General features: G+C 64.4%; 53 protein-coding genes (1 of these 53 cut by a window edge). 32 read left to right on the top strand and 21 right to left on the bottom strand.

Annotated features, from left to right (window positions below):
- The 12 genes from IVA78_RS32450 to IVA78_RS32395 all read left to right on the top strand — a co-directional run.
- Positions 1-594, top strand: the 3' end of a protein-coding gene (locus tag IVA78_RS32450; RefSeq protein WP_247279825.1) for a DUF445 domain-containing protein. 693 nt of this gene lie to the left of the window's left edge; only the last 594 of its 1,287 coding nucleotides appear in the window; its start codon lies beyond the left edge, outside the window; its stop codon occupies positions 592-594.
- Positions 595-793: 199 nt separating this feature from the next.
- Positions 794-1,564: an alpha/beta hydrolase gene (locus IVA78_RS32445; RefSeq protein WP_247279824.1), complete on the top strand. Its 771-nt coding sequence runs from the start codon at positions 794-796 to the stop codon at positions 1,562-1,564.
- Positions 1,565-1,659: 95 nt separating this feature from the next.
- Positions 1,660-2,526: a phenylacetic acid degradation operon negative regulatory protein PaaX gene (paaX, locus tag IVA78_RS32440; protein ID WP_247279823.1), complete on the top strand. Its 867-nt coding sequence runs from the start codon at positions 1,660-1,662 to the stop codon at positions 2,524-2,526.
- Positions 2,527-2,600: 74 nt separating this feature from the next.
- Entirely contained in the window at positions 2,601-3,593 is a 993-nt protein-coding gene (gene paaA, locus IVA78_RS32435) for a 1,2-phenylacetyl-CoA epoxidase subunit PaaA (RefSeq protein ID WP_247279822.1), read from the top strand.
- A gap of 9 nt (positions 3,594-3,602) precedes the next feature.
- Entirely contained in the window at positions 3,603-3,890 is a 288-nt protein-coding gene (paaB, locus tag IVA78_RS32430) for a 1,2-phenylacetyl-CoA epoxidase subunit PaaB (protein ID WP_106942621.1), read from the top strand.
- Complete coding sequence (paaC, locus tag IVA78_RS32425; protein WP_247279821.1) at positions 3,890-4,666, top strand: 1,2-phenylacetyl-CoA epoxidase subunit PaaC; 777 nt, start codon at positions 3,890-3,892, stop codon at positions 4,664-4,666. The genes paaB and paaC overlap by 1 nt, the downstream gene beginning before the upstream one ends.
- On the top strand, positions 4,660-5,163 hold the full coding sequence (gene paaD / locus IVA78_RS32420) for a 1,2-phenylacetyl-CoA epoxidase subunit PaaD (protein ID WP_247279820.1): 504 nt from the start codon (positions 4,660-4,662) through the stop codon (positions 5,161-5,163). Before paaC ends, paaD begins: the two co-directional genes overlap by 7 nt.
- A gap of 137 nt (positions 5,164-5,300) precedes the next feature.
- On the top strand, positions 5,301-6,383 hold the full coding sequence (gene paaE, locus IVA78_RS32415) for a 1,2-phenylacetyl-CoA epoxidase subunit PaaE (protein WP_247279819.1): 1,083 nt from the start codon (positions 5,301-5,303) through the stop codon (positions 6,381-6,383).
- Positions 6,384-6,438: 55 nt separating this feature from the next.
- On the top strand, positions 6,439-6,888 hold the full coding sequence (gene paaI / locus IVA78_RS32410; protein WP_247279818.1) for a hydroxyphenylacetyl-CoA thioesterase PaaI: 450 nt from the start codon (positions 6,439-6,441) through the stop codon (positions 6,886-6,888).
- Positions 6,889-6,929: 41 nt separating this feature from the next.
- Positions 6,930-8,261 (top strand): phenylacetate--CoA ligase PaaK, encoded by a 1,332-nt coding sequence (gene paaK / locus IVA78_RS32405; protein WP_247469427.1) that lies wholly within the window; start codon positions 6,930-6,932, stop codon positions 8,259-8,261.
- Between the two features lie 51 nt (positions 8,262-8,312).
- Entirely contained in the window at positions 8,313-9,317 is a 1,005-nt protein-coding gene (locus tag IVA78_RS32400) for a zinc-binding alcohol dehydrogenase family protein (protein WP_247279816.1), read from the top strand.
- A gap of 114 nt (positions 9,318-9,431) precedes the next feature.
- Complete coding sequence (locus IVA78_RS32395) at positions 9,432-10,511, top strand: YeeE/YedE family protein (RefSeq protein ID WP_247279815.1); 1,080 nt, start codon at positions 9,432-9,434, stop codon at positions 10,509-10,511.
- 1 nt (position 10,512) lies between these two features.
- Here the strand turns inward: IVA78_RS32395 and IVA78_RS32390 are convergent, their stop codons facing one another.
- From IVA78_RS32390 to IVA78_RS32370, 5 genes are read right to left on the bottom strand one after another with little or no spacing between them, the layout of a single operon-like run.
- Positions 10,513-11,736 carry a bifunctional alpha/beta hydrolase/OsmC family protein gene (locus IVA78_RS32390; RefSeq protein WP_247449728.1) on the bottom strand — a complete coding sequence of 408 codons (1,224 nt, stop codon included), beginning with the start codon at positions 11,734-11,736 and terminating at the stop codon, positions 10,513-10,515.
- A 25-nt stretch (positions 11,737-11,761) separates the two neighbouring features.
- Positions 11,762-12,421, bottom strand: a complete 660-nt coding sequence (locus tag IVA78_RS32385) for a sulfite oxidase-like oxidoreductase (RefSeq protein ID WP_247279814.1) — start codon at positions 12,419-12,421, stop codon at positions 11,762-11,764.
- Positions 12,422-12,424: 3 nt separating this feature from the next.
- Positions 12,425-13,747: an MFS transporter gene (locus IVA78_RS32380; RefSeq protein ID WP_247279813.1), complete on the bottom strand. Its 1,323-nt coding sequence runs from the start codon at positions 13,745-13,747 to the stop codon at positions 12,425-12,427.
- A gap of 30 nt (positions 13,748-13,777) precedes the next feature.
- Positions 13,778-15,001, bottom strand: coding sequence for a cytochrome P450 (locus tag IVA78_RS32375; RefSeq protein ID WP_247279812.1), 1,224 nt, complete (start codon positions 14,999-15,001; stop codon positions 13,778-13,780).
- Between the two features lie 55 nt (positions 15,002-15,056).
- Entirely contained in the window at positions 15,057-15,266 is a 210-nt protein-coding gene (locus tag IVA78_RS32370) for a ferredoxin (RefSeq protein ID WP_247279811.1), read from the bottom strand.
- 135 nt (positions 15,267-15,401) lie between these two features.
- On the opposite strand from IVA78_RS32370, the gene IVA78_RS32365 reads away from it, so the two are divergent.
- Entirely contained in the window at positions 15,402-16,046 is a 645-nt protein-coding gene (locus IVA78_RS32365; protein WP_247279810.1) for a TetR/AcrR family transcriptional regulator, read from the top strand.
- Here the strand turns inward: IVA78_RS32365 and IVA78_RS32360 are convergent.
- From IVA78_RS32360 to IVA78_RS32345, 4 genes are all read right to left on the bottom strand, one after another.
- The gene (locus IVA78_RS32360) at positions 16,043-16,681 is read right to left on the bottom strand and encodes an aspartate/glutamate racemase family protein (protein ID WP_247279809.1); all 639 of its coding nucleotides are present in this window, start codon (positions 16,679-16,681) and stop codon (positions 16,043-16,045) included. The two genes, IVA78_RS32365 and IVA78_RS32360, sit on opposite strands and share 4 nt — an antisense overlap.
- A 151-nt stretch (positions 16,682-16,832) precedes the next feature.
- Positions 16,833-17,846 carry an amino acid ABC transporter substrate-binding protein gene (locus tag IVA78_RS32355; protein ID WP_247279808.1) on the bottom strand — a complete coding sequence of 338 codons (1,014 nt, stop codon included), beginning with the start codon at positions 17,844-17,846 and terminating at the stop codon, positions 16,833-16,835.
- 12 nt (positions 17,847-17,858) lie between these two features.
- Entirely contained in the window at positions 17,859-19,208 is a 1,350-nt protein-coding gene (locus tag IVA78_RS32350) for an aspartate aminotransferase family protein (protein ID WP_247279807.1), read from the bottom strand.
- 3 nt (positions 19,209-19,211) lie between these two features.
- Positions 19,212-20,084, bottom strand: coding sequence for a MurR/RpiR family transcriptional regulator (locus IVA78_RS32345; RefSeq protein ID WP_247279806.1), 873 nt, complete (start codon positions 20,082-20,084; stop codon positions 19,212-19,214).
- Between the two features lie 88 nt (positions 20,085-20,172).
- Between IVA78_RS32345 and IVA78_RS32340 the strand changes: the two genes are divergently transcribed.
- Positions 20,173-21,360 carry an ABC transporter permease subunit gene (locus tag IVA78_RS32340; protein ID WP_346015459.1) on the top strand — a complete coding sequence of 396 codons (1,188 nt, stop codon included), beginning with the start codon at positions 20,173-20,175 and terminating at the stop codon, positions 21,358-21,360.
- Positions 21,361-21,362: 2 nt separating this feature from the next.
- Positions 21,363-22,469: an amino acid ABC transporter permease gene (locus tag IVA78_RS32335; protein WP_247469424.1), complete on the top strand. Its 1,107-nt coding sequence runs from the start codon at positions 21,363-21,365 to the stop codon at positions 22,467-22,469.
- Positions 22,470-22,538: 69 nt separating this feature from the next.
- On the opposite strand, the gene IVA78_RS32330 is transcribed toward IVA78_RS32335, so the two are convergent.
- Together IVA78_RS32330 and IVA78_RS32325 are read right to left on the bottom strand one after the other, a co-directional pair.
- Positions 22,539-23,957 (bottom strand): amidase family protein, encoded by a 1,419-nt coding sequence (locus tag IVA78_RS32330; protein ID WP_247279803.1) that lies wholly within the window; start codon positions 23,955-23,957, stop codon positions 22,539-22,541.
- 126 nt (positions 23,958-24,083) lie between these two features.
- A complete protein-coding gene (locus IVA78_RS32325) occupies positions 24,084-24,860 on the bottom strand; it encodes an SDR family oxidoreductase (RefSeq protein ID WP_247279802.1) in 777 nt (258 codons plus the stop codon).
- 153 nt (positions 24,861-25,013) lie between these two features.
- Here IVA78_RS32325 and IVA78_RS32320 point away from each other — a divergent pair, with 153 nt between their 5' ends.
- Positions 25,014-26,087, top strand: a complete 1,074-nt coding sequence (locus IVA78_RS32320; RefSeq protein WP_247449733.1) for a tartrate dehydrogenase — start codon at positions 25,014-25,016, stop codon at positions 26,085-26,087.
- A 198-nt stretch (positions 26,088-26,285) separates the two neighbouring features.
- On the opposite strand, the gene IVA78_RS32315 is transcribed toward IVA78_RS32320, so the two are convergent.
- From IVA78_RS32315 to IVA78_RS32300, 4 genes are read right to left on the bottom strand one after another with little or no spacing between them, the layout of a single operon-like run.
- Positions 26,286-27,359 carry a malate/lactate/ureidoglycolate dehydrogenase gene (locus IVA78_RS32315; protein WP_247279800.1) on the bottom strand — a complete coding sequence of 358 codons (1,074 nt, stop codon included), beginning with the start codon at positions 27,357-27,359 and terminating at the stop codon, positions 26,286-26,288.
- Between the two features lie 11 nt (positions 27,360-27,370).
- A complete protein-coding gene (locus IVA78_RS32310) occupies positions 27,371-28,282 on the bottom strand; it encodes an NAD(P)-dependent oxidoreductase (protein WP_247279799.1) in 912 nt (303 codons plus the stop codon).
- A 12-nt stretch (positions 28,283-28,294) separates the two neighbouring features.
- Positions 28,295-29,545 carry a Zn-dependent hydrolase gene (locus IVA78_RS32305; RefSeq protein ID WP_247279798.1) on the bottom strand — a complete coding sequence of 417 codons (1,251 nt, stop codon included), beginning with the start codon at positions 29,543-29,545 and terminating at the stop codon, positions 28,295-28,297.
- A gap of 32 nt (positions 29,546-29,577) precedes the next feature.
- Complete coding sequence (locus tag IVA78_RS32300) at positions 29,578-30,495, bottom strand: LysR family transcriptional regulator (protein ID WP_247279797.1); 918 nt, start codon at positions 30,493-30,495, stop codon at positions 29,578-29,580.
- Positions 30,496-30,615: 120 nt separating this feature from the next.
- Here IVA78_RS32300 and IVA78_RS32295 point away from each other — a divergent pair, with 120 nt between their 5' ends.
- The 6 genes from IVA78_RS32295 to IVA78_RS32270 all read left to right on the top strand — a co-directional run bounded on the left by IVA78_RS32295 (position 30,616) and on the right by IVA78_RS32270 (position 36,209).
- On the top strand, positions 30,616-31,431 hold the full coding sequence (locus IVA78_RS32295; protein WP_247279796.1) for a putative hydro-lyase: 816 nt from the start codon (positions 30,616-30,618) through the stop codon (positions 31,429-31,431).
- A gap of 88 nt (positions 31,432-31,519) precedes the next feature.
- Positions 31,520-32,764: an ABC transporter substrate-binding protein gene (locus tag IVA78_RS32290; RefSeq protein WP_247279795.1), complete on the top strand. Its 1,245-nt coding sequence runs from the start codon at positions 31,520-31,522 to the stop codon at positions 32,762-32,764.
- A gap of 167 nt (positions 32,765-32,931) precedes the next feature.
- Entirely contained in the window at positions 32,932-33,810 is an 879-nt protein-coding gene (locus tag IVA78_RS32285) for a branched-chain amino acid ABC transporter permease (protein ID WP_346015458.1), read from the top strand.
- Positions 33,810-34,793, top strand: coding sequence for a branched-chain amino acid ABC transporter permease (locus IVA78_RS32280; protein ID WP_247279794.1), 984 nt, complete (start codon positions 33,810-33,812; stop codon positions 34,791-34,793). The genes IVA78_RS32285 and IVA78_RS32280 overlap by 1 nt, the downstream gene beginning before the upstream one ends.
- Positions 34,790-35,521: an ABC transporter ATP-binding protein gene (locus IVA78_RS32275; protein ID WP_247469422.1), complete on the top strand. Its 732-nt coding sequence runs from the start codon at positions 34,790-34,792 to the stop codon at positions 35,519-35,521. Before IVA78_RS32280 ends, IVA78_RS32275 begins: the two co-directional genes overlap by 4 nt.
- Entirely contained in the window at positions 35,505-36,209 is a 705-nt protein-coding gene (locus tag IVA78_RS32270) for an ABC transporter ATP-binding protein (RefSeq protein WP_247420781.1), read from the top strand. Before IVA78_RS32275 ends, IVA78_RS32270 begins: the two co-directional genes overlap by 17 nt.
- A gap of 182 nt (positions 36,210-36,391) precedes the next feature.
- Here the strand turns inward: IVA78_RS32270 and IVA78_RS32265 are convergent, their stop codons facing one another.
- Positions 36,392-37,066: an aldolase gene (locus IVA78_RS32265; RefSeq protein ID WP_247279791.1), complete on the bottom strand. Its 675-nt coding sequence runs from the start codon at positions 37,064-37,066 to the stop codon at positions 36,392-36,394.
- A gap of 104 nt (positions 37,067-37,170) precedes the next feature.
- On the opposite strand from IVA78_RS32265, the gene ltnD reads away from it, so the two are divergent.
- From ltnD to IVA78_RS32235, 6 genes are all read left to right on the top strand, one after another.
- Complete coding sequence (ltnD, locus tag IVA78_RS32260) at positions 37,171-38,088, top strand: L-threonate dehydrogenase (protein WP_247279790.1); 918 nt, start codon at positions 37,171-37,173, stop codon at positions 38,086-38,088.
- 16 nt (positions 38,089-38,104) lie between these two features.
- On the top strand, positions 38,105-38,887 hold the full coding sequence (gene otnI, locus IVA78_RS32255; RefSeq protein ID WP_247279789.1) for a 2-oxo-tetronate isomerase: 783 nt from the start codon (positions 38,105-38,107) through the stop codon (positions 38,885-38,887).
- Positions 38,884-40,158 carry a 3-oxo-tetronate kinase gene (otnK, locus tag IVA78_RS32250; RefSeq protein ID WP_247279788.1) on the top strand — a complete coding sequence of 425 codons (1,275 nt, stop codon included), beginning with the start codon at positions 38,884-38,886 and terminating at the stop codon, positions 40,156-40,158. The genes otnI and otnK overlap by 4 nt, the downstream gene beginning before the upstream one ends.
- Positions 40,159-40,325: 167 nt before the next feature.
- Positions 40,326-42,017 carry a methyl-accepting chemotaxis protein gene (locus tag IVA78_RS32245; RefSeq protein WP_247279787.1) on the top strand — a complete coding sequence of 564 codons (1,692 nt, stop codon included), beginning with the start codon at positions 40,326-40,328 and terminating at the stop codon, positions 42,015-42,017.
- 170 nt (positions 42,018-42,187) lie between these two features.
- Positions 42,188-45,367, top strand: a complete 3,180-nt coding sequence (locus IVA78_RS32240) for an efflux RND transporter permease subunit (RefSeq protein WP_247279786.1) — start codon at positions 42,188-42,190, stop codon at positions 45,365-45,367.
- Complete coding sequence (locus IVA78_RS32235; protein WP_247279785.1) at positions 45,354-46,550, top strand: efflux RND transporter periplasmic adaptor subunit; 1,197 nt, start codon at positions 45,354-45,356, stop codon at positions 46,548-46,550. Before IVA78_RS32240 ends, IVA78_RS32235 begins: the two co-directional genes overlap by 14 nt.
- Before the next feature lie 144 nt (positions 46,551-46,694).
- On the opposite strand, the gene IVA78_RS32230 is transcribed toward IVA78_RS32235, so the two are convergent.
- Both IVA78_RS32230 and IVA78_RS32225 read right to left on the bottom strand, forming a co-directional pair.
- Positions 46,695-48,203, bottom strand: a complete 1,509-nt coding sequence (locus IVA78_RS32230; protein ID WP_247279784.1) for an acetyl-CoA acetyltransferase — start codon at positions 48,201-48,203, stop codon at positions 46,695-46,697.
- Between the two features lie 134 nt (positions 48,204-48,337).
- Positions 48,338-49,471: a nitronate monooxygenase gene (locus IVA78_RS32225; protein WP_247279783.1), complete on the bottom strand. Its 1,134-nt coding sequence runs from the start codon at positions 49,469-49,471 to the stop codon at positions 48,338-48,340.
- Between the two features lie 320 nt (positions 49,472-49,791).
- On the opposite strand from IVA78_RS32225, the gene yghU reads away from it, so the two are divergent.
- Positions 49,792-50,667 (top strand): glutathione-dependent disulfide-bond oxidoreductase, encoded by an 876-nt coding sequence (gene yghU / locus IVA78_RS32220; RefSeq protein ID WP_247279782.1) that lies wholly within the window; start codon positions 49,792-49,794, stop codon positions 50,665-50,667.
- A gap of 355 nt (positions 50,668-51,022) precedes the next feature.
- Here the strand turns inward: yghU and IVA78_RS32215 are convergent, their stop codons facing one another.
- The 3 genes from IVA78_RS32215 to IVA78_RS32205 form a co-directional block, all read right to left on the bottom strand.
- Positions 51,023-52,300 (bottom strand): acyl-CoA dehydrogenase family protein, encoded by a 1,278-nt coding sequence (locus IVA78_RS32215; RefSeq protein WP_247279781.1) that lies wholly within the window; start codon positions 52,298-52,300, stop codon positions 51,023-51,025.
- A gap of 350 nt (positions 52,301-52,650) precedes the next feature.
- Positions 52,651-53,031, bottom strand: coding sequence for a VOC family protein (locus tag IVA78_RS32210; RefSeq protein WP_247279780.1), 381 nt, complete (start codon positions 53,029-53,031; stop codon positions 52,651-52,653).
- Between the two features lie 107 nt (positions 53,032-53,138).
- Positions 53,139-53,918 carry an SDR family oxidoreductase gene (locus tag IVA78_RS32205; protein WP_247279779.1) on the bottom strand — a complete coding sequence of 260 codons (780 nt, stop codon included), beginning with the start codon at positions 53,916-53,918 and terminating at the stop codon, positions 53,139-53,141.
- Positions 53,919-54,083: 165 nt separating this feature from the next.
- On the opposite strand from IVA78_RS32205, the gene IVA78_RS32200 reads away from it, so the two are divergent.
- Genes IVA78_RS32200 through IVA78_RS32190 form a run of 3 tightly spaced genes read left to right on the top strand, consistent with a single transcriptional unit; the run spans position 54,084 to position 56,236 of the window.
- Positions 54,084-54,872 (top strand): enoyl-CoA hydratase/isomerase, encoded by a 789-nt coding sequence (locus IVA78_RS32200; protein WP_247279778.1) that lies wholly within the window; start codon positions 54,084-54,086, stop codon positions 54,870-54,872.
- Entirely contained in the window at positions 54,869-55,855 is a 987-nt protein-coding gene (locus tag IVA78_RS32195; RefSeq protein WP_247279777.1) for a phosphotransferase family protein, read from the top strand. Before IVA78_RS32200 ends, IVA78_RS32195 begins: the two co-directional genes overlap by 4 nt.
- A 3-nt stretch (positions 55,856-55,858) precedes the next feature.
- Positions 55,859-56,236, top strand: a complete 378-nt coding sequence (locus IVA78_RS32190) for a DUF6285 domain-containing protein (RefSeq protein WP_247279776.1) — start codon at positions 55,859-55,861, stop codon at positions 56,234-56,236.
- Positions 56,237-56,353 lie beyond the last annotated feature (117 nt).

The raw sequence follows: 56,353 nt of genomic DNA, 5'->3' as shown, positions 1-56,353 counted from the left end.
CTCAGGCTCTACCGCGCCGACAAGTTTCTGGTGAACAAGATCGTCGCATCCGCCACCGCCTTCTTCAATGAAGTGCGCAGCGATCCCAAGCATCCGTTTCGCGGTGAATTCGACCGCATGGTGCTGACCTTCGTCGAGAGGCTCGGCACCGACCAGGCCTATATCGACCGTATCGCCGGGCTGAAGCGCGATCTGCTGGCGCGCCCCGAGCTTGCCCAACTCGCCCGCACCGTTTGGGCCAACACGCGCTCCTTCATCGAGCGCAGCGCCAGCGGCGAGACGCAGGTGCTCCAGCATCATCTCGCCGGCATGTTCGTTGCCGCAGGCGAAGCGCTCGCGGGCGATGCCGAGTTGCGCGGCGAGATCAACAAGGGCCTGGTGACCGTGCTGCGCAGCTTCGTCGCCGATCAGAAGGGCGGCGTCTCGACTTTCATCTCCGACCAAGTCAAGGCGTGGAATATGACGCAGTTGATTTCTCTGATCGAAATCAATATCGGGCGCGACTTGCAATACATCCGCTTCAACGGCTCGCTGATCGGCGGTCTCGCCGGACTTGTGCTCTACTCCGTCGAATTCCTGGTCCGATTGTTGTGACTTTTGCGTCACGGCCGTTAGCATTAACGCCTGAGCCTATTGTCGCCTTGCGCCTCTCCCGCTTGAATGTCGGGAACCGGCCCCCCTAGCTGATTCATGTTGCGCTGCGGAACGTTCAAGAGGCCGGCGTGTTGGAATCCATGCCCATTTTCCGGCAACGCGGCCGGGCTTTTCAGGAATTCTTCCCAGGGGAACATTGATGACCGCAACTGCCCAGACGCTGCGTCCGCCGTCCCGCTCTCTGATGTTGCTGGAGGGGCGCGCGATCCACGAGTTCGGCGCCTTCCTTGGCGCGCTGCCGCTCTTGAGCCTCGCGCCGCACGGCGATGGGCATCCGGTGCTGGTGCTGCCAGGCCTCGTCGCCTCCGATTCCTCCACGCGCGCGCTGCGCGCGTTTCTGATCAGCAAGGGCTATGCGGTGAGCGGCTGGGGCCAGGGTCGCAACTACGGCCTGCGTCCCGGCGTCCAGCAAGCGATGGTCGATCTGGTCCAGGAACTCAGCGACGCGCATGGCCGCAAGATCAGCCTGATCGGCTGGAGCCTCGGCGGCCTCTATGCACGCCAGCTCGCCAAGATGATGCCGGAGCGCGTGCGCCAGGTGATCACGCTCGGCAGCCCCTTTGCCGGCAATCCGCGTTCGACCAACGCCTGGCGCGTCTATGAATGGGCGAGCGGGCGCAAGGCCGACGAGGTCGATCCGCACTTCGGCGGCGAGCTCGCCGTCCCGCCGCCGGTGCCGACCACCGCCATCTTCAGCCGCACCGATGGTGTCTGCGCCTGGCAGGGCTGCATGGAGAAATCGGGAGCGCAGACCGAGAGCATCGAGGTCGAAAGCAGCCATTGCGGCATGGGACACCATCCCGCCGTGGTCTACGCGGTCGCCGATCGCCTCGCACAGACGGAAGGCCAGTGGCAGCCGTTCGACCGCAGCGGCTGGCGCAGCCTGGCCTATCCCGATCCGCATCGGTGATGCTTCGCCTCTGGCCGTAAGAACGAAACGGGAGAGGAGCAACGGCGTGGTTCCCTCCATTGTCGCGCCCGCTCCAAACGCGCTATGCCTTCCGCATGGCACATCCGTTGTCCCGCATCATCGACCAGCTCAAGCGCGAGCCGTCGCGCACGGGCTCCATCGTCATCACCGTATTCGGTGATGCCATCGTACCGCGCGGCGGTGTGGTGTGGCTCGGTACGCTGTTGGAATTCTTCGAAAGCCTCGACATCGACAGCGGCGTGGTGCGTACCGCGATGTCGCGCCTTGCAGCCGATGGCTGGCTGACGCGCGAAAAGGTTGGCCGCAACAGCTTCTATCGGCTGGCCGAAAAGGGACGCCAGACCTTCGAGGCCGCGACGCGCCACATCTACGATCCGCCGCCGTCCGACTGGACCGGGCGTTTCGAGCTGCTGCTGATCGGCAATGGCGAGGACCGCGACGCCTCGCGCGAGGCACTCCGCAATGCCGGTTTCGGCACTCCGCTGCCGGGCGTATGGGTTGCGCCATCGGGCGTACCGGTGCCCGACGAGGCGGTTGGCGCGATCCGTCTTGAAGTCTCGGCGGAGGATGACAGCGGCCGTCGCCTGCTCAGCGCGAGCTGGCCGCTGGACCGTACCGCGGACGCCTATGTGAAATTCATGAAGACGTTCGAGCCGCTCCGTGCCGCGATCGCGCGCGGCACGGATTTGTCCGAGACCGACGCCTTCACCGCGCGCATCCTCCTGATCCACTATTACCGCCGCGTCGTGCTGCGCGACCCGCTGTTGCCCGAAAGCCTGCTGCCGGCGGATTGGCCGGGCAGGGCAGCGCGTGCGCTTTGTGGCGAGATTTATCGCGCACTGCTGGCTCCGTCGGAACAGTGGCTCGACAGGCATGGAACCAACGAGAGGGGACCCTTGCCGGCGGCGCGGAAGCTTCTGGAACGGAGGTTCGGGGTCTGATATATGTTACAGAAATATCTTGCATGAACTAAATTTTGTTATACATTTCCTCCCAACAAATCGGGAGGATGCGCATGTACACCCAGGCGCTGAACACGGCCGAGACCGACGATCGCGGTCTTGAGGACGCAGCCAGGGCTGCACAATTCCAGGCCCGCATTGATGCCGAGGAGCGCATCGAGCCGAACGACTGGATGCCGGCGGCCTATCGCAAGACGCTCACCCGCCAGATCTCCCAACACGCCCATTCCGAGATCGTCGGCATGCTGCCGGAGGGCAATTGGATCACGCGCGCCCCGACGCTGCGCCGCAAGGCCGCGCTGCTCGCCAAGGTGCAGGACGAATGCGGCCACGGGCTCTATCTCTATGCCGCCGCCGAGACGTTAGGGACCTCGCGCGAAGAGCTGGTCGATGCCATGCTCGCCGGCAAGGCCAAATATTCCTCGATCTTCAATTATCCGACGCTGACCTGGGCCGACATCGGCACCATCGGCTGGCTGGTCGACGGCGCCGCGATCATGAACCAGATCCCGCTGTGCCGCTGCTCCTATGGCCCCTATGCGCGCGCGATGATCCGCGTCTGCAAGGAGGAGTCCTTTCACCAGCGCCAAGGCTACGAGATCATGTTGACGCTGTGCCGCGGCTCGGAGGAGCAGAAGGCGATGGCGCAGGATGCGTTGAACCGCTGGTGGTGGCCGGTGCTGATGATGTTCGGCCCGCCCGATGCCGCGAGCCAGCACAGCGACACCTCGACGAAGTGGAAGATCAAGCGCTTCTCCAATGACGAGCTGCGCCAGAAATTCGTCGATGCCACCGTGCCTCAGGCGCAATATCTCGGCCTCACCATTCCCGATCCCGCCATGACCCAGGATGCCGACGGGCACTGGCGCTACAGCGAGATCGACTGGACCGAATTCAAGCAGGTGCTCGCCGGCAACGGCCCCTGCAATCGCGATCGGCTCGCCGCGCGCCGCAAGGCGCACGAGGAGGGCGCCTGGGTGCGCGAGGCGGCGGCTAGCTATGCCGCCAAGCGCGCGCAGCGTCAGATCGCACAAGCCGCGGAATAGGAGATCACGATGGCCACGCCGAACACGCCGCTGTGGGAAGTGTTCATTCGCAGCCGCAACGGGCTCGCGCACAAGCATGTCGGCTCGCTGCATGCGAGCGACGCGACGATGGCGCTGCAGGCCGCTCGCGACATCTACACCCGCCGCGGCGAGGGCCTGTCGATCTGGGTCGTGCCGTCCACTGCGATCACCGCGAGCGATCCCGCCGACAAGGGCATGATGTTCGAGCCGGCGGAGTCGAAGATCTATCGGCACCCGACCTTTTATGAGGTGCCCGAAGAAGTGGGACATATGTGATGCCGGTCGCCAATATTCAGGTCTCTGAAACGCCGCTGGTGCTCTACGCGCTGCGCCGGGCCGACGATGCGCTAATTCTCGGCCACCGGTTGTCGGAATGGTGCGGGCATGCGCCGATGCTGGAAGAGGACATGGCGCTGTCCAACATCGCGCTCGATCTTATCGGGCAGGCGCGGGAGCTCTATGGCTATGCTGCCAGGATCGAGGGCGAGGACAACGACGAGGACAAGTTCGCTTATCTGCGCGACGTCAGGCAGTACCGCAATCTGCTGCTGGTCGAGCAGCCGAACGGAGACTTCGCTCAGACGCTGGTTCGGCAGTTCTTCTATTCCGCCTTCGCCGATTTCTATTGGCGCGCGATGATGACCTCGCGCGATACGACGCTTGCCGCCATTGCAGCCAAGTCGGAGAAAGAGAGCGCCTATCATCTGCGCCATGCCTCGGAGTGGATCATCCGGCTCGGTGACGGCACGGACGAAAGCCACGCCCGCGCGCAGGCCGCGATCGATCATCTCTGGGCCTTCACCGGTGAGATGTTTGCCGTCGACGAGGGCGAACGCGCCCTGATCGATGCCGACATTGCGGTTGATCCGGCGAGCTTGCGCGGTCGCTGGTTGACGACGTTGTCGGATATCGTCAGCGAGGCGACACTTGAGCTGCCGCAGAACGGCTGGATGCAGCAGGGTGGCCGTTCTGGCCGGCACAGCGAGCATCTCGGCCATCTCCTGTCCGAGCTGCAATCGATGCAGCGCACTTTTCCGGGGCTGACATGGTGACGGCGCTGGATCGCGACACTGACCTGCGCCGGCGCGCCTGGGATGCTGCGGCGAGCGTGGTCGATCCCGAGATTCCGGTGCTGACTATCGGCGATCTCGGCGTGCTCCGTGACGTCGTTCTGGACGGCGATCGCGTCGAGGTCGCGATCACGCCGACCTATTCGGGCTGCCCTGCCATGAACATGATCGCACTCGAAGTCGAGCTCGCGCTGGAACGCGCCGGCTTCCGTCGTCCGAACGTGCGTACGGTGCTGTCGCCGGCCTGGACCACGGATTGGATGAGCGGGGAGGGGCGCGCCAAGCTGCGCGCCTACGGCATCGCGCCGCCGCAGGCCTCAAGCTCGCGCCGCGCGCTATTCGGCGGACAGACCGTCGCGTGTCCGCAATGCGGTTCTGATAAGACCGAACTCTTGTCCGAATTCGGCTCGACCTCCTGCAAGGCGCTCTGGCGCTGCAAGGCCTGCCGCGAACCCTTCGACTATTTCAAGTGTCATTGAGCTGAACGAATGCCAACCCCATCGTCATTGCGAGGAGCTCTTGCGACGAAGCAATCCAGACTGCTTCCGCGGAGAGACTCTGGATTGCTTCGCTTCGCTTGCAATGACGTCGGAGAGACCGAACGAGGGGGCACGTAATGTCAGCAGCCGCACCGCGCTTCCATCGCCTGGCCGTCAACGACGTCCGTCGCGAGGCCTCGGACGCCATCTCGCTGACCTTCGCCATTCCCGGCGAACTCGCTAGCGATTACGCCTTCACGCCCGGCCAGTACCTGACGCTCCGCACGACGCTCGATGGCGAAGAGGTGCGCCGTTCCTATTCCATCTGTTCCGGCCCCCACGACGGCGAGATCCGCATTGCCGTGAAGAAGATCGACGGCGGCGCGTTTTCGAGCTGGGCGGCGGACGAGCTGAAATGCGGCGACGAACTCGACGTGATGACACCGACCGGACGCTTCGGCCTGGTCCCATCGGCGGAGAGCGGGCGCATCCATGTCGGCTTTGCCGCGGGCTCCGGCATCACGCCCATCCTCTCGATCGTGAAGGGCATACTCGCGCGTGAACCGCAGAGCCGCTTCTTCCTGTTCTACGGCAACCGCTCTACCGACAACATCATGTTTCTGGAAGCGCTGGAGGAGCTGAAGGATCGCTTCATCGACCGTCTTTCGATCTTCCACGTCATCTCCGGTGAGGAACAGGACATCGCGATCCTGCATGGCCGGCTCGACGGCGACAAGGTGAGGGTGCTCTTGCGTTCGCTGGTGCCGGCGGAAAGCGTCGACCATGTCTTCATCTGCGGTCCATCAGGCATGAGCGAGGACATCGAGGCGACCTGCCGCGATCTTGGGGTCGCGGAAGAGCGTATCCATGTGGAGCGCTTCGTCTCCGAATTCGGCGGCAAGCCGCGGCCGAAGAAGGCCGTTGCCCCCGACGCGCCACCGAAGGCGGTCGCGTCCCTCATCATCGACGGCAAACGCCGCGATGTGCCTGTTGCCGAGGACGAGGTGATCCTCGATGCCGCGCTCCGCGCCGGCGTCGATCTGCCCTTCGCCTGCAAGGGCGGCATGTGCTCGACCTGCCGCGCCAAGCTGGTCGAGGGCGAGGCGCCGATGGACATCAACTACTCGCTGGAACCCTGGGAGCTGAAGGCCGGCTTTATCCTGACCTGTCAGGCGAAGCCGTCGTCGGAGCGCGTCGTGGTCGATTACGACCATGTTTGACAGTTTTGGCCGAGCAGCAGAGCATGATGGATAAACACTTGCCCGGGAGAAGCGCGTGAACATCAAAGCTGCCCTGTCGTCCGAGGATATCGCCCGCGCCTGTGCTGACGCGATGTGGGCGGAGGACGATGCCTCCAAGGGGCTCGGCATGGAGATCGTCGACATCGGCCCGGGCTTCGCGACGGTGACGATGGTGGTGCGGCCGGACATGGTCAACGGCCAGCGCATCGCCCATGGCGGTTTCATCTTCACGCTCGCCGATTCTGCCTTCGCATTTGCCTGCAACTCGCACAATGAGCGCGTCGTCGCGGCGCAGGGCCAGATCACTTTCATCAGGCCGGGCAAGCTCGGCGATTGCCTGGTTGCGAAGGCTAGAGAGATCACCCGTGGCGGCCGCTCCGGCATCTACGACGTGCGTGTCACTGTCGGCGACACCGTCATCGCGGAGTTCCGCGGGCATTCGCGTGTCATTCCCGGCGCGTGGCTGCCGGCGCAGGATCAATAAGAAAGCAAAGAAAAGAACAACGAAGATGAGGGGAAACGAGGATGGCTCTGACGAGGCTCAAGGAAGGTGGCAACACTTATAGCGCGGAGATGGACGCGCAGGAGCGCGCCTCGCGTGACGAGATCATGGCACTGCAGAAGCAGCGGCTGGCCTGGTCGCTGAAGCACGCCCATGACAACGTCGCGCATTACCGCAACGCCTTCGACAAGGCCGGCGTGCATCCGTCCGACTTTCGCGAGCTTGCGGATCTCGCAAAATTCCCCTTCACCGTGAAGACCGATCTCCGCGACAATTATCCTTTTAACATGTTCGCCGTGCCGCGCGAAAAGCTGGTGCGGGTGCATGCCTCCTCAGGCACCACGGGCAAGCCGATCGTAGTCGGCTATACCCAACGCGACATAGACACCTGGTCGGACGTGATGGCGCGCTCGATCCGCGCCGCCGGTGGCCGGACTGGCATGATCATCCACAATGGCTATGGTTATGGTCTTTTCACCGGCGGACTCGGCGTCCACTACGGCGCCGAGAAGCTCGGCTGCACCGTGGTGCCGATCTCCGGCGGCATGACTGAACGGCAGGTGCAGCTCATCAACGATTTCCGGCCCGACATCATCACGGTGACGCCGAGCTACATGCTGGCGATCCTCGACGAGTTCAAGCGGCAGAAGCTCGATCCGCGCCAGTGCTCGCTCAAGATCGGCATCTTCGGCGCCGAGCCTTGGACCAACGCCATGCGCGGCGAGATCGAGGACGCCTTCGACATGGATGCGACCGACATCTATGGTCTCTCCGAGGTGATCGGTCCCGGAGTCGCGCAGGAATGCATCGAGACGAAGGATGGGCTCCATATCTGGGAGGACCATTTCTATCCCGAGGTGATCGACCCCAAGACCGGCGCGGTGCTGCCCGACGGCGAGAAGGGCGAGCTGGTCTTCACCTCCCTCACCAAGGAAGCGTTCCCGGTGATCCGCTATCGCACCCGCGACCTGACGCGGCTATTGCCGGGTACGGCGCGGCCGGGCATGCGGCGCATGGAGAAAGTGACGGGGCGCTCGGATGACATGATCATCCTGCGCGGGGTCAATCTGTTCCCGACCCAGATCGAGGAGGTGCTGCTCGCCACCGACTGGTGCGGCGGCCACTTCATCCTGGAACTCACCCGCGAAGGCCGCATGGACGAGCTCACCATCATCGCCGAAGCGCGTCCCGAAAGCTGGGACGGTCGCGGGCTTGTCGATCACGCCGACAGGGTATCGACCCAAATCAAGAATACGATCGGGATCAGCTCCAAGGTTCAGGTGGTCGCACCGGCCACGCTGGAGCGCTCGCTCGGCAAGGCCAAGCGGCTCTACGACAAGCGGCCGAAGGATTGACTTGATCGTCTCCAAAGGCGACAAGCCCCGCAAGAAATCACGGGTCTTTCGATGTCGCCAGCCGATGCCAAAACCGTTGAAGCGCGCTGCGTCCGCCTCAATGCCAAGGCCGAGAACGCCGCGGCGCTTGCGCCGGTGGTCGAGCCTCAGACGCTCACGCGTGGTCTGAACGATCTCCTGATCGAGGTGAAGGCTGCCGCAGTCAATCCCTCGGATGTGAAGGCCGCAACGGGCCTGATGCCTTATGCCGTCTTCCCGCGGACGCCCGGCCGTGACTACGCTGGTGTGGTGATCGATGGGCCGGCCGGCACGATCGGCCGTGAGGTGTTCGGCTCGTCCGGCGATCTCGGCATCCGCCGCGACGGCACCCACGCAACCCATCTCGTCGTCGAAGCCGATGCCGTGGTGGAGAAGCCGAAGACGTTGTCCTGGGAGGAAGCCGCCGGCATCGGCGTGCCCTTCGTCACGGCCATGGAAGGCTTTCGCCGCGCCGGCGTGCCGAAGAGCGGCGAGACCGTGTTGGTGTTCGGCGTCAATGGCAAGGTCGGCCAGGCTGCTGTGCAGATCGCGACCTGGCAGGGCGCACGCGTGATCGGCGTGGTGCGCAAGGCAGAAGCCTATGAAGGCCACACCAACGCGCTGGTCGAGGTGATCGATGCCTCCATGAGCGATGTCGCCACGCGCGTGCGCGATTTGACCGGCGGCAAAGGCACAGACGTCGTCTTCAACACGGTCGGCGATCCCTATTTCCAGGCGGCGCACAAGTCGCTTGCCTTGCGCGGCCGCCAGATCCTGATCGCCGCGATCGACCGCATCGTGCAATTCAACATTCTCGAATTCTACCGGGGGCAGCATACATATGTGGGCATCGACACGCTTGGCCTGTCGTCGTCGGCGACCGGCGCGGTGCTGCGCGATCTCGGCGCGGGCTTTGCGAGTGGCCACCTAAAGCCGTTCCCGATCAAGGCGAATGCCGTCTACCCGCTGGAGCGCGCCAAGGACGCTTATGTCGCGGTTGCGGGTTCGTCTCGCGACAGGGTAATCCTGCGGCCATGAAAACGCGTCATTGCGAGCGTAGCGAAGCAATCCAGGGTCTTTCAAGGGCGGCAGTCTGGATTGCTTCGCTGCGCTCGCAATGACGGCGAATGGCGAGAGACCTGAGAACTACCGATGGAACCTGCACAACTCGTCATCCTCGCCGGTCTCGTCATCGGCCTGATCTATGGCGCTGTCGGTCTGCTCAGCGGCTTCTGTCTGATGAGCAGCATGCGCGGTTTTCTGGCGGGGGGCGACGGGCGGCTGGTGCGCACTTATGCGCTGGCGATTGCGGTTGCGATCGCCGCCAGCCAGTTGCTGGCGGGCAGCGGCACGGTCGATCTCGGCAAGTCGATCTATCTGCAACAAACCTTCTCTGCGCCGTCGCTGTTCCTCGGCGGCTTGCTGTTTGGCTACGGCATGGTGCTGTCAAATGGCTGTGGCTCGCGCGCGCTGGTGCTGCTCGGCCGCGGCAATCTGCGCTCCTTCGTCGTCGTGATCGTGCTTGCGATTGCCGCGCAGATGACGCTCAAGGGCCTGATTGCGCCGGCCCGCATTGCGCTGGTTCAGGCGTCGCAAGCTACCGTCAACGCGAATTCGCTGCCGTCGCTGCTGGCCGCGCTTGGTGCCGCTGAACCGGTTTCGCGCGCGCTCGCTGCTGCCGCTGTCGTCGTCGCGCTGATCCTGTTTGCCTTCGCGCAGCCGGCGTTCCGGCGCTCGCCGGGCCAGATCGCGGCCGGCGTCATCGTTGGACTTCTCGTTGCCAGTGGCTGGTTCGCCACCGGCTCTCTCGGCGCCGACGATTTCAATCCGGTGCCGGTGACTTCGCTCACCTTCATCGCGCCGATCGCCGATAGCCTGCAATACGCCATGCTCTCGACCGGCCTGACACTCAATTTCGGAATCGCGACCGTCGCCGGCGTCTTCGCCGGTAGCCTGGTCACGGCGCTCGCGACGGGTCGTTTTCATGTCGAAGGCTATTCCTCGCCCCGCCACATGCTGCGTTCAGCCGGCGGCGCCGCGCTGATGGGAATCGGCGGCGTGATGGCGTTCGGTTGCTCGATCGGGCAGGGGCTCACCGGAATGTCCACACTGGCGCTGGGCTCGTTCGTCGCTGTTGCCGGCATCCTGCTCGGCACGGCGGCGGGACTGCGCGGTGCACTGCGCGTTCAGCCTCTCAAGACGGCAGCCGGGGCCGGCTCACCGGCCCCTTGAGCTACTCCACGGCTTTCGTCACGATGCGGATCTCCGAGGTCAGCGTCCGGTGCACCGGGCACTTGTCGGCGATCTCCATCAACCTCTTGCGCTGCTCGGCATCGAGCGCGCCCTCCATTGCAATGCCGCGCTCGATCTGATCGAGCATCCCCTCGCGCGTTTCGCACTCCGCACAGTCCTTGGCATAGATCTTGGAGTGCTTCAGTGTGACCGTGACACGGTCGAGCGGCAGTGACTTGCGCTCGGCATAAAGACGCATGGTCATGGAGGTGCAGGCGCCGAGGCCGGCGAGCAGGAAATCGTAAGGGCCGGGGCCGGCATCCTCGCCGCCGGCGGCCACCGGCTCATCCGCTGTCAGGCGGTGCGGACCGACGGCGATGATCTGGTGGAACTTGCTCTTGCGGGTCTCCTGGACCACGACCTGGCGCGGCGTCTCCGGGAGATCCATCGCCTTCGCGGACTTTGCGGTGTCGACATAGCGGCTGGCCCAGGCCGCGATCACGTCGGCCGCGTAGAGGGCATCGCCGGGCTTCGCCAGAAGATGATCGGCGTGGTCGAGGGAGATGAAGCTCTTGGGGTGCTTGGCCGCGACGAAGATCTTGGTCGCATTGTCGATGCCGACGGTATCGTCGACCGGGGAGTGCATCACAAGCAGGGCTTTGTGCAGACCGGTGACGTCCTTCATCAGCTCATGCTCGACGATATCGTCGAGGAATTCACGCTTGATCCGGAATGTACGGCCGGCCAGCGAAACGTCGACTTCGCCTTGCGCGCGGATGTTGTCGATGTGGTCCTTGAAGAGACCGGTGACGTGGGCGGGATCGGACGGCGCCGCGATGGTCACAACCGCAGTGGCTTCGGGGATCTGTCCTGCTGCCGCGAGGATCGCGGCACCGCCGAGGCTGTGCCCGATCAAGACGGACGGCGCTCTGCGCGTCGCGCGCAGGTGATCGGCGGCGCGCACGAGATCGGCGACATTGGAGGAGAACGTGGAATTGGCGAAATCGCCCTCGCTGGAGCCGAGCCCGGTGAAGTCGAAGCGCAGCACAGCAATGCCCTTGGCCGCGAGCGCGACCGCGATGCGCTTGGCCGCCAGCGTATCCTTGCCGCAGGTGAAGCAATGCGCGAACAGCGCGAAAGCCGTGGGCTCGCCGTCGGGCAGTTCCAGCGCGGCCGAAAGCTGATGGCCGCCTTCACCCCTGAATTGAAAGCGCTCCGTCGGCATTGGACTTCCCCGTCCTTTGTTCAACCTAATCGCCTGAATAGCGCTGCTCGGTCCACGGATCGCCGCGGTTATGATAGCCGCGGACTTCCCAGAAGCCCGGCGCGTCCTTGTTCAAAAATTCGATGGCCTGGAGCCATTTGGCGCTCTTCCAGAAATACAGATGCGGCACGACCAGCCGCACCGGGCCGCCGTGCTCGGCCGATAGCGGCTGGCCGGACCAGCTATGGGCGAGCAGCGCATCCTCGGCGGCAAAGTCTTCCAGCGCGAGATTGGTTGTGTAACCATCATAGGAATGCAGCACGACGAAGCGCGCATCCTCGCGCGGCTGGCAGGCCGCGAGCAGCTCACGCGTCGCGAGTCCTTCCCACTCATTGTCATAGCGCGACCAGGTCGTCACGCAATGGATGTCGGAGGTGAACCGCGCCTGCTTCTGCGCGATAAACTCGTCGAAGGTCCAGAACACGGGATTTTCGATCGCGCCATAGACGTCGAGCCGCCAGCGCTCGCGCGATACCGGCGGCACGACCCCGAGATCGAGCACAGGCCAATCCTTGGTGAGATGCTGGCCGGGCGGTAGCCTTTGGTCTTCAGGCCGCGTGATCTTGCCGGTGAGGAAGCGGCCCTCGCGCGCCCATTTCTCCTTGGTGCGCGTCAGCTTGCTGTCGGATGGCGTCTCGTCGGTCATGGCCTACTCGTGCCGATGCATTGCAGAGGCGTGCTTGGTGTCGCGCATGGTGGAGTAGATGATCAGCGACAAGCAGATGATGCCGGCAAGATAGAAATAGAACCACTCCTCGTGCCCGATGCTCTTGAAGTAGAGCGCGATCGCCGGCGCGGTGCCGCCGAAGATCGAGACCGTGATGGCGTAGGGCAGGCCGACGCCGAGCGCGCGGACATTGGTCGGGAACAACTCGGCCTTCACCACCGCATTGATCGAGGTGTAGCCGGCGACGAACAGCCAGGCGGCGCAGATCAGGATGAACGCGACGAAGGGTGACTTTGTCTCCTTCAGCGTCATCAGCAGCGGCACGGTCGCGAGCGTGCCCGCGGCACCGAAGAAGATCAAGAGCGGCTTGCGCCCGATCCTGTCTGAGATGGCGCCGTAGATGGGCTGGAGGATGGTCGCGAAAATCAACGTGCCGAAGATCACGAAAGTGGTCTGGTCCTCGGTCAGCCCGACCGAAAGCTTGACGAAGGTTTGCATGTAGGTGGTGAAGGTGTAAAACGCCGCAGTGCCGCCGGCGGTGAGGCCGACGACCAATAGCAGTTCGCGCGGATAGCGCAGCAGATTGGTGATCGAGCCGGTCGGCTTCACCACCTTCTTGGCTTCCTCGAACGCTTCGGTCTCGTGCAGGCCGCGCCGCATCACCGCGGCGAAGATCGCGAGAGCCGCGCCGATCGCGAAGGGGATACGCCAACCCCAGTCCTTCAGCTCCTCCGGCGTGAGGAAGACCTTCTGCAGAAGCAGCAGCACGATGATCGCGGTGAGCTGACCACCGATCAGCGTCACGTACTGGAAGCTGGAATAGAAGCCGCGGTGCTTGGGGTCGGCGACTTCGCTGAGGTAAGTGGCGCTCGCGCCATATTCGCCCCCGAGGCTCAGGCCCTCGATCACACGGGCGAGCGCCAGGATCACCGGTGCGGCGAAGCCGATCGTGGCATAGGTCGGCGTCAGCGCGATGATCAGCGAGCCGAAGCACATGAAGACGACAGACAGGGTCAGGGAGATGCGGCGGCCGAAATGGTCGGCGAGATAGCCGAAGAACCAGCCGCCCAGGGGCCGCATCAGGAAGGTCGCCGCGAATACAACGGCGACGTTCAATTGCTGCACGACGGGGTCGTTACCAGGGAAGAACGCGGGAGCGAAGTAGAGCGCGAACGCCGTATAGGCGTAGAAATCGTACCATTCGACGAGATTGCCGATCGAGCCGATGAAGATCGCCTTGATCCGCCGTTCAGCGTCGGCGACGTCAAAATGCCCAGAGGCCGGTTTGGTTGCTTGCTCTGTCACGTCCGGCCTCCCGTACTCTGTTGGAGAGGCCTACATCGCCTTTCCGAGCAGAAATGGCAACTGGCGGGGGCCTCTCACCGTGCCCTGCGACCAGGTCACGGTGCCTGCCGGGTCGAGCGCGAAGTCTGGAATGCGTCTCAGCCATTCCTCCAGCGCAACCTGCATTTCCATGCGCGCAAGGTTGGAACCGACGCAGCGATGGATGCCAAGCCCGAAGGCGGCGTGGCGGTTTTCGCGGCGGTCGATCACGACTTTGTCAGCGTCCGGAAACATCTTGGGGTCGCGGTTCGCCGCCGGGAAGGACAAGAGCACCATGTTGCCCGCCTTGACCGGGCAGCCCGAAATTGTGGTGTCCTGGACCACCTCGCGCGCCATTGTCACCGGCGAATAGGCGCGCAGCAGCTCTTCCACCGCGATCGGGATCAGCCCGGGCTCGGCGATCAGCCGCTCGCGATCGGCCGGCGTTTTCGCAAGATGCCACAGCGAGGAGCCAATCGCGCTCCAAGTGGTGTCGATGCCGGCGATCAGCAGCAGGCGCAGCGAGCCCACCACGTGGGAGTCCTCGAGCGGATTGCCGTCCTTGTCCCTGGCATTCATCAGATAGGAGATCAGGTCATCGGTCGGCTTCGTCTTGCGCGCCTCGATGTGTCCGCTGAAATAGGCGCTCATCTCCTCGACGGCCTGGAGCAGCTTGGTCTCGTCCTTGATGCCGAGCTCGAGGATCATGTGGATCCAGTTGATGAAGAGGTCGCTGTCGCTCTCGGGAATGCCGAGCATATGCGCGATCGCGCGCACCGGAATGTGCTTCGTGTAGCGCGCCGCAGCGTCCACGCTCTTTTCGGCGATGAAGTCGTCGATCAGTTCGTTGCAGATAGCGCGGACCCGCGGTTCGAGCTTCTTCATCGCATCCGGCGTGAACGGCGGCAGCAGCAATTGCTTGGCCGGCTTGTGCACGGGCGGGTCGGAGGTGATCGGCGGGGCGGCGTTCTTGCTGGTGATCTCCGGCCGCACGTCGCGGACGATGATCCGGCGCGAGGAGAAATGCGTGGTGTCGTTGGCGATCTCGCGCACCGCCTCATAGGTCGTCGGCAGATAGCAGCCGAGGAAGCGTTTTGTGTGCACCACCGGACTCGCGGCGCGCAACTGGTCCCAGATCGGGAAGGGATCTTCCGTCCATTGCGGATCGGTGTGGTCGAAATCATGAAACCAGTCGGTGACGGGTGGATGGGCGGCAGGCAGGCTGGCGTCGGACATCTCTAATCCCTCGGGTTCGTGGTCGCTGAAGACAGGCGAGCGGGCGGAGAGCGCGCTACTCCTCGATCACGTCGATTGCGATTTCCGGGCAGTTGGATTTGGCAAGCCAGGCTTTGTCTTCCTGACCCGCCGGGACCGTGCCGTCGCCGGTTTCATGGGCGTTGCCGAATTCGTCGAGCTCGAATAGCTCCGGCGCGAGCGCCTTGCAGCGGGCGTGGCCCTGGCACTTGTCGGGATCGACGTGAACCTTCAGTCGCTCTGTCATCGCGGCTTCCTCGGTCGTTTGCGCGCGAGGCCCGAAGGCGGCGCGTTTCCTCATCTGAGCTCTTCTTAAGTTATATCCTATTACATTCGCGGCAGGCTTCCCCTGTCAAGCGCAAACTTATAGGCTTTGCTCGATATGCGCTCACAACCCATCCGCAAGCCCGAGAAGACCTACCACCATGGCGATCTTCGCGATGCCTTGATCAAGGCCGCTCTGCGCGAAGCGGAACGCGGCGGCGCCGAGGCGATCAGCATCAAGGCGCTGGCCAAGCAGCTCGGCGTCTCGCAGCCGGCGCCGTACCGGCATTTTGCCGACCGCGAGGCCTTGCTCGCGGCGGTGACGGCGGAGGCGTTCCGGCAGCTCAGTGCAATTTTGCGCGAGGCGATGGCAAGCCCGTCGAAGCAATCGAAGCTGTCGCGGCTCGCGCTGGCCACGCTCGACTTCGGCCTCCGTCGCAACGGTGTCTACCGCCTGATGTTCGCCTCGCGCACTGTGTCATGCGCCGCCAAGGGCAGCGAGCTGCACGAGGCGACGCGCGAAACCTTTGCGCTCGTGATCGAGGCCTTGGAGGCTCCGGCGGTCGGTTACTTGCGCGAGCGGCAAGCGCTCAAGATCTGGGCGGCACTGCACGGCGTCGTGATGCTTGCTGAGCAGGGCTTGTTCACCGGCGAGGCGGCGCATGCCACGCGTGAGGAATTGGTCGAGGACTTCGTGAGCGAAACCAAGGCCGCCCTGGCCGTCGCGATCAAGGATGCCCGGCGAAAAAAGAACGGCGCTTAGGCTCCCGCTTTCAGCAGCCTCATCAGCTTGTCGACCGCGCTCTCCGGTGTAGTTACGACAGGGCGGCCGGTGGCCTCGGCGACCAGCGGCGCCGTCGCGGCGATGCTGAACTGCGCGAGCGCAATGACGTCGCAATCGCGCAAGTCGCGCGATGCGTCTGCAATCAGCCGATCGTGCGTGGCGCGATCGCCGCGGTCGAGTGCCGCCAGCGCCCCTTCGGCGAGTTTCGGTACGACCTCGACGGCGGCCGGAAATTCCTCGGGCATCGAGGCCAGGGTCGGCGGGAAAGTCGAGAGCAGGCCGATGCGCTGACCCAAGGTCACGGCACGTTCGATCATGGCCTCGTTCGGCCTCAGCACCGGCATCGGTGCATGCGCGCGCGCGACCGCTTCGATGCAGGGACCGAAGGCCGAACAGGTGAACAAAATCCCATTCGCCCCCGTTGCCGCCGCGTAGTCGCCCAGTGCCAGGAAGCGCTCGGTCATGGTATCGCTGAGCACGCCGTCGCGCGCCAGATCGGCCGACAGGCTGTCGTCGAGCAGGTTCATCAGCCGTACCTCGGGCCAAGCCTTCGCGAACGCCGTCTCGATCGGGGCGATGGAATGCTTAAGGGCGTGGATGAGGGCGATCCGCATATCTTCGCTGCTTCTCCCTCTCCCCGTTCTTTAGGGGGAGAGGGCTGGGGTGAGGGGCTCTATCAGCGCATATGGCGACAGTCGGAGGGTGGAGAGTCCTTCCTCAGCCGGATTGCTGCGTAATCCGACCAAGCGGGGAGAGGTGAACTCCTTACTTGAACGGAATGGCGTACATCAAGCCGCCTTTACTCCAGAGCCCATTGAGGCCACGATCGAGCTTGAGCGGGCTGGCCTTGCCGACATTGCGCTCGTAGATCTCGCCATAATTGCCGGTGGTCTTGATCGCCGTGACCAGCCATTTGTTGTCGAGCCCAAGCCGCGAGCCGAGGTCGCCGGAGGCACCAAGGAGCCGCTGGATTGCAGGCGTCTGCGATTTCGCCATTTCCTCGACATTGGCTTGCGTGACGCCGAGCTCTTCTGCCTCGATCAGGCCGTAATGCAGCCAGGTGATGATGTCGCTCCAGACCTCGTCGCCGTTGCGGGTGAAGGGGCCGAGCGGCTCCTTGCTGATGGTCTGCGGCAGCACGACATAGTCGGCCGGGTTCGGCGCCGCGGTGGTCACTGCACCTGCGAGCGCGGAGGCGTCCTGGGTCATGGCATCGCAACGGCCGCCGAAAAAGGTCTGGTACATGGTGTCGATGCGGTCGAACACCAGCGGCTTCCAGTCGATGCCGTTGGCGCGGCCGTAATCGCCCAGCGTGACCTCATGCGTGGTGCCTTGAGCCACGCAGACGGTGGCGCCCTTGAGGTCCTTGAGCTCCTTCACGCCGAGGTCCTTCTTCACGACGAAGCCCTGGCCGTCGTAGAAGTTGATCGGACCCTGCCGCAGGCCCAGCGTGACGCCGCGCAAGTAGGTCTGGGTCGAGTTGCGGTAGAGTACGTCGATCTCGCCCGATTGCAGCGCGGTGAAGCGATTCTGCGCAGTCAGCGAGACGTAACGCACCTTGTTGGGATCACCGAGCACGCCGGCCGCAAGGGCGCGGCAATAGTCGACGTCGAGACCCTTGTAGTTGCCTTGCGAATCCGGCGCGGAGAAGCCGGCAAAACCGGCGCTGACGCCGCACACCAACGTGCCGCGGCTCTTCACCGTGTCGAGCGTCGCGGCCGAAGCGACAACAGTCGATGCTGCGAGCACGCCCGCTGCGATAACCACTTTCCTAATCATGCTACTCTCCCCTCAGTGATTGACATTACGCAACACGTTGTCGACGGCCGTGCCAAGCCTGTCGACGATCAGGTCGATCTCATCTGCGGAAGCGATATAGGGCGGCGCCAGCAGCACGTGGTCGCCGCGCGCGCCGTCCACGGTGCCGCCGCCGGGATAGCAGCCGAGCCCGTTGGCGAGCGCCTCCGCCTTGATTTTCTGGTGCAGCTTGAGCGCCGGATCGAACGAGGTGCGGCTGGCGCGATCGGCGACGAGCTCGATGGCCCAGAACAGGCCGCGGCCCCTGATGTCGCCGACATGGCGGTGATTGCCGAAGCGTTCGGTCAGCCGCTGCTCGAGTTGTCGTCCGCGCTCCCTGACCCGATCGAGCAGGCCGTCCTCGCGGATCACGTTTTGCACCGCGAGCGCCGCCGCGCAGGCGAGGGGATGCGCCAGATAAGTGTGACCGTGCTGGAACGCGCCTGAGCCGGCGCGGATCGTGTCGATGATCTTGCCGCTCGCGAGCATCGCGCCGATCGGCTGGTAGCCACCGCCGAGCCCCTTGGCGATCGCCTGGATATCGGGCGCGACACCTTCCTGCTCCCAAGCGTGCGTGGTGCCGGTGCGGCCCATGCCGCACATGACCTCGTCGAGGATCAGCAGCGCGCCGTGCCGGTCGCAGATCTCGCGCATGGCCTTGAAGTAGCCGTCCGGCGCGGTCACGGCGCCGGCGGTGGCGCCGACCACGGGCTCGGCGAGAAACGCCGCGACCGTGTCGGGCCCCAGCCGCTGAAACTCGGCCTCGAGCTCGGCGGCAAGGCGCGCGACGAACTGCGCGTCCGCCTCGCCCTCGCGCTTCTCGTGATAGGCGAAGGCCGGCATGACGTGGCTGAACGCAGCCGAGAGCAGCGGCGCGTAGGGCGCGCGTCGCCAGGCATTGCCGCCGGCGGCCAGCGCGCCGAGCGTGTTGCCGTGATAACTCTGCCGCCGCGCGATGAAGTGCTGCCGCTGCGGCTCGCCGCGCTCGATGAAATATTGCCGCGCGAGCTTGATGCTGGCCTCGATCGCTTCCGATCCGCCGCTGACGAAATAAGCGTAGGCGAGACCGCCGGGCTCGTGCCCAACCAGCGCGTCGGCCAGCGCCTCGGCCGGCTCGGAGGAGAAGAACGCCGTATGAGCATAGGCAAGCGTCGCGGCCTGCTTCGCCATCGCCGCGATCACGCGCGGGTGCTGGTGCCCGAGGCAGGAGACCGCCGCGCCGCCGGAGGCATCGATGATGCGCCGGCCATCCTCGGCGAAGAGATAGACGCCTTCGCCGCCGATCGCCTTGGGCGGCGTTTCGCGCAATGAGCGATGCAACACACGGCTGGTGCGGGCGGCCATGGGTCAACCTTTCTCTGGGACGTAAGTGGAGGCCGCAGCGAGTCGCGCCTCGGTACTTTCCAGACGCTTCTTCGCGGCAACCCCGCCGAGCGAGAACGTGACCGCCGCGAGCGACTGCGCGATCGCAATCGCGCCAGTGAGGCTCGGAAAGAAGCCGGGGGAGGAGGCCGCCTCGAACAGCAGCACGTGGTCGGCGCCCTCTGCCATCGGTGCCGAGAGACTATCCGCGATGGCGACCAGTGTCGCGCCGGTACGATAGACCGCCTGTGCGACGCGGACGCTTGCATGCGTGTAGGGCAGGAAGCCGACGACGATGACCGCTTCCCCGGGCCGGAACGCGCCGAGATCGAGGTCGTCGGGCCCGGAAGCGCCGACGAGTTGGACCTGTTCGGGTCGAAACAGTCGCAGCTCGTAGTTCAGCAATTCCGCGACGCTGCGGCAGCTTCGATAGCCGGCGATCCAAATCCGCTTGGCGTCGTGCAGCGCGCGGGCAGCTTCCGCGATCGGCTGCGCCGGGATCCGTCGAAGACCCGCGGCCTCCGCCTGGAGCTTGTCGATGACGAGCGCGACATCGGCGTTCGGCCCGTGCCGACGGCCCTTTGCGCGGCCGGAGAAGGGCGCGGTCTGCGATGGCCGCCGCGCCTCGGTCAGCGCCGCGCGCAATTCCTCCCAGCCGGAATAGCCGATCGCCTTCGCAAGTCGCGTGAACGCAGCAGGATCGGCGCCGGCTTCCGCCGCGAGATCGCGCATGGAACGGGTGGTGGCGTCGTAATCGTTGGCGGCGACGAAGCGTCCGACTTCCTGCAAGCGCATCGGGAGCGATGGCAATGCAATACGCAGCTCGCTCAACGGCGAGGATTTCGCGGGCTCGACCATGAAACATTTGTTGCATGGATTGAAGTTTGGTGCAACAGTTGACGTGCGCTGCCGGAAATCGCTGCCTTTTTGAGAAGGTTTTTGTGCCGTGACATCAGACGTGCCGAGACCGCCGCCACGCCGTCGTTTCATCGGCGCCTTTGGGCGCCGCGAGCTGAAGGGCCTGTTCTGGCAGGTGCTGGTCGTCGGCATCGCGGTAGCGGTCGTCGCTTTCCTTTGGTCCAACACCGTCACGAACCTCTCGGCTCGGCGCATCACGACTGGCTTCGCCTTCCTCGGTCGCGAGGCCGGGATGCCGATCGCCGACAGTCTGCTCGCCTATAATCCGAGAGACACTTATCTCTGGGCGTTCATCGTCGGCGTCACCAACACCTTGCGCGTTGCCGTGATCGGAATCGTGCTCGCGACGATTTTGGGCACGCTGATCGGCATTTCGCGATTGTCGGCGAACTGGCTGCTGTCACGGCTCGCTGCGGTCTATGTCGAGACGCTCCGCGATATCCCGCTGCTGCTTCAGCTCCTGTTCTGGTACGTGTTGATGCAGGCGCTGCCGGCCGCACGCGCCGCGTGGCGACCAGTCGAGGGTGTGTTCCTGTCCAATCGCGGCCTGATCCTGCCGGCGATCCCGTTCGGGCCGGCGCAGCTCGCGGTCCTCGGCACCGCCGTGCTGGGTTGCGCGGTGTTCTATATCGTCCGGCGATCGCTGGTCGCGCAGCAGATGCGCGATGGCAAGCCGCGGTCGGCGTGGCCCTTTGCGGTTGCGCTGGTGATTGCGTTGCCGGCGCTGGCGTCCGTGCTGCTCGGTGCATCCTGGAGCATCGAATGGCCCGAGCTGCGCGGCTTCAACTTTGTTGGCGGGCTGACGCTGGCGCCGGAATATTTCGCGCTGTTGCTCGCACTCGTCACCTACACCTCGGCCTTCGTCGCCGAGATCGTGCGCAGCGGCATCCAGTCGGTGCCGCGGGGACAGTGGGACGCCGCCAACGCGCTTGGCCTGCGCCGCAGCTTCATGCTGCGGCAGATCATCCTGCCACAGGCATTGCGCGTGATCGTTCCGCCGATGACGAGTCAGTATCTCAATTTGACAAAGAACTCATCGCTCGCTGTCGCGATCGGCTACCAGGACGTGGTCTCGATCGCCAACACCACGCTGAACCAGACCGGGCAGGCGATCGAGGCGATCGCGCTGATCATGGCGGTGTTCTTGACCATCAGTCTCGGGATCAGCTTTTTCATGAACTGGTATAATGCGCGCATCGCGCTGGTAGAGCGCTGAGGATGACGGCGATCAGCGATATGCCGGACGTGCCGCGTGCCGCTCGCCGCCCGCAAGTTGGTAATCCGATGCTGCGCTGGCTGCGCAGCAACTTGTTCTCGTCGATTCCGAACGGCATCCTCACGATCGTGCTGCTGGCGGTGCTCGCGAAGGGCGTGATCAGCTTCGTGCAATGGGGCATCGCCAGCGCTGTCTGGCTTACGCCGGCGAATGATTCCAGCGCTTGCCGCGCGGTGCGCGGCATCGGCGCCTGCTGGGCTGTCATCCCCGAAAAGTACCGCTTCATCCTGTTCGGCACCTATCCATTCGGCGAACAGTGGCGACCGGCGTTGTCGGTCGTGCTGTTCATTCCGCTGTTCTATCTCTCGACCCGCCGCGCACTGTGGCGGCGCGAACTCGTTTTCATCTGGATCGGTGCACTCGCGCTGATCAGCGTGCTGATGTGGGGCGGGGTGCTCGGGCTCTCGTTCGTCTCGCAGGACCGCTGGGGCGGATTGCCGGTCACGCTGATCCTGGCGACGTTTGGACTCGCGTTCGGCTTTCCGCTCGGCATCCTCGTCGCGCTCGGCCGTCGTTCGAAGCTTCCGGCAATCCGCTCGCTCAGCGTGCTCTATGTCGAGCTGATCCGCGGCGTGCCGCTGGTGAGCCTCTTGTTCATGGCGAGCGTGATGTTTCCGCTGTTCATGCCGAGTGGGTTCAACATCGACAAGCTGTTGCGCGCACAGATCGCGATCATACTGTTCGCGGGCGCCTACCTTGCCGAAGTCATCCGCGGTGGTCTCCAGGCCGTACCGCGCGGGCAGTATGAGGCTGCCGACGCGCTGGGACTGTCCTACTGGCGCAAGCACCGGCTGATCATCTTGCCGCAGGCGATCCGCCACGTCATCCCGCCACTGGTCAACACCTTCATCGCCTTCTTCAAGGATACCAGTCTCGTGCTGATCATCGGCATCTTCGACCTGCTGACGACGGCGAAGACCGCGATCATCGATCCCGCTTGGCAGCAGTTTTCCGTCGAGGTCTATATCTTCGTCGCCGCAATCTATTTTGTCTTTTGCTTTGCGATGTCGCGCTACAGCCGGAGTCTGGAGGCATCAGGCGCGCGGTGACGCTCGGGCCGCGGCGATGCAGCGCATCGCTGAAAGAGCGCTGCGCTGCGTCCGGGCACCAGAGCGAGATTAATTCTTCACCTTCGGATCGATCGGGGTCGTGCCGCGCAGGCCCAATATATCCTCCAGCACCTTCGCGCCTGCAATCACCTGCGCATCTGCGCGCGGTGCGCCGACCACCTGCACGCCGACAGGCAGGCCGGACGCGGTAAAGCCGCAGGGCAGCGACAGCGACGGGCAGCAGGCGAGCGTGATAGCGTAGACGATGCCGAGCCATTCGACATAGTTCTCGAACGTCTTGCCGGCGCATTCGGCGACATAGCGATGCTCGACGGGGAAGGGCGGCACGATCGTCGTCGGCACCAGCAGGAGGTCGTAGGTCTTGAAGAACTCGACGGCGCGCGCGGTCATGCCGACGCGCTGGGCCTCGGCGCGCTCAAGCTGCTCGACGGTGAGCTTGAGGCCTTCCTCGATGTTCCAGATCACCTCGGGCTTGAGCAGGTCACGCTTGGTCCGGAGAAGTTGCGCCTTGCTGATCGCGAAATCGAAAGCGCGCAGCACGTGGAAGCATTCATGCGCCTCGCGCCAGTCCGGATGCGCCTCCTCGACGATGACGCCGGCCTCGGCGAAACGTTCAGCTGCCTTGCGCGTGGTCGCCTTGACCTCGGGATCGACCGGCGTGATGCCGAGATCGGGCGAATAGGCGATGCGCTTCGGCTTCTTGCCGGACTGCGCCGCCGAGAGAAACGAAGTCAAAGGCGCCGGCAGCGACAGCGGATCGGCGGCATAGTCGCCGCTCATGGCATCCAGCAGCAGCGCGAGATCCTCGACGTTGCGCGCCATCGGACCCTGCACGCCCAGATTGCGGTCGATGCCTGCCTTCGGCGTATGCGCGACACGGCCGATGCTCGGCCGCATGCCGACGATGCCGCAGAAGCTCGCCGGGCTGCGCAGGCTGCCGCCCATGTCTGAGCCCTGCGCGAGCCAGGCCATGCCGGTGGCGAGCGCAACTGCTGCGCCGCCGGAGGACCCGGCCGCAGATTTCGAAGTATCCCAGGGATTGAGGGTCGCGCCGAATACCTCGTTGAAGGTGTTGGCGCCGGCGCCGAATTCCGGTGTGTTGGATTTGGCGTAGACGACCGCGCCGTTGGCCTCGAGGTTCTCGACCATGAGGTCGGATTTCGCCGGGATGTTGTCCTTGAAGATCGGCGAGCCCTGGGTGTTCAGCACGCCCGCAACGTCGGTCAGATCCTTGATCGGCACCGGCAGGCCCGCGAGCAGCCCGCGTGCGCCGGCCGGCTTCTGCATCAGCGCCTTGGCGTGATCCCGGGCGCGATCGAAGCACAGCGTCGGCAGCGCGTTGACCTTGCTGTCGACTTCACTGATGCGCTTCTCCAGCACATCCAGCAGCTCGAGCGGGGAGATGTCGCCGGACCGCAATTTGTCGACGACGGTGCACGCGGTTTCGCGAATCAGCTCTTGAGACAATTAGTTTACTCCTGTGCTTCTTCTAGGCTCCCTCGTTGCGAGGAGCGAAGCGACCAAGCAATCCAGACCTTTTGCGTAGAGGCATTCTGGATTGCTTCGCTGCGCTCGCAATGAGGAGGGATAGACCTACCCCCACCCGGCGCTGATGCCGCCATCGACGGTATAGATCACGCCCGACGTATAGCCCGAGCGAGCCGACGCCAGGAACGCCATGAGGTCGCCGATCTCGCGCGCATGCGCAGGGCGCCCGAGCGGCAGACTCTTCTGGAATTCGCTGTAGCGGCTCTCGTCGCCAAATTGGTGCTTTGCCCGCGTCTTGAGCAGGGTGACGTGGCGGTCGGTGCCGACAGGGCCGGGATTGATGCCAACCACACGGATGTTGTCGGCGAGACTTTTTCCACCGAGGGCACGGGTGAACGCCATCAGCGCAGCATTGCCGGCGCTGCCGCAGATGTAATTGCCATCAAACTTCTCGCCGGCCGCGCCGATGTCGTTGACGATCACGCCGCCACCCTTGGCTTTCATCTGCGCGTAGATCTGCCGGGTGAGGTTGATGTACCCGAACACCTTCAATTCCCAGGCGTGCCGCCAGGTCGCCTCGTCGATCTTGTCGATGGACCCGCCGGGGATGTCGCCGGCATTGTTGACGAGGATGTCGATGCCGGCGGCCTCCTTGGCGAGCCGCGCAATGTCCTCGGCTTTGCGCAGATCGACGACACTCGTCGCGGCGTCGATCTGGTGCGCGGAACGCAACCGCTCGGCCAGCGCCTTGAGCTGCTCGCCGCTGCGGGCGGCAAGCAGCAGATGCGCGCCTTCCTCGGCAAACGCCTCGGCGGCGGCCGCGCCGATGCCCTTGGATGCGCCCGTGATCAGGACGCGCTTACCGCGCAGATGCAGATCCATGAGGGGTACTCGCAGGATGGGAACAGGATCAGATCAGTAGGCGCTCGGTCGCGCCACGGTCAACATTGCAGTGCAGCGTTGCACTGCCGCCGCGTTTGGTCCATTGCAGTGCAATCAAAAGGCGGCTGCCGAAACCAACCAAGGACGTTCTCGATGAGCAAGAAACAATACCGGATCGCAGTCATTCCCGGCGACGGCATCGGCAAGGAAGTGATGCCTGAGGGCCTGCGCGTTCTGGAAGCGGCGGCGAAGAAGCACGGCGTGTCCCTGCAATTCGACCATTTCGACTTCTCGTCCTGGGATTATTACGAGAAGCACGGCCAGATGATGCCGGATGACTGGAAGGAGAAGATCGGTAAGCACGATGCGATCTATTTCGGCGCGGTCGGCTGGCCGGCCAAGATTCCGGACCACGTCTCGCTGTGGGGCTCGCTGATCAAATTCCGCCGCGAGTTCGACCAGTATGTGAACCTGCGTCCCGTGCGGCTGATGCCCGGCGTGCCGTCGCCGCTGGCGAATCGCAAGCCCGGCGACATCGATTTCTGGGTGGTGCGCGAGAACACGGAAGGTGAATATTCCTCCGTCGGTGGCCGCATGTTCCCGGACACCGAGCGCGAGTTCGTGACGCAGCAGACGGTGATGACTCGCACCGGCGTTGACCGCATCCTGAAGTTCGCCTTCGAGCTCGCGCAGTCGCGGCCGAAGAAGCACCTGACCTCGGCGACGAAGTCGAACGGCATCTCCATCACCATGCCCTATTGGGACGAACGCGTGGAGGCGATGGCCAAGAAGTTCCCGGGCGTGAAATGGGACAAGTACCACATCGATATTCTCACCGCGAACTTCGTGCTGCATCCGGACTGGTTCGACGTCGTGGTCGGCTCCAATCTGTTCGGTGACATCCTCTCCGATCTCGGCCCGGCCTGCACCGGCACCATCGGCATCGCGCCGTCTGGTAACATCAATCCCGAGCGCAATTTCCCATCGGTGTTCGAGCCGGTGCACGGCTCGGCTCCCGATATCGCGGGGCAGGGCATCGCCAACCCGATCGGCATGATTTGGTCGGGCGCGATGATGCTCGAGCATCTCGGCGAGAAGGAAGCCGGCAAGTCGATCGTCGACGCGATCGAGCGCACGCTCGCCGAACGCACGCTGCGGACGAAGGATCTCGGCGGCAATGCCGACACCACCGCCTGCGGCAAGGCGGTGGCGGAGATGGTAGACTAGTTCGCTGTTTTACCCTCTCCCCTCGTGGGAGAGGGTGGCTTCGATGCGAAGCATCGAAGACGGGTGAGGAGGAGTCTATCTCCGCAGAAGCAGACCTCTCATTGTGGGTTTTTGCTCGCTGCGAGAACCCCTCATCCGGCGCTTCGCGCCACCTTCTCCCACAAGGGGAGAAGGGAAGACAAGCGTGCCTCGCTCTGCTTAGCCCGCAATCTTCTCAATCGTCGCCTGATCGAGCCCGAACCGCTTTCCGGCGTCCAGAATCTCCTGCCAGGTATTCGGATCCACAGGAATGCCCTCGGCCAGCCGCTTCTTCTTGGTCTCGCGCTCGGGCTCGCCGGCGATCTTCACCTTGTCGACACCCGGGGCGGGGGGCGAGCCGGTGTGCCAGGCGACGAAGCTCTCGACTTCGCGCGCGAGGTTCTCGCCGGTGCCGAGCTTGTTCGGATCGATGATGATCGAGAGCATGCCGTTGAGGACGCGGCGCTTGCTGTCGGCCGGGCCTTTGACGACCTGCCCGCCCGAAAGTGCGCCGCCGAGAATTTCGCACACCAACGCCAACCCAGAACCCTTATGCTCGCCGAACGGCAGGATGGCGCCGTGCGGCGCGATCACGGTGTAGCGCGGGTTCGTGGTTGGCCTGCCTTCGTTATCGATGATGGTGCCGGGATCGAGCGCGACCCCCTTGTTGTAGGCGACGCGGGTCTTGCCCTGCGCAATCTTGCTGGTGGCGAAGTCGAGCACGATCGGCTCGTGGCCTGCGCGCGGGATGCCGACGCAGAACGGATTGGTGCCGTGGCGCGCATCGCTGCCACCCCAGGGTGCCACTATCGGACGCGAGATCACGTTGACGAAGTGGATCGACACCAGCCCGTGCTCAATGCACTGCTCGGCCCAATGGCCGATGCGCCCGATATGGTGCGAGTTGGAGAGGCCGACGACGCACACGCCGTTGCGCTTGGCGCGCTCGGCGCCCAGCTCCATCGCCTCCTGGCCCATCACCTGGCCATAGCCGGTGAGGCCGTCGAGGGTGAGCAGGGGGCCAGTGTCCATCACGATCTTGACGTGCTGGTTGACCGCGAGGCCGCCCTCGGCGACCGCCTCGGCATAGCGCGGAATCATGCCGACGCCGTGCGAGTCGTGGCCTTTCAGGTTCGCCTCGACGAGGTTGGTGGAGACCAATTCGGCTTCGCGATCGGTGGATCCGCCCGCCTTGGCGATGGCATGGATGACGCTGGTGAGCTTCTCTGCCTTGATGGTGCGGTAATCGGCCATTGTTGTTGCTGTTATCCCTTCACGATCCGGCGGCAGTGCTCCCACGCCGCGCCAATCAGGTTCTCGCTCGCCTCCGGCGTGCGGAAGGCGGAATGCGCCGACAGCGTCACATTCGGCAATTTTGTCAGCGGATGGCCGCCGGGCAGCGGCTCGATGTTGAAGACGTCGAGGCCGGCATGCCGGATGTGGCCCGATTTCAGGGCATCGATCATGGCGGCTTCGTCCACGATCGCGGCGCGAGCGGTGTTGATGAGGATGACACCGCGTTTCATCGCAAAGATCTTCTCGCGCGTGATCATGCCGCGCGTCTCGTCACTGAGCAGCAGATGCAGCGACACGACGTCGCTCCTTGCCAGCACGGTATCGAGATCGGTGAATTCTACGCCAGGATGGCTCTTCGGCGAGCGGTTCCAGGCGATCACCTTCATGCCGCTGCCGGACGCAATGCGCGCCACTTCCGCGGCGATGCCGCCGAAGCCGATCAGCCCGAGCGTCTTGCCGGTGAGCTGCATACCGTCCTCGCGCAGCCAATTGCCGCCGCGCATCTCGCGATCCATCATCGCGATGACGCGGGCCGAGGCCCACATCAGCGCGATCGCGGATTCCGCCACCGCCGTGTCGCCGTAGCCCTTGATCAGATGCACGGAGATGCCGAGCTCGGCCAGTTCCTCCGGGTTCATGTAGCTGCGCGCGCCGGTGCCCAGGAACACGACGTGCTTGAGGCCGGTGCACTTCTTTGCGACGTCGGTCGGAAGCGAAGTGTGATCAATGATCGCGATTTCGGCGCCGTCGAGAATCTCCGGATATTGCTCCGGCTTGATATCAGGATTCCTGTGGATCCGCACTTTGGGATCGCCGGGCTTCTCCAGCCGCTCCATGATCACCGCCAGCGTTTCATTGGCGTCGACGAAAACTCCGCGCATGGTTCTCTCCGGTCAGGACGCGACGCCGGCGATCGCCAGCACGGTGTGCATGAGCACGTTGGTCCCCGCGGCACAGTCCGCTTGCGTGGCATCCTCCAATTCGTTGTGGCTGATGCCGTCCTTGCAGGGCACGAACACCATAGCCGCCGGCATGACGGTGTTGAGGTTGCAGGCGTCGTGGCCAGCCCCGGAGGTGATGCGGCGAGAGGAATAGCCGAGCATCTTCGCCGCGTTCTCGACCGTCGCAATCAGCTTGGGATCGAAATGCGTCGGCGGCTTGCGCCAGACCAGGTCGACCTTGACCTCGACCTTGCGGCGCGCAGCGATCTCGGCAATCGCGGCGCGCAAATCGCGATCGAGCGCGTCCATAATGGCGCCATCCGCGCTGCGGCAATCCATGGTGAAGGCGATCTCGCCGGGAATGACGTTGCGCGAGGGATTTGCGATCACGGCCTCGCCGATGGTGCCGACCGCGTTCGGACCATGTTTCTTCGCAATCGCCTCCATCGCCAGCACGATCTCCGACAGTGTCGCCAGCGCGTCGCGCCGCAGCGGCATCGGTGTCGAGCCTGCATGGCTCTCGAAGCCGGAAATCTTGCCGTCGTACCACAGCACGCCCTGGCCGGAATCGACCACGCCGATGGTCTTGCCTTCGGCCTCCAGGATCGGGCCCTGCTCGATGTGCAATTCGACGAAGCAGCGGAGCTTCTGGAAACCGACCGGCTTGTCGCCGCGATAACCGATGCCGTCGAGCGCCTGCCTGACGGTCATGCCTTCAGCGTCCTTGCGCGACAAAATGTCATCGGTGGTGAAATCGCCGACATAGGCGCCAGACGCCATCATCGCCGGTGCGAAGCGCGAGCCTTCCTCGTTGGTCCAGTTGACGATGCAGATCGGCGCTTCCGTCTCAATGCCGGCATCGTTCAGCGTGCGGATCACTTCCAGTGCGCCGAGCGTACCCAAAATGCCGTCATACTTGCCGCCGGTCGGCTGGGTGTCGAGATGCGAGCCGATGCCGACGGGCGGCTTTGTCATGTCGCGCCCCTTGCGCAGGCCGAACATCGAGCCGAGCGCATCGACATGCACCTCCAGGCCCGCGTCTTCGCAGGCCTTGCGGAACCAATCGCGGACCTGCTTGTCCTCGGAGCTGAGCGTCAGCCGCCGCACGCCACCCTTGGCCGTCGCGCCGAACTGCGCGGTCTCGTGGATGGAGCCCCAGAGGCGGACGGGATCGATCTGCAGGTTGGTGGCGGCTCGGCTCATGCGGTCAGTCTCTCAATTGTCCGGCGCCTTTTTCAATGACGCGCCAGCGCGGGCGCGTCAACCGCGAGGCTGCTCTGCGCAATCTGCCGCGCCAGCTCCGCGACGCGCTCGATAGCCACGACGTCGGGCGAGGCGAGCCAGCTCGCGGTGAAGGTCAGCGGCGCGATCGCGAGATCGGTGTCGAGCAGTTGCAGCCTCCCGTCGGCGAGTTCGTTCTCGACGATGGCGTCGGGGATCACGGCGATGCCGAGCCCTTCGACCGCCATGTGGATGACCGTGGCCAGCGAGGCGGAGGCATGCAGTCGGATTGGCGGCAGCTCGGGCCGGTCGAACACCTCGCGCACGACCTCGTAAGGCTTGGTCTTGCGCGGGAAGGTAATGATCGGAAATCGCGCGAGCTCCGCCGGCGTCACCGGCCCCTTGCCGAGGCCGAGCGAGGGGCTGGCGAGGAAACCGATCGGATAATCGGCGAGCACGCGGTTGTGCACGCCGGAAGCGGACAGCGGTCCCACGACGAACGCCAGCTCAATCTCCTGTGCGAGCAGACGCGCGGTGAGGTTCGGCGTGATGTCGACCTCGATCTCCAGCGACAGGTTCGGATAGACCTCGTTCATGCTCTTCACCAGGCGGGGCAGCCAAGTGTGCACGATGGTCTCGGCGACGCCGAGTCGCATCACGCCGCGCATCGCCGAACGGTCGCCGATCTCCGCCATCATCGCGGCGCGCAGCCCGATCAGCTTCTCCGCATAGACCATCATCTGCCGGCCGCTCGGGGTCGGCGAGGCCACGCGATGATCGCGGTTGAGGAGCTTTACGCCCATCTCGCGCTCGAGCTGGGCGATGCGCTGGGAGATCGCCGGCTGGGTCGTGTTGAGCCGTTGCGCGGCGCCCCGAAAGCTGCCGAGCTTCACAACCCAGAGAAATGTCTCGATCGATCTGAAGTCCAGCATTGGAAGGATCTTCCCATTCGATAAAGAAAATTTATCGAATTTGATTAGAAACGACGATTAGACTTTATAGCATGCTTGGTGTTGGCTTGTCTTTGTCGAGTTTATAGGCAGGTCGATCCCATGACTGTTTTGGTGGCAGCGCAGCAAACTGAAACGCCCGACACGCTCCCGAGCCGCAAGGCGCGGCTTGCCTATCGCGAAGGGCAGGTCGCCTCCACCGCCGGCGTTGCGCCCGGCTTCGTCCAGGGCAATCTGGCAATCCTCCCGGCGGAATGTGCCAGCGCCTTTCACCGCTTCTGCCAGCTCAATCCGAAGCCGTGCCCGATCATCGGCATGTCCGACGTCGGCAGCCCGCACATCCCCTCGCTCGGCGTCGATCTCGACATCCGCACCGACGTGCCGCGCTACCGCGTCTGGCGTGACGGCGAGATCGTCGACGAGCCGACCGACGTGAAGAGCTACTGGCGCGACGATCTCGTGACCTTCGTGCTTGGCTGCTCCTTCTCGTTCGAAGAGGCGCTGCTCGAGGAGGGAATGCCGATCCGTCACATCGAACAGAACGTGCGCGTGCCGATGTACCGCACCAACATCGCTTGCGGCGAGGCTGGCCCCTTTGCCGGCCCGATGGTGGTGTCGATGCGTCCGTTCAAGCCGGCGGACGTGATCCGCGCGGTGCAGATCACCTCGCGATATCCCGCCGTGCACGGTGCGCCGGTGCATCTCGGCCATCCGCATCTGATCGGCATCAAGGACATTGCCAAGCCTGACTACGGTGATCCCGTTCCGGTCGCCGATGACGAGATCCCGGTGTTCTGGGCTTGCGGCGTGACGCCGCAATCGGTGATCAATGCCGCCAAACTGCCGTTCGCGATCACGCATTCGCCCGGCCTGATGCTGGTGACGGATCTCAAGAACAGGACCATGGCCGTGATTTAATGGGCAGCGTATGCTGCTTGTTCAGGCTTTACCGCATCCATCAATCACTTCATTCGATCAGTCGAAATTCAGTACAGGGAACTTTGCCATGACGATCTCTCGCCGCGACGTGTTGTTAGGAGCTACCGCTACGGCCGCGCTGGTGCCGCTGGCAGCGCGCGCACAGACCTCGGAAGTCGTGATCGGCGTGATCTATCCGTTCTCCGGCGGCAGCGCGCAGCAGGGCGTCGATGCGCAGAAGGCCTATGAAACCGCGCTCGAAGTCATCAACAAGGACACCGATTTCGACCTGCCGCTGGCGAAAGGTGAAGGCCTGCCGGGCCTCGGCGGCGCCAAGGTCCGCCTCGTGTTCGCCGACCACCAGGCCGATCCGCAGAAGGGGCGTGCCGAGGCCGAGCGCCTGATCACGCAGGAAAAGGTCGCCGCCATCATCGGCACCTATCAGAGCGCGGTCGCCGTCACTGTCAGCCAGATCTGCGAGCGCTACCAGATCCCGTTCGTCTCCGCCGACAATTCCTCGCCGAGCCTGCATCGCCGCGGCTTGAAATATTACTTCCGTGCCGCGCCGCATGACGAGATGTACTCGGCCGCGATGTTCGACTTCTTCGATGCCATGAAGAAGAAGGGCACCAAGATCGAGACGCTTTCGCTGTTCCACGAGGACACCATCTTCGGCACCGACTCCGGCAACGCCCAGGCCAAGATCGCCGGCGAGCGCGGCTACAAAATCGTCACCGACATCAAGTACCGTGCCAACTCGCCCTCGCTCTCGGCCGAGGTGCAGCAGCTCAAGACCGCCAATGCCGACGTGCTGATGCCGTCGAGCTACACCACCGACGGCATCCTCTTGGTCAAGACCATGGCCGAGCTCGGTTACAAGCCGAACGCGATCGTGGCGCAGGATGCCGGCTTCTCCGAGAAGGCGCTTTATGATGCCGTCGGCGACAAAGTCGAAGGCGTGATCTCGCGCGGCACCTTCTCGCTCGACCTCGCGCAGAAGCGCCCGATGGTCGGCAAGATCAACGAGATGTTCAAGGCGAAGTCGGGCAAGGACTTCAACGACCTCACCTCGCGCCAGTTCATGGGCCTGATCATCCTCGCCGATGCCATCAGCCGCGCCAAGTCGACCGACGGCGAGAAGATTCGCGATGCGCTGGCGGCGACCGACATCCCGGGCGAGCAGACCATCATGCCCTGGAAGCGGGTCAAGTTCGACGAGATGGGCCAGAACAACGACGCCGACCCGGTGCTGCTGCAATATGTTGGCGGCAAGTTCGTCACCATCTTCCCGCCGCAGGCCGCGATCGCCGAGGCGATCTGGCCGATGAAGTAAGACGCTGCTGAAGCAGGACAGAAGATCGAGGTCGTCGTGAATGCCTCGTCATTGCGAGGAGCGTAGCGACGAAGCAATCCAGACTGCCTCGGCGGTGAGATTCTGGATTGCTTCGCTTCGCTCGCAATGACGGAGCAAACGATGACGTTTCGAACGGGGGATCAGAGGTGACAGCCCAAGCCATTATCCAAAGTCTCGCGAGCGGCCTGCTCATGGGCCTGCTCTATGGACTGATCGCGGTCGGCCTCGCGCTGATCTTCGGCCTGATGGACGTCGTGAACTTCGCTCATGGCGAGTTCCTGATGATCGCGATGTATGTGAGCTTCTTCCTGTTCGCGTTCTTCGCCATCGATCCCCTTTTGTCGGCGCCGCTGGTCGCCGCGGCGCTGTTCGTGTTCGGAGCGGTGGTCTATCTATTGATTGTCCGCTTCGCCATGCGGGCCAAAGCCAATGCCGGCATGGTGCAGATCTTCTCCACCTTCGGCCTTGCCATCGTGATGCGCGGCCTGGCGCAGTTCTTCTTCACGCCGGATTATCGCAGCATTCCGCAGTCTTGGCTCGGCGGCAAGACCATCTCGGTCGCCGGCATCTTCCTGCCGGAGCCGCAGCTGATCGGCGCGCTGGTCTCGATTCTCGCTTTCGCCGGACTCTATTTCTTCATCAATCGGACCGATTTCGGCCGCGCGCTGGAAGCGACGCGTGAGGATCCCGGCGCGGTGGCTCTCGTCGGCATCGACAAGAACCGCGTGTTTGCGCTGGGCTGGGGCCTTGGCGCCGCGCTGGTCGGTCTTGCCGGCGCCATCATGGCGGTGTTCTTCTACATCTACCCCGATGTCGGCGCGTCCTTCGCGCTGATCGCCTATGTTACGGTGGCGCTGGGCGGCTTCGGCAGCGTGTTTGGGGCCTTTGCCGGCGGGATCATTGTCGGCCTCGTGGAGGCCGTCACCGCCTTGGTGCTGCCGCCCTCGCTGAAGTCGGTCGGCATCTACGCCGTCTACCTGCTCGTCGTCTTCATCCGGCCGCGTGGCCTGTTCGGGTCGATGTGATGGACAATAAATTTGCCGCGCGGCGCCGCCGCGACCTCATCATTGCCGCAGTATTGGCCGGGCTCGCAGCGCTGGCGCCGTTGCTCGTCAAGGACGTCTACGTTCAGAACATCCTCATCCTGACCTTGATGTATGCGGCGCTGTCGCAGAGTTGGAACATCCTCTCCGGCTATTGCGGACAGATCTCGCTGGGACACGCGCTCTATTTCGGCATCGGCGCCTACACCACCGAACTCTTGTTCACCAAGTTCGGCGTGCTGCCCTGGTTCGGCATGCTCGGCGGCGGCGTGATTGCCGCCCTGATCGCGATGGGGCTCGGCTATCCCTTCTTTCGCCTGCGCGGCCATTACTTCGTGATCGCGACCATCGTCATTGCCGAGATCGGCCTGTTGCTGTTCCAGAACTGGGAGTGGGCGGGAGCGGCGATGGGGATCACCATTCCGATCCGCGGCGACAGCTGGCTGAAATTCCAGTTTCTGCGCACCAAACTGCCATACTTTTATTTCGCGCTGGCATTGTGCTGCCTCGCCTGGTTCGTCACCTGGTGGCTGGAGGACTCCAAATGGGGCTTTTGGTGGCGCGCGGTGAAGGACAACCCGGAGGCGGCCGAAAGCCTCGGCGTCGTCGTGTTCAACTCCAAGATGGGCGCGGCAGCCGTCTCCGCCTTCCTCGTCGCCATCGGCGGCGCATTCTATGCGCAGTTCCTTGCCTATATCGATCCTGAGAGCGTGATGGGCTTCCAGTTCTCGCTGCTGATGGCACTGCCGGCCGTGCTCGGTGGCATCGGTACCCTCTGGGGGCCGGTGTTGGGGGCCGCCATCCTGATCCCGATGACGGAGCTGACGCGCTCCTATATCGGCGGTTCCGGGCGCGGCGTCGACCTCATCGTCTACGGCACCCTGATCGTGCTGATCTCGCTGGCGTTGCCGCAGGGTCTGGTGAGCCTGCTCTCACGTACCAAGGCGAAGGGGGCCACACGATGACCGCGCTCCTCGAAACCCGTGGCGTCTGGCAGCGTTTTGGCGGGCTCGTCGCCAACAGCGATGTCTCGATCTCGGTCGGCCGCGGCGAGATCGTCGGCCTGATCGGCCCGAACGGCGCCGGCAAGTCGACGCTGTTCAATCTCATCGCGGGGGTGCTGCCGCCGACGCAAGGCTCGATCTGGTTCGACGGCGAGGATGTTACCCGCATGCCGGCGGCCGAGCGCTGCCAGCGCGGCGTCGGGCGCACCTTCCAGGTGGTCAAGAGCTTTGAGACCATGACGGTCATCGACAACGTCATCGTCGGCGCCTTGGTTCGCAACACCGTGATGCGTGAGGCGCGCCGCAAGGCGCATGAGGTGCTCGAATTCACCGGCCTTGCCGCGCGCGCCAATGTGCTCGCAAGCGACCTCGTGCCGGCCGAGAAGCGCCGCCTCGAAGTCGCGCGTGCGCTGGCAACCGAGCCAAAGCTGCTGCTGCTCGACGAAGTCCTCACCGGCCTCACGCCGACCGAGGCGCAGACTGGCGTCGCCTTGGTGCGCAAGGTGCGCGATGCCGGCATCACCGTGCTGATGGTCGAGCACGTCATGGAGATCGTGATGCCTTTGGTCGATCGCGCCATCGTGCTCGACCTCGGCAAGGTGCTGGTCGAAGGCAAGCCTGCTGAGGTCGTCCGCGATCCCAAGGTGATCAGCGCATATCTGGGAGATCGTCATGCTGTCGGTGCGTGAAGTCACGACCGCCTACCAGGGCCTGGTCGCGATCTCCGCGGTCTCGATCGAGGTTCAGAAGGGCGAGATCGTCTGCGTTGCCGGTGCCAATGGCGCGGGCAAGTCGACGCTGCTCAAGTCCATTGCCGGCGCCGAGCGGCCGCGTTCGGGCACGGTGACATTCGACGGCAAGCGTCTCGATGGCATGGCGCAGCATCACATCACGGCCACCGGCATTGCCTATGTGCCCGAGAACCGCCGCTTGTTCCCCCGTCTGTCGGTGCGCGACAATCTGCGCCTCGGCAGCTATCTCTATCGCGGCGAGGCGAACCGTGAGGAGCCGCTCGATCTCGTCTTCCAGCTTTTCCCGCGTCTGGCCGAACGCCTGGAGCAGCGCGCCGAGACGCTCTCCGGTGGCGAACAGCAGATGCTCGCGATCGGCCGCGCTCTGATGACGCGTCCGCGGCTGTTGATGCTGGACGAGCCTTCGCAGGGTATCATGCCGAAGCTGGTCGACGAGATCTTTCAGGCCGTGAAGCGCATCCGCGATGCCGGCATGACCGTGCTGATCGTCGAGCAGCGCATGGCCGAGTGCCTCGAGATCGCCGATCGCGCCTACATCCTGCAAACCGGCCGCGTGCTGATGCAGGGTGCGGCCGCGGAGATCAAAGGCAATCCGGCCGTCCGCAAGGCGTATCTGGGGCTGTAACTGTGGCGTGTGCGGCATTCACGCTCCGCACACTCGGTGTCATCGCCCGCGAAGGCGGGCGATCCAGTATTCCAGAGGCGTCAGTGAAATACGGACAAGCCGCGGCGTACTGGATTCCCCGCCTTCGCGGGGAATGACAGCGCTGGGTGAGGCGGCGTTAGGGCGCCGATGACCGCACGACACTAATGCCCATCCCTATGCTCCGGCAGCGTCACTCCAAACACCTTCACCAGATCCGTCACCTGATCCGGCGAGAGGTATCGTGGGTTCATCCCGCGCAGCAACAGATACAGCTTCGCCGTCTCCTCCAGCTCCTCGGTCGCAAACACGGCCGCTTCCAGCGTGTCGCCGGCGACGACCGGGCCGTGATTGGCGAGCAGCACCGATGAATATTTCCCCGCCAGCCCTTTGATCGCATCCGCGACCGCACGATCGCCAGGGCGATAATACGGCACGAGCGCGGTGGCGCCGCATTTCATTAGATAATAGGCCGTCATCGGCGGCAGCGCGGCGCGCGGGTCGATGTCGGGCAGCATCGAGAGCGCAACCGAATGGGTCGAGTGCAGGTGCACGATCGCGCGCGCGCTCCCGCGCGTGTCGTAGAGCGCAGTGTGCAGCGGAACTTCCTTGGTCGGCGCATCGCCCGAAACCAGCCGGCCCTGATCGTCGAGCCGCGACAGCCGCGCCGGATCGAGGAAGCCAAGCGAGGCGTTGGTCGGCGTCACCAGCCAACCGCCGCCGTCCAGCCTGACGCTGATATTGCCGGAGGAGCCCGGCGTCAGCCCGCGCTCGAACAGCGACCGCCCGAAGCGGCAGATATCCTCGCGCAGCCGTGTCTCGTTGCTCATGGCCGTCATGCCTGCTTGTCTCACGCTTTGGCAGCGCGGCCAAGCCGTGTTATCGGTTCGCCGAGCCGCCGCAAAGGGCGGCGGTCCGGGAAACGTTCGCAAGGGTCAGTTGCATGTCCGCCTCCACGTCACAAAATCAGCGCATCGTCGTGATCGGGCTCGGCTCGATGGGCTTTGGCATGGCGACCTCGCTGAAACGCGCCGGCCATGCCGTCACCGGGTGCGACGTCTCCGACGATGCCGTCGCGCGTTTCGTGGAGGACGGCGGCGCGGGCGCCAAGACGCCGGCTGACGCTGCCAAGGACGCCGACATCGTCGTCAGCGTCGTGGTCAACGCTGCCCAGACCGAAGCCATCCTGTTCGGCAAGGATGGCGCCGCCGAGACCATGCCGAAGGGCAGCGTCTTCATATCCTCGGCCACCATGGACCCGGATGTCGCGCGGCGTCTTGCCAAGCAGTTTGAGGCGACCGGCCGGCATTATCTGGATGCGCCGATCTCCGGTGGGGCGCAGCGCGCCGCGCAAGGCGAGCTGACCATCCTCGCGTCCGGTAGCTCCACCGCTTTTGCCAAGGCGCGTCCAGCTCTCGATGCCATGGCCGCAAAGGTCTATGAGCTCGGTGACGCCGCAGGGCAGGGCGCCGCGTTCAAGATGATCAACCAGCTCCTCGCTGGCGTGCACATTGCCGCCGCCAGCGAAGCGATGGCGTTCGCGGCCAAGCAGGGCCTCGACATTCGCAAAGTCTATGAGGTGATCACAGCCTCCGCCGGCAATTCCTGGATGTTCGAGAACCGGATGCCGCACGTGCTCGATGGCGACTACACGCCGCGCAGCGCGGTCGAGATCTTCGTCAAAGACCTCGGCATCATCCAGGACATGGCGCGCAGCGCCAGATTCCCGGTGCCGGTCTCCGCCGCCGCGCTCCAGATGTTTCTGATGACGTCAGCCGCGGGCATGGGCCGTGACGACGACGCTTCGGTGGCGCGGATGTATGCGCAGGTCACCGGCGTCAAGCTGCCCGGCGACAAGTAGAGCTGAGAGGATTCCGATGCCCCGTTTTGCCGCCAATCTCTCGATGATGTTCACCGAGGTGCCGTTCCTCGACCGCTTCGATGCCGCCGCGCAAGCGGGCTTCACCGCAGTCGAGTTTCTCTTTCCCTATGAGCATCCGGCCGAGGCGGTCGGCGAGCGGCTCAAGCGCAACGGTCTGACCCAGGCGCTGTTCAACCTGCCGCCGGGCGACTGGAATGCCGGCGACAAGGGTTTTGCCGCGTTACCGGCGCGGTTCTCCGATCTGAAGGCGAGCCTGGGGAGGGCATTGCCGTACGCCCAGGCGACTGGCGTCAAGCGCCTGCACCTGATGGCCGGCATCGCCAATCGGGGCGAGCGCGTCGCGATCGAGGCCTTCTACAAATCGGTGACGTGGGCCGCGGAGTTCTTCGCGCCGCACGGCATCGATATCGTGATCGAACCGATCAATGCACGCAACGTGCCCGGCTACTTCCTCAACGATTTCGGCTTCGCCCGCGACCTGATCCAGGAGTTGAGGCTGCCGAACCTAAAACTCCAGTTCGACATCTATCACTGCCAGATCATCCACGGCGACGTCACCATGCGGCTGCGCGAGATGATGCCGATCATCGGCCACATCCAGATCGCCAGCATCCCCTCGCGCAACGAGCCTGACGGCGAGGAGCTGAACTATCCGTTCCTGTTCACTGAGCTCGACCGGCTCGGCTATGCCGGCTTCGTCGGCTGCGAATACAATCCGCGCGGCAAGACAACGGATGGGCTCGCCTGGTTCGAGCCTTACGCGGGAGTGAAGCCGTGATACTTGCGTTGGGCTGCATCGCCGACGACTACACCGGCGCCTCCGACCTCGCCAATACGCTGACGCGAGCGGGCCTGCGTACCGTGCAGACGATCGGTGTGCCCGCGAACGATCTCGCGCTGCCCGAGGTCGACGCCGTCGTGGTGTCACTGAAGAGCCGTTCGATCGACGCCAGCGTTGCCGTGTCGCGCTCACGCGCGGCGGAGACATGGTTGCGCGGCCGCGGCGCGGGCCACGTGCTGTTCAAGATCTGTTCGACCTTCGATTCCACCGATGCCGGCAATATCGGGCCGGTGATGGACGCCTTGCGCGCCGAATGCGGCGAAAGCGCCGTGCTGGTGACGCCGGCCTTTCCGGAAACAGGACGCACCGTCTACCAGGGCAACCTCTTCGTCGGCGCCGTGCCGCTGAACGAGAGCCCGCTGAAGGACCATCCGCTCAACCCGATGCACGATTCCAACCTGGTGCGCGTCTTGGCGCGCCAGAGCAAGACGCAAATCGGCCTCGTCGATCTCGCCACAGTCTCGCGCGGTGCAGACGCCGTGCGGGCGCGCCTGGCCGAACTCGCGGACAAGGGCATCGGTGCCGCGATCATCGACGCCGTGTTCGACCGCGACCTCGAGACGATCGGCCTCGTCGCCGCCGAACATCGGCTCTCGGTCGGCGCCTCCGGCATCGGCCTTGGCCTCGCTCGTGCGCTGGTGTCGACAGGCAAGGTCAAGTCGACGGCGGCAGGCGGGACGGGCGCCGCGGTTGGCGGGCCGGCGGCCTGCCTTGCCGGAAGCTGCTCCCAGGCAACGCTTCAGCAGATCGCCAATGCCGAGCGTGTCATGCCGGTGTTACATCTTGATCCCGAGCAGATCGTCGCGGGGGGCGGCGAAGCGCAGCGGGCGCTGGCCTGGGCGAGACCGCGGCTGGCGGATGGCCCTGTCCTGATCGCCTCGAGCGCGACACCGGAAGCCGTTGCCGCCGTTCAGGCGCGTCACGGCCGCGATGCGGCCGGGCATGCCATCGAGCAGGCCATGGCCGACATTGCCGAAGGCCTGGTGCAGGCGGGCGTTCGGCGCTTGATCGTCGCGGGTGGCGAGACGTCAGGCTCCGTGGTCGACCGGTTGAGGATTCCCGGATTTCTCGTAGGAGTGGAAATCGCGGCGGGTGTCCCGGTGTTGCGCGCGGTCGGTGCAGAGACAGGCGAGATGCTGCTTGCGCTAAAGTCCGGAAATTTCGGTGGCCCGGAGTTTTTCACGGACGCGCTTAAGCTCATGCGCTGAGCGCAGAGCATTGTTAGCTGCCTGTTCATTTCTTTCGGCTTTCCGTACTCGTACGGAGTCGTAGTTAACATCTGCGCAGGTGCTCTGGTGTCGGATGTCGGTGCTGCTCCTTTTGTTTGATTCGTAGTTCCCGGACGCGCACCGGCCAGCACAAAGAGACCCAGTTCATGTTCGCCACTATTTCCATCCGCGCCAAGATCATCAGTGTCGTGGCATTCCTGCTGGTCGCAATGACCGGCATGGGTCTGCTCGCCGTCATGAAGATGCGGTCGATGAATGCCAACACCGTCGACATCACCACGAACTGGATGCCCAGCGTGCGCGTGCTGGGCGAACTGCGCGCCGGCGTGATCACCTATCGCAACGTGATCCGCGAGCACATGCTGTCCGAAACGTTGGAAGAGAAGCTGGCGGCGGAAAAAACGCTTGGGACCGTGATCGAGGCGAATACCAAGCTTCGGCAGTCGTATGAAGCCATGATCACGTCGCTTGAGGAACGGGCGCTCTACAGCGAGTGGTCCAAGCTGTGGGAAGACTACAAGAAGGGCACACAGGAGGTGATGGCCCTGTCGCGCAAGGAGGCCGGCAAGATTCCGCACGAAGCGCACGAGTTGAACAGCAAGACGGTCAACAAGATCGGGCTGCAGGCGGACGAGATTTTGAGGCGGGACATCGAGCTCAACACCAAGGGCGCGGATCAGGCCGCGCGAGACGCTGACGACAGCTATGATCATGCCTTCATGCTGGTCTCACTCATTCTCGGTGCGGCGGTCGTCATTGGTATCGGCGTCAGTTTTTATCTTGTTCGTGACGTCTCCCGGGGCATCAGCTCCATCACCGATCCCATGCAGGCGCTGGGCAAGGGTGACCTCAGTGCCGAAGTCCCGCATCGCGGCGAGAAGACCGAGATCGGCGCCATGGCCGATGTGCTCCAGGTCTTCAAGGAGGCGCTGATCGCCAAGAGGGCGGCGGACGAAGCTGCCGCGGCCGACGCCGAAGCCAAGATCGAGCGCGGCCGCCGCGTCGACAGCATCACCCGCGAATTCGAAACGATGATCGGCGAGATCGTCCAGACCGTCTCGTCGGCCTCGACCCAGCTCGAAGCCTCCGCCTCGACGCTGACCTCGACGGCCGACCGCTCGCAGCGGCTGGCGACCACAGTTGCCGGAGCTTCGGAGGAAGCCTCGACCAACGTGCAGTCGGTGGCCTCGGCGACCGAGGAGATGGCCTCGTCAGTCGGTGAGATCAGCCGTCAGGTGCAGGAATCGGCGCGGATGGCGGGCGACGCCGTCGGCCAGGCGCGCGCGACCACCGAGCGCGTCAGCGAACTGTCCAAAGCGGCGTCCCGCATCGGCGACGTCGTCGAGCTCATCAACACCATCGCCGGCCAGACCAATCTCTTGGCGCTGAACGCCACTATCGAGGCCGCGCGCGCCGGTGAAGCCGGCCGCGGCTTTGCGGTGGTCGCCTCCGAGGTGAAGGCGCTGGCCGAGCAGACAGCGAAGGCGACCGGCGAGATCGGCCAGCAGATATCCGGCATCCAGGCGGCGACGAACGATTCAGTCGGCGCCATCAAGGAGATCTCCTCGACCATCGAGCGCCTGTCGGAGATCTCGTCGGCGATCGCGGCGGCCGTGGAAGAGCAGGGCGCGGCAACCCAGGAGATCGCGCGCAACGTGCAGCAGGCGGCGCAGGGCACCCAGCAGGTCTCCGCCAACATCACCGACGTGCAGCGCGGCGCGACCGAGACCGGCACGGCCTCCTCGCAGGTGCTCTCGGCGGCGCAGATGCTGTCGAACGATTCGAACCGGCTGAAGAATGAAGTCGGCAAGTTCCTGTCCGACGTGCGCGCCGCCTGAGGCACGCGGCCGCATGGCTGCGATGTAGATTTCGCAGTGCGGTAGCAGGGAAGTGAATGCGCGAAGGCCGCCGGAGGTTAGCGTTTCCGGCGGCGCTCGGGTAAAGGGAGATGGGGGTCGCCCCGGGGGCGGATTTCCACATTCTTGCTTGACCTGGAATTGCCTGGCGCATGATTGCTCTGGTCCGTATTGCCCTGAGCCGGCCCTATACTTTCGTCGTGCTCGCGCTGCTGCTGCTGATCATTGGGCCGCTGGCGGCGCTGCGGACACCGACTGATATCTTCCCGGACATTCGCATTCCCGTGATCGGCGTGGTCTGGCAGTACACCGGCCTGCCGCCCGACCAGATGTCCGGCCGCATTACGACGCCGTTCCAGCGCGCGCTGACGACGACGGTCAACGATATCGAGCACATCACTGCCAATTCCTATAACGGTTTCGGCATCATCAAGATCTTCTTCCAGCCCAACGTCGATATCCGTACCGCGAACGCGCAAGTCACCGCCATCTCGCAGACGCTGCTCAAGCAGATGCCGCCTGGCGCGACGCCGCCCTTGATCCTGAACTACTCCGCCTCCACCGTTCCGATCATCCAGGTGGCGCTGTCGGGTGAAGGCCTCACCGAGCAGAACCTCGCCGATATCGGCATCAATCAGCTTCGCACGCCGCTGGTCACTGTGCCCGGGGGGGCGATCCCGTACCCGTTCGGCGGCAAGCAGCGCCAGGTTCAGATCGACCTCGATCCGACCGCGCTCCAGGCCCGCGGCCTCTCGGGCCAGGACGTTGCCAACGCGCTCGCCGCCCAGAACCTCATCACGCCGGTCGGCACCCAGAAGATCGGCCAGTTCGAATACAACATCCAGCTCAACAACTCGCCGCTCCGGATCGACGAGCTCGGCAATCTGCCGATCAGGACCGTCAACGGCGCGATGGTCTACGTCCGCGACGTCGCGAGCGTGCGCGATGGCAATCCGCCGCAGACCAACATCGTCCATGTCGACGGCAACCGCTCGGTGCTGATGATGGTGCTGAAGGCGGGCGCGACCTCGACACTCGATATCATCGCCGGCATCAAGCAGAAGGTCATCGAGGTCAAGGACCAGCTGCCCGACGCACTGAAGATCGGCTTCATCGGTGATCAATCGGTGTTCGTCCGCGGCGCGATCCAGGGCGTTGCCTTCGAAGGTGTGATCGCGGCGCTGCTCACCAGCGTCATGATCCTGTTGTTCCTCGGCAGCTGGCGCTCGACCATCATCATCGCGGTCTCCATCCCGCTGTCGGTGCTGGGTGCCATCATCATGCTGTCGGCGATCGGCGAGACGCTGAACATCATGACACTCGGCGGCCTTGCGCTCGCCGTCGGCATTCTCGTCGACGACGCGACGGTCACGATCGAGAACATCAATTACCATCTGGAGCAGGGCAAGCCGGTCGAACAGTCGATCCTCGATGGTGCCAACCAGATCGTGACGCCGGCCTTTGTGTCGCTGCTCTGCATCTGCATCGTGTTCGTGCCGATGTTCTTCCTCACCGGCGTCGCGCGCTTCCTGTTCGTGCCGATGGCCGAAGCCGTGATGTTCGCGATGATCTGGTCGTTCATCCTGTCGCGCACGCTGGTGCCGACCATGGCGAACTACCTGCTGCATGCGCATGTCCATCACGAGGGCGGGCCGCCGAAGTCGCGCAATCCCTTCGTCTGGTTCCAGCGCGGCTTCGAGGCGCGGTTCGAGCGCATTCGCAGCTTCTATCGTGGTTTGCTCGGCCTCGCGTTGGTGCAGCGTGCGGTGTTCGTGATCGGCTTCCTCTGCGTGGTCGGCGCGTCCTTTGCCCTGGTGCCGTTCCTCGGGCGCAACTTCTTCCCCGCGGTCGATGCCGGCAACATCCTGATGCATGTCCGCATCCAGGTCGGCACCCGCGTCGAGGAGACCGCCAACCAGCTCGCCGACGTGCAGAAGGCGGTCCGCAAGTTGATCCCGGGCGAGATCGAGACCATGACCGACAACATCGGCATGCCGATCTCCGGCATCAACATGACCTACAACAACACCGGCGTGATCGGCCCGCAGGACGGCGACATCCAGATCAAGCTGAAAGAAGGCCATAAGCCGACCGAAGAGCATGTACGCGTGCTGCGTGAGCAGCTGCCGCGATTGTTCCCCGGCGTCAGCTTCGCGTTCCTGCCCGCCGACATCGTCAGCCAGATCCTGAACTTTGGCGCGCCGGCGCCGATCGACCTCCAGATTCGCGGCGCCAATGTCAGCGCCAATTTCGTTTACGCCAATAATCTGCTGGCCAAGGTCCGCAAGATTCCCGGCGTTGCCGATGCGCGCATCCAGCAATCGCCAAACAATCCGACATTCAATATCGATGTTGATCGCACCCGCGCGCAATATGTCGGTCTGACGGAACGTGACGTCACCAACAGCCTCGTCGTCAATCTCGCCGGCTCCTCGCAGGTCGCGCCGACCTACTACCTCAACCCCGACAACGGCGTGTCGTACTCGATCGTGATGCAGACGCCGCAATACCAGATCGACTCGCTCAGCGCGCTTCAGACGCTGCCGATCACCGCGACCGGCAATGCGCAATCGCCGATCCTCGGCGGCATCGCCGACATCAAGCGCTCGACCTCGAGCGCGGTGGTCTCGCAGTACGACATTCAGTCGATGGTGCAGATCTTCGCGACCACGTCGGGCCGCGATCTCGGGGCGGTCGCCGCCGACATCCGTCAGCTGATCGCGGACACCGCAAAGGAGGTGCCGAAGGGCTCGTCCGTGGTGCTGCTCGGTCAGGTGCAGACCATGAACAGCGCCTTTACTGGTCTCCTGTTCGGCCTGCTTGGCGCCGTCGTGCTGATCTATTTCCTGATCGTCGTGAACTTCCAGTCCTGGTCCGATCCCTTCGTCATCATCACGGCGTTGCCGGCCGCGCTCGCGGGCATCGTCTGGATGCTGTTCATGACGGAGACCACGCTGTCGGTGCCGGCGCTCACCGGTGCCATCATGTGCATGGGCGTTGCCACCGCCAACAGCGTGCTCGTGATCTCCTTCGCGCGTGAACGCTACGAGGAGCTCGGCGATCCCGTCGCCGCTGCGCTGGAAGCCGGTTTCGTCCGATTCCGCCCCGTCCTGATGACCGCGCTCGCCATGATCATCGGCATGGCACCCATGGCCTTGGGCCTCGGCGAGGGCGGTGAGCAGAATGCGCCGCTCGGCCGCGCCGTGATCGGCGGCCTGATCTTTGCAACCTTCGCCACGCTGATGTTTGTTCCCGTGGTGTTCAGCATGGTACACAAGAAACAAGGCGCCAAAGCCGCCGCCCCATTGGAGACTGCGCATGTCGCCCACTGAGACCCGCTCCCCGGTGTCGCACCGGAAATTGGGCATCTTCGGCGTGGTGGCGCTGATTGCGGCAGGCCTCGTCGTGGGCACGGGCATCCGTGCCCGCGAGGAGCAGGGCTCCAAGCTGAAGGAATGGACCGATGATCAGGCCATTCCGAGCGTTGCGGTGACCCAGCCCAACGCCAAGGCCCTCAACGCCACCATCGATCTGCCGGGCCGGCTGGAGGCCTATTACCGCGCGCCGATCTTCGCGCGCGTGTCGGGTTACCTGAAGAGCTGGAGCGCCGATATCGGCGCCCGCGTCAAGGCAGGGCAGGTGATTGCCGAGATCGAGGCGCCAGACCTCGATCAGCAGCTCTTGCAGGCCCGCGCCGACCTCGCTAGCCAGCAGGCCAGCGCCAGGCTGTCCGAAGCGACGCTGAACCGCCGCAAGACGCTGGTCGCCTCGAACTTCGTCTCGGCACAGGAGATCGACGAGCGCACTGCCGATCTCTCCAACAAGAACGCTGCCGTGCATTCGGGCCAGGCCAACGTGGAGCGGCTCGAAGCGCTGGCCGGCTACAAGAAGATCACCGCGCCGTTCGACGGCGTCGTCACCGCCCGCGACACCGACGTCGGCGCGCTGATCAATGCCGGCGGCGGGGCGGGTCCGGCTATGTTCGTGGTTTCTGACATCACCAAGCTGCGTGTTTACGTCAACGTGCCCCAGAACTATGTGCCGGCGGTCAAGATCGGCGCCAAGGCCACCATCACGCTCCCGGAATATCCGAATCGGTCGTTCCAGGCGACCGTGGAAGCCTCCTCCCAGTCCGTCGACGTCGCCTCGGGCACCACGCGGATGCAGCTCGGGCTCGACAATTCCAGCGGCGAGCTGATGCCCGGCGGTTATGCCAGCGTGAAGCTCAACTTGCAGCGCGACTCCGCGCCGCTCAGCATCCCCGCCAGTGCGTTGATCTTCAACAGCAATGGCCTGCGCGTTGCGACGGTCAGCCCGGACGACAAGGTACAGTTCAAGACCGTGACCATCGCGCGCGACCTCGGCCGCGAGATCGAACTTGCTTCGGGCATTACAGCGGACGACCGCGTCATCACGGCACCGCCGGACGGCCTGTCGGATGGGGATGCGGTGCGCGTGGTTGGCGCCAAGGCCAAGCCGGCGACTGCGTCGGAGAAGCAGGCACCGAAGAGCTAGGGCGCCTCGTGCCCCGGACGCAGCGCAGCATGAAGTGATGCGCTGCTGAGCCGGCCTCGTCTCGCCTCAAAGCACCGTGTTTCTTGCCGGATCCCGGCTCTGCGGAGCGGCCTTGCATGCCGCACCGCGTCCGGGACACGAGAGCTACGTCACCCGCCACTCCGGCACGCCGTCGGCCGCCATCGTGACCTCGCCGACTGATCCCACCGGCGTGCGATCCATGTTGAGCAGATGTGTCAGCGTCGCCGTGTCGCTCGCTGGAATCCGCGCTAGCGTGCGGCGAGCGTCTGCCGTCCGCAACATCACCACGCCATGCTCGATCTCGCCGCCGCGGCCGTAGAGCACGGTAAAGCTCTCGACCTTGCCCTTGCCAGTTGCCTCCGCGACGAATTCCGGCACGGCCCGCTTGTTGCGGTCGGCTTCCGCCTGCACGCTCGTCTCCTGCACCAGCGCCTCGCGCGGTGGCGTTTTCGACACCACCAGCGCGTGGTGCTTGGTGACAAAGCCGCCCTGGCCGTAGAGCAGACCGAGCTTGGCGCCGTCGCGCACGCGCCGCACCATCGCGCAGGCCGCGTGCGTCATGTAGGTATTGAGCGGGGCGCCGAAGAAGGTGAGGCCGCCGGTCACGGTCGGCTGCACGTCGGCATCCAGGCCAAGCGTGCGCCGCGCCATCTTCGGGACGCACGGGAAGCAGCTGTAGAGCTCGATGGCGTCGAACCTCTTGCCGTCGCCGCCTGCGAGATCCATCACGGCCTTCAGAACCGCGTTCTGCGGATGGCTCTCGTAGAACTGGTCGCGCAGGAGATAGTCGCGCGGCTCCTCCGCCGAGGCGCCGCCGAGCGGATAGACCAGCTTGCCCTCGGCAATGCCCGCCGTACGCGCCTTGGCAACGCTCGTCAGCAGCAGCGCGCCGCCCATGTTGACGCTGGGATTGGCGACCATGAGCTTATTGTAAGGCCATGCGATCAGGCGGTTGTCCGCGGTCGGCGTCGTGATTTCGTCAGGCGCATAGCGCCGCTTCAGCCAGGCATTGGGATTTTGCGCCGCGGCTTCGGAGTAGCGCGACCATAGTGTCCCGGATTCCGCCATCGCCTCGCGCGGCGTCTGGCCCCAATGAGCGGACGAAGCCGCCTCATAGAACGGATAGACGGTGACGGGGCGGAACACGCCGAGTCTCACTGCCAGCGGTTTCTGGAACGCTGCCCCGCGCTTGGGCTCCTCGACGTCGTGCGCGAATGGTGTCCATGGCAGCTTTGTCCCGGCGCGCTCAGCCTTGGTCGCGGTCGATTGCGCCTCGGCGCCGCAGATGGCCGCCACGGTGCATTCGCCCCGCGCGATGCGCTTCGCAGCCTCGTGGATATAGCGGATCGGGCTCTCGCCGCCGACCGGGCCGTAGTAACAATGCGAAGGCGAGATGCCGAGCCGCTGTGCCAGCAGCGCTTCCGGATCGCGATAGCGCCAGCTCAGAAAGTTCACGACGTCAAGCGACTGCACCTCGCCCAGCAGCTTTGCGCCGGCGTCTGCTTCCGCGCGCCGCAGCGCCTGTTCGAGCAGATCGAGCGGCTCGAGGCCATCAGTGATCTCCCTGGGACGGTCGACAATCTCGCCGACGCCGACGATGACGGGGATGCGGTCTGGGGAAACAGTCGTCATTGTTCTTGCTTCTTCACTCTCTGAGATCTCCGACCTCATCCTGAGGAGCCTGCGAAGCAGGCGTCTCGAAGGATAGGCCACGGGCGCTCATGGTTCGAGACGGCGCTTGCGCGCCTCCTCAGCATGAGGGTCCATCATTCCGCCACCAGCGCATTCATGTGCTCGACGGCCTCCGCAAACTCTTGCTTGAACTCCTGCACCACGGCGCCGGCCGACTTCACGCTGTCGATCAGCCCGACGCCCTGGCCGACGAAATAGCTGACGAGATCACGCGCCTTGGCATTGCCGCTCGCCGCCGCGCGGTCGATGGAGTTGAAGGCGTCGCGACTGATGATGCTCTGGAGCGGCATCGGCAGCGCGCCCGGGCTCTCCGGCGCGCGGTCCCAGGCATCGGTCCAGACCGAGCGGAGCTGTCGCGCCGGCTTGCCGGTACGGCCCTTCGAGCGCACCGCGTCGCGTGAGGACGCCGCGATCATCTTCTCGCGAAAAATCTCCGTGGTCTCGGCCTCGACGGTCGCAAGCCACACCGATCCGGTCCAGGCGCCGGCCGCGCCCATCGCCATGCAGGCCGCCATCTGCCGGCCCGTCATGATGCCGCCGGCGGCCAGCACCGGCACCTCGCGGATCGGCTTGATCGCCTTAATCACCTCCGGCACCAGCACCATGGTCGAGACCTCGCCGCAATGGCCGCCGGCTTCCGTGCCCTGCACCACGAGAATGTCGACGCCGGCTGCGACCTGGCGCAGCGCGTGCTCCTTGGCGCCGACAAGCGCAGCAACGGGCACGCCGTGGGTCTTGCCCATCTCGATCATGGCCTTCGGCGGCACGCCGAGTGCATTGGCGATGAGCCGGATCGGATGGCGGAACGAAACTTCGAGCAGCTCCAGCGCCGTCTTGGCGTCGAACGGCTGCGGCTGGTCGGCGGCGACCTCAGTGGTCGTCAGTTCAATGTCGTACTTCTTCAGGAGATCGCGCGCGTAGTTGCGGTGCTCTTGCGGCACGCGCGTTTCCAGGCTCTTCCAGGTGACGTTCTTCTCGCCCGCGGTGGAGATGTTTTCGGGGATCAGCACGTCGATGCCGTAGGGCTTGCCATCGACGTGATCGTCGATCCATCTCAGCTCGCGTTCGAGCGTATCAGGCGTGTGCACGGTGGCACCTAACACGCCAAAGCCGCCGGCGCGGCTGACGGCCGCAATGACGTCGCGGCAATGGCTGAAGGCGAGCAGCGGGAACTCGATCCCCAGCATGTCGCAAATTGGCGATTTCATGGCTCTCTCCCGGCGGTCTTCGCGTTCTCGTTGCTGTCGCGGCGAAGCAAAGCGACGCTAGCGGATCGTCGCTGGCGATGCCATGCCGGATTCGACGGCGCATCTTGCGTGGACACGCCGCGCGATGCTCCACTCGCAGGCTAACTCCTGGTGCATGGAGGGCTTCGGGATGGAGTCCGAAGCGCCGGCGCAGGCGGCAGCCAGGCGAGGTCGCATGACGCCAGCCTGAGGCCCGCGCCGGGCGCAGATCGAGCAGCCCTTGTCATCTGCCATTTGCGGGCTAATTAATGCAGGCGCATCTTTCCGCCGGAGCCTCTCGCATGACCGATACCCCTGCCTACGTGCCGCCCAAAGTCTGGACCTGGAACAAGGAAAATGGCGGGCAGTTCGCCAACATCAACCGCCCGATCGCCGGCCCCACCCACGACAAGGAGCTACCGGTCGGCCGCCATCCGCTCCAGCTCTATTCGTTGGCGACGCCGAACGGGGTGAAGGTGACGGTGATGCTGGAAGAGTTGCTGGCGCTCGGCCATAAGGGCGCCGAATACGACGCCTGGTTGATCAGGATCGGCAACGGTGACCAGTTCGGCAGCGGTTTTGTCGACATCAATCCGAACTCCAAGATCCCGGCGCTGATGGACCGCTCCGGGCCCGAGCCGATCCGGGTGTTCGAGTCCGGCTCGATCCTGTTCTACCTCGCCGAGAAGTTCGGCGCCTTCCTGCCGAAGGACGTCAAGACCCGCACTGAGGCGATGTCCTGGCTGTTCTGGCAGATGGGCAGCGCGCCCTATCTCGGCGGCGGCTTCGGCCATTTCTACGCCTACGCGCCGACCAAGATCGAATACGCCATCGATCGCTTCGCGATGGAGACCAAGCGCCAGCTCGATGTGCTCGACCGGCGGCTCGCCGACAACGAATATCTCGCGGGCAGCGAGTACACCATCGCCGATATGGCGGTGTGGCCCTGGTACGGCGCCCTCGCCAAGGGCTTGGTCTATGGCGCCGGCGAATTCCTCTCGGTGCAGGACTACAAGAACGTGCAGCGCTGGACCGATCAGATCGCCAAGCGCCCGGCCGTGAAGCGCGGCCGCATGGTCAATCGTGTCTCCGGCGATCCCGCCAGCCAGCTCCACGAGCGCCACGACGCGAGCGATTTCGAGACCAAGACGCAGGACAAGCTCTCGCCGGCGATGTAGCGCTTCTTCACCTCTCCCCGCCTGCGGGGAGAGGTCGGATCGCTCTTGCGATCCGGGTGAGGGGGAGTCTCCGCGAGAAGGTGCAGCGTCGACTCCTCTCATCGCGAGCGGCAGGCGCGATCGCATATGACTTTTGGCGGCGTCCGAGCGCGCGCCTCGTCCTTCGAGACGACCGCTTCGCGGTCTCCTCAGGATGAGGCTAAGCGGCACTTGCCCGTTGAAGCTGCTGCCGCGCACTCGGTCCTTCATCCTGAGGGCCCGCCAACGGCGGGCGTCTCGAAGGATGGCCACAAAGAAGGGCTCTCCCAAATGCGACTACCCTGCCGCAAGCGAGGGAGGGAACAGAGAGTGCGGATCACGCCATGCTCAGCTCGTGGCGTCCCACCACCATCCAGTGCACCTCGTCCGGACCGTCCGCAAAGCGGAGGTGACGCACGTCCTGATACATCTCGGCCAGCGGCGTCCAGTGCGAGATGCCGGTGGCGCCGTGCATCTGGATAGCCTGGTCGATGATCTTGCAGGCGCGCTCCGGCACCATGGCCTTGACCATGGAGACCCAGACGCGGGCCTCCTTGTTGCCGAGCACGTCCATCGCCTTCGCGGCCTTCAGCACCATCAGCCGCATCGCCTCGATCTCGCAGCGGGCCTGCGCGATGATTTGCATGTTGCCGCCGAGATGGGCGATCTTCTTGCCGAAGGCTTCGCGGGTGAGGCCGCGCTGCACCATGAGGTCGAGCGCCTTCTCGGCCTTGCCGATGGTGCGCATGCAGTGATGGATGCGGCCGGGGCCAAGGCGGAGCTGCGAGATCTCGAAGCCGCGGCCCTCGCCGAGCAGGATGTTCTCCTTGGGCACCCGGACATTATTGAAGCGCATATGCATGTGGCCGCGCGGAGCGTGGTCCTGGCCGAACACGTACATCGGCCCGAGCACCTCGACGCCGGGCGTATCGCGCGGCACGAGGATCTGCGACTGCTGCTTGCTCGGTGCCGCATCCGGATTGGTCTTCACCATCACGATGAGGATCTTGCAGCGGGGGTCCCCTAAGCCTGAGATGTAGTACTTCTCGCCGTTGATGACCCATTCGTCGCCGACGAGTTTGGCCGTGGTCGAGATGTTCTTTGCGTCGGAGGAGGCGACGTTCGGCTCGGTCATGACGTAAGCCGAGCGGATCTCGCCGTTGAGCAGCGGCTTCAGCCATTTCTCCTTCTGCTCCTTGGTGCCGACGCGCTCCAGAACTTCCATGTTGCCGGTGTCGGGCGCCGAGCAATTCATGGTTTCGGATGCCAGCGGGCTCTTGCCGAGCTCGGAGGCGATATAGGCGTAGTCGAGATTCTTCAGGCCCTGGCCGGTCTCGTCATCGGGCAGGAAGAAGTTCCAGAGGCCTTCCTGCTTGGCCTTGTTCTTGGCCTTCTCGAGCACCTCGAGCTGCTTCGGCGTAAAGCTCCAGCGATCCTCCTTGTTCTCGCCGGCCTTGGCAAACTCGATCGACATCGGCTCGACGGTGTCGCGGATGAACTTCTTGACGTGGTCGTAGAGCGGGCGGACCTGGTCCGACATGCGCAAGTCGTTGAGCTCGTCGCCGGGATTGAGGGTGTAGTTGGTGGTGCGGGGAATGTAGGTGTGCTTTGTCATTGTTCCTCCCGGAGCGCTAGGATTCCGCTGAGCGCAAGAATAGTCGCAGCGCCGCCAAAGTGCGAGCGCGCATTTTTCACGCAGAGCCATGCCACGCGATGGAATATCGCCAAGGCGTTTGAAATGTTGTTTGAATGGTGATGAGGTTTCGCTGCGCTCGCGACAACCTCCGCTGTCATCGCCCGATTCAATCGGGCGATCCAGTATTCCAGAGACGACGGTGATTGAACCGAAAAGCCGCGGCGTACCGGATGCCCCGGTCCCGGCTCCGCTAATAGGCTACGCCGGGCACAAGCGCTCTCGGCCGGCGAAGCTTCAGCGGAGACGGCAAGCCGGGGCATGGCCCAGACCTAGTTCGGCATCCGATGCATCGCGCAGATCTTGTTGCCGTCGAGGTCGCGCAAATAAGCGAGATAGAGCTTGCCGCCTGGGCCCTGGCGGACACCGGGCGGATCCTCAATCGAGGTCGCACCGGCCGCGACTCCGGCCGCGTGCCAAGCCTCGACCTGCTCCGGCGAATTGCAGGCAAAGCCGATCGTGCCGCCATTCGCGCAGGTCGCCGGTTCGCCGTTGATCGGCTTCGACACCGAGAACACACCGGTCTTGGTGATGTAGAAGATGCGATGGCCGTCGACCCTGGCCGGCCGCACCTCGAGCGTGCCGAGCAGCTTGTCGTAGAACGCCTTGGCCTTGTCGAGATCGTTGGTGCCGATCATCACGTGCGAGAACATTTGCCCATTCCCTCCGAGTTTGGAGCCCGGATGGAGCGCAGCGAAATCCGGGTCTGTTTGCTTTTGGCTGTCCCGGATTACGCTGCGCTCCATCCGGGTTAACGAGATCAAAACGCCGTATAGCCGCCGTCGATCACGAATGTATCGGCGGTGTGATACGACGACGCCTTGCTCATCAGATACACTGCAATGCCGCCGAAATCGGATGCCTCACCGAAGCGCCGCACCGGAATGCGCGGCATCACGTTGGCGACGAACTTGTCGTTGGCCATGAGCCCCGCGGTCATGTCGCTCTTGATCCAGCCCGGCAGGATCGCGTTCGCGGTGACCCCGTAACGCGCGAGCTCGACGCCGAGCGCACGCACCAGCGCGTTGATGGCGGCCTTGGTCGCCGCATAATGCTCGTTGCGCGCGGTGCCGAAGATCGAGGCGAGGCTCGAGGTCGCAACCAGCCGGCCGAAGGGGTCGCCGGCATTGGCACGCTCGGTCATGTGCTTTGCCGCGGCCTGGAACGCGTGGAATACGCCGTCGAGATTGGTCGAAAACATCGTGCGCCATTCCTGTTCGGTGCGCTCGATGAACGAGCGCCGCCCGCCGCCACCGATGCCTGCGTTGGCAAAGCAGCCGTCAACCCGACCGAACGCGTCGAGCGTCGCCTTCATCGCAGCATCGACCGAGGCCGGATCGGTGACGTCGCAGACGCGGGTGTCAACTTTGCCGGCAAGGCCGGCCAGGCTCGCGGCAGCAGCCTTGTTCTTGTCAGCATTGCGGCCCCAGATCGAGACGTTGCAGCCCTGGCCGGCGAGCGCCTGCGCAATGCCGAGCCCGATGCCGCCATTGCCGCCGGTGATCACGGCGACGCGGCCGGAAAGGTCGAAAAGGTTCATGGCGCGTTTCCTGTTTTGGCCTGCGGCGGATCAGCCGCTGCGCGCAAGATTGCTTGCTATGCTCTGATCACCATGGACAAGACCGCGCCAAAAATCAAATATGCGCCCGGAAAAACAAATTCCGGTCTGCGAAACTGACGCAGGCGGCAAGCTGACGAGGAAACCATGCAGTTCAAACACGTCACGCTCGATCTCGATGGTTCGGTCGCGATCCTCAAGCTCGACCATCAGGAGGTGATGAACGCAGTCTCCTTGGACATGCTGGGCGGCCTTGCCGAAGCTCTGGATGCGATCGAGGAGAAGAAGGATGAGGTGCGCTGCGTCGTTTTGACCGGCGCTGGGCGGGCGTTCTGCACCGGGGCAAATCTCCAGGGCCGCAACAACCAGCCGAAGAAGACCAAGGCCGGCCTGACGCTGGAGACCGGCTTTCATCCGTTCCTGCGCCGCATCCGCAACCTGCATTGCCCGATCGTGACCGCGGTCAACGGTCCCGCCGCCGGCGCCGGCATGAGCTTCGCGCTGCTCGGTGACATGATCCTGTGCGCGCGCTCGTCCTATTTCCTGCAAGCCTTCCGCCGCATCGGTCTTGTGCCGGATTGCGGCTCCACCTGGCTCTTGCCGCGCCTGATCGGTCGGGCGCGCTCGATCGAATTGTCGCTGATGGGCGAGCGGCTGCCGGCCGAGAAGGCATTGGAATGGGGCCTCGTCAACCGCGTCTATGATGACGGCGTGCTGATGGAGGAGGCGATGAAGCTCGCACGCGAGCTCGCCAGCGGCCCGACGGTGGCGCTGTCGCTGATCCGCAAACTCTACTGGGACAGCCCGGAAAATTCTTTCGAGGATCAGCTTAACCTCGAATTCCAGTGCCAGCTTCGAGCGGGCGACACCGATGACTTCCGCGAAGGCGTCGGCGCGTTCCTGGAGAAGCGCCCCGCGCAGTTCAAAGGCAAATGATCGAGGCGGAGCTTTCCCGCAGCGTCGCGCGCTGGTGTCCCGGTGCGACCGGCGTCGCCGGCGCGGCCAAGCTCTCTGGCGGCGCCAGTCAGGAAACGTGGCGCTTCGATATCGTGCATCCCGATGGGCTGATAGGCGCAATCCTGCGCCGCTCGCCGAAGGGCTATGGCGCCGCGCCAACGCGCGCGGCAGGCCTCGCCGCTGAAGCGCAGCTGATGCAGCTCGCCTATGAGGCTGGCGTGCCGTCGCCGCGCGTGATGCATGTGCTCACGCCGGAGGACGATCTCGGCACGGGCTTCATCATGCAGCGGATCGAGGGCGAGACTATCGCCCGCAAGATCCTTCGCGATGAGGAGTTCGCAGCCGCACGGCCGCTGCTGGCGCGGCAGATCGGCGACGTGCTCGCCGGTTTGCACAAGCTGCCGCTGCACAAGCTGCCGGAGCTGCGCCGCATGACCGCGGCGAAGGAGGTCGATGAGTTCGAGCGCGACTATCGCAGCCTGAACTGGCCCAAGCCCGTGTTCGAGCTGGCGCTGCGCTGGCTGCGCGACCACGATCCCGGTCCCTCGGCGGAGGAGACGTTGGTACATGGCGATTTCCGCAACGGCAATCTTATCATCGGCGCCGACGGTATCCGTGCCGTGCTGGACTGGGAGCTCGCCCATCTCGGCGATCCCATGGAGGATCTCGGTTGGGTCTGCGTCAACTCGTGGCGTTTCGGCGAGATCGACAAGCCGGTTGGCGGCTTCGGCTCGCGCGAGGAGCTGTTTGCGGGCTATGAGGCCGCGGGCCGCAAGGTCGATCCGCCGCGCGTGAAATTCTGGGAAGTAATGGGCACGCTGCGCTGGGGCATCATGTGCGGCGGCATGATGCAGCGGTTTCGCGAGGGGCCTGACCATTCCATGGAGCGCGCCATGATCGGACGCCGCGCCTCCGAGACCGAGATCGATCTGTTGCGGCTGCTGGCGCCGCGCGGGAGCTGATGCATGCAGGACGAACCCACGCCGATCGAGCTGACAAAGTCAGTCGCCGATTTCTTGCGCAACGAGATCACGCCGCTGATCTCCGGCCACCAGGCTTTCAAGCTGCGCGTCGCCATCAACATCCTCGATCTCGTGACGCGGCAGCTGACGCGGGAGGAGGGCAGCGATGCGGCGGAGGTGGAGCGGCTGCGCGCGCTGCTGGGCATGGACGGTTCATTGATCGAGCTCAACCGCACGCTCGCGATGCGCATTGCCAAAGGCGAGATCGATCTCGCAACGCCGGGCCTTGCCGAGCACCTCTGGCAGACCACGATGGACAAGCTCGCAGTCGATCAGCCGAATTACGCGTCATACAAGCGAGAGCTGTCGCGAGGCGGGTAGCTCTCTCCCCGTCATTGCTGTCGATGTTCAATAATTCGCTGATTGGATCGCGGTGGTCTTGGTAGCGGCGAAGGCCTTGGGAGTTTGTCCTGCCAAGGCCTGATGGGGTCTGTGGTT

The sequence above is a fragment of the Bradyrhizobium sp. 137 genome, assembly GCF_023074095.1.
GTDB lineage: Bacteria > Pseudomonadota > Alphaproteobacteria > Rhizobiales > Xanthobacteraceae > Bradyrhizobium.
This window is presented reverse-complemented; position numbering and strand designations above follow the sequence as displayed.

Coding starts and splice junctions, on each gene's coding strand:
- IVA78_RS32295 (WP_247279796.1), top strand. CDS start 30,616: ATGACTGTTTTGGTGGCAGCGCAGCAAACTGAAACGCCCGACACGCTC.
- IVA78_RS32375 (WP_247279812.1), bottom strand. CDS start 15,001: ATGTCCGACGCCAGCCTGCCTGCCGCCCATCCACCCGTCACCGACTGG.
- paaD (WP_247279820.1), top strand. CDS start 4,660: ATGGTGACGGCGCTGGATCGCGACACTGACCTGCGCCGGCGCGCCTGG.
- IVA78_RS32400 (WP_247279816.1), top strand. CDS start 8,313: ATGTCGCCAGCCGATGCCAAAACCGTTGAAGCGCGCTGCGTCCGCCTC.
- IVA78_RS32240 (WP_247279786.1), top strand. CDS start 42,188: ATGATTGCTCTGGTCCGTATTGCCCTGAGCCGGCCCTATACTTTCGTC.
- IVA78_RS32230 (WP_247279784.1), bottom strand. CDS start 48,203: ATGACGACTGTTTCCCCAGACCGCATCCCCGTCATCGTCGGCGTCGGC.
- paaE (WP_247279819.1), top strand. CDS start 5,301: ATGTCAGCAGCCGCACCGCGCTTCCATCGCCTGGCCGTCAACGACGTC.
- IVA78_RS32300 (WP_247279797.1), bottom strand. CDS start 30,495: ATGCTGGACTTCAGATCGATCGAGACATTTCTCTGGGTTGTGAAGCTC.
- IVA78_RS32350 (WP_247279807.1), bottom strand. CDS start 19,208: ATGGCCGCCCGCACCAGCCGTGTGTTGCATCGCTCATTGCGCGAAACG.
- IVA78_RS32325 (WP_247279802.1), bottom strand. CDS start 24,860: ATGGATCTGCATCTGCGCGGTAAGCGCGTCCTGATCACGGGCGCATCC.
- IVA78_RS32290 (WP_247279795.1), top strand. CDS start 31,520: ATGACGATCTCTCGCCGCGACGTGTTGTTAGGAGCTACCGCTACGGCC.
- paaA (WP_247279822.1), top strand. CDS start 2,601: ATGTACACCCAGGCGCTGAACACGGCCGAGACCGACGATCGCGGTCTT.
- IVA78_RS32270 (WP_247420781.1), top strand. CDS start 35,505: ATGCTGTCGGTGCGTGAAGTCACGACCGCCTACCAGGGCCTGGTCGCG.
- IVA78_RS32310 (WP_247279799.1), bottom strand. CDS start 28,282: ATGCGCGGAGTTTTCGTCGACGCCAATGAAACGCTGGCGGTGATCATG.
- IVA78_RS32315 (WP_247279800.1), bottom strand. CDS start 27,359: ATGGCCGATTACCGCACCATCAAGGCAGAGAAGCTCACCAGCGTCATC.
- paaB (WP_106942621.1), top strand. CDS start 3,603: ATGGCCACGCCGAACACGCCGCTGTGGGAAGTGTTCATTCGCAGCCGC.
- IVA78_RS32385 (WP_247279814.1), bottom strand. CDS start 12,421: ATGACCGACGAGACGCCATCCGACAGCAAGCTGACGCGCACCAAGGAG.
- yghU (WP_247279782.1), top strand. CDS start 49,792: ATGACCGATACCCCTGCCTACGTGCCGCCCAAAGTCTGGACCTGGAAC.
- IVA78_RS32345 (WP_247279806.1), bottom strand. CDS start 20,084: ATGGTCGAGCCCGCGAAATCCTCGCCGTTGAGCGAGCTGCGTATTGCA.
- IVA78_RS32275 (WP_247469422.1), top strand. CDS start 34,790: ATGACCGCGCTCCTCGAAACCCGTGGCGTCTGGCAGCGTTTTGGCGGG.
- ltnD (WP_247279790.1), top strand. CDS start 37,171: ATGTCCGCCTCCACGTCACAAAATCAGCGCATCGTCGTGATCGGGCTC.
- IVA78_RS32190 (WP_247279776.1), top strand. CDS start 55,859: ATGCAGGACGAACCCACGCCGATCGAGCTGACAAAGTCAGTCGCCGAT.
- IVA78_RS32360 (WP_247279809.1), bottom strand. CDS start 16,681: ATGCGGATCGCCCTCATCCACGCCCTTAAGCATTCCATCGCCCCGATC.
- IVA78_RS32235 (WP_247279785.1), top strand. CDS start 45,354: ATGTCGCCCACTGAGACCCGCTCCCCGGTGTCGCACCGGAAATTGGGC.
- IVA78_RS32265 (WP_247279791.1), bottom strand. CDS start 37,066: ATGACGGCCATGAGCAACGAGACACGGCTGCGCGAGGATATCTGCCGC.
- paaX (WP_247279823.1), top strand. CDS start 1,660: ATGGCACATCCGTTGTCCCGCATCATCGACCAGCTCAAGCGCGAGCCG.
- IVA78_RS32200 (WP_247279778.1), top strand. CDS start 54,084: ATGCAGTTCAAACACGTCACGCTCGATCTCGATGGTTCGGTCGCGATC.
- IVA78_RS32195 (WP_247279777.1), top strand. CDS start 54,869: ATGATCGAGGCGGAGCTTTCCCGCAGCGTCGCGCGCTGGTGTCCCGGT.
- IVA78_RS32445 (WP_247279824.1), top strand. CDS start 794: ATGACCGCAACTGCCCAGACGCTGCGTCCGCCGTCCCGCTCTCTGATG.
- IVA78_RS32335 (WP_247469424.1), top strand. CDS start 21,363: ATGACGGCGATCAGCGATATGCCGGACGTGCCGCGTGCCGCTCGCCGC.
- paaC (WP_247279821.1), top strand. CDS start 3,890: ATGCCGGTCGCCAATATTCAGGTCTCTGAAACGCCGCTGGTGCTCTAC.
- IVA78_RS32390 (WP_247449728.1), bottom strand. CDS start 11,736: ATGCCGACGGAGCGCTTTCAATTCAGGGGTGAAGGCGGCCATCAGCTT.
- IVA78_RS32320 (WP_247449733.1), top strand. CDS start 25,014: ATGAGCAAGAAACAATACCGGATCGCAGTCATTCCCGGCGACGGCATC.
- paaK (WP_247469427.1), top strand. CDS start 6,930: ATGGCTCTGACGAGGCTCAAGGAAGGTGGCAACACTTATAGCGCGGAG.
- IVA78_RS32205 (WP_247279779.1), bottom strand. CDS start 53,918: ATGAACCTTTTCGACCTTTCCGGCCGCGTCGCCGTGATCACCGGCGGC.
- IVA78_RS32245 (WP_247279787.1), top strand. CDS start 40,326: ATGTTCGCCACTATTTCCATCCGCGCCAAGATCATCAGTGTCGTGGCA.
- IVA78_RS32365 (WP_247279810.1), top strand. CDS start 15,402: ATGCGCTCACAACCCATCCGCAAGCCCGAGAAGACCTACCACCATGGC.
- IVA78_RS32355 (WP_247279808.1), bottom strand. CDS start 17,846: ATGATTAGGAAAGTGGTTATCGCAGCGGGCGTGCTCGCAGCATCGACT.
- IVA78_RS32215 (WP_247279781.1), bottom strand. CDS start 52,300: ATGACAAAGCACACCTACATTCCCCGCACCACCAACTACACCCTCAAT.
- IVA78_RS32370 (WP_247279811.1), bottom strand. CDS start 15,266: ATGACAGAGCGACTGAAGGTTCACGTCGATCCCGACAAGTGCCAGGGC.
- IVA78_RS32305 (WP_247279798.1), bottom strand. CDS start 29,545: ATGAGCCGAGCCGCCACCAACCTGCAGATCGATCCCGTCCGCCTCTGG.
- IVA78_RS32280 (WP_247279794.1), top strand. CDS start 33,810: ATGGACAATAAATTTGCCGCGCGGCGCCGCCGCGACCTCATCATTGCC.
- IVA78_RS32210 (WP_247279780.1), bottom strand. CDS start 53,031: ATGTTCTCGCACGTGATGATCGGCACCAACGATCTCGACAAGGCCAAG.
- otnI (WP_247279789.1), top strand. CDS start 38,105: ATGCCCCGTTTTGCCGCCAATCTCTCGATGATGTTCACCGAGGTGCCG.
- IVA78_RS32395 (WP_247279815.1), top strand. CDS start 9,432: ATGGAACCTGCACAACTCGTCATCCTCGCCGGTCTCGTCATCGGCCTG.
- IVA78_RS32225 (WP_247279783.1), bottom strand. CDS start 49,471: ATGAAATCGCCAATTTGCGACATGCTGGGGATCGAGTTCCCGCTGCTC.